This window comes from Mammaliicoccus sciuri, assembly GCF_025561425.1.
Taxonomy (GTDB): domain Bacteria; phylum Bacillota; class Bacilli; order Staphylococcales; family Staphylococcaceae; genus Mammaliicoccus; species Mammaliicoccus sciuri_A.
Genome location: NZ_CP094824.1, coordinates 2,821,918 through 2,879,588 on the forward strand (window position 1 = coordinate 2,821,918; position 57,671 = coordinate 2,879,588).

Genomic DNA, 57,671 nt, shown 5'->3' on the forward strand with positions numbered 1-57,671 from the left:
TATACCCTAATTCTTTTAATTTATCGTGTTGATTTCCGGTAAACTGGAATACATGCTCTCCAATTTTAACTCCTTCATCAGTGATTTTACCTTGTACAATATTCATAGCAGGTGACCCTATAAATTGTGCAACAAATATATTGCTTGGCGCATTATAGACTTCTCTCGGAGTTCCAATTTGCATAATGTCACCTTTGTTAAGTACGACTATTCTAGATGCCATAGTTAACGCTTCAGTTTGATCGTGTGTAACATAAATCGTAGTCGTATCTAGCCTTTCGTGAAGCTTCAATATTTCTGCTCTCATTTGAACTCTGAGTTTAGCATCTAAGTTAGATAAAGGTTCATCCATTAAAAATATATTGGCATCTCTTACTATTGCACGTCCGAGTGCTACCCTTTGTCTTTGACCTCCTGATAATGCTTTTGGTTTTCTATCTAGGTATTCTGTTAAGCCCAATATTTCTGCAGCTTCATTTACCCTTTTCTTAATTTCTTGTTGATTAACTTTTCTTAGTTTGAGACCAAATGCTATATTATCGTATACTGTCATATGTGGATACAATGCATAGTTTTGAAACACCATTGCAATATCTCTATTCTTAGGCTCAACATCATTCATACGTTTACCATCAATTGTAAAGTTTCCTTCTGAAATACTTTCTAATCCAGCTATCATTCTTAACGTAGTAGACTTCCCGCACCCTGAAGGACCAACGAACACAATAAATTCTTTATCTTCAATAGAAAGATTAAAGTCTTTTACAACGTGAGTTATACCATCATACGTTTTTTTAATATGTTCTAATTTAATTTCAGCCATCCTTTCACCCTCCTCTTTCGACATTCTTTTCACCTTTACATTTTAAAATGTAATCATTACTCGAATTTATAAACTATTTTTTCTACTTCATTTGATTCATCATTGTTTGTCCAACCTACTTTATGAGCTTCTCCTTGGAAGAAAATCACGAATTGATTTTCGTTAAAAGGCGTAATCAAATAATCTTTATTTTTTGGCTTACCCAGACTAAAATCATCTTGTTCTTCATATGCCTTTTCAATAATATAACTATTTTCACCAACCATACCGATAAATTCTTTACCTTCTATCATGATATGCAAATCTATATATTTCTGATGTTGTTCAAAAGGCTTTTCAGATTCTGTTTTATAATGAATAAAATTCTTTATGATTTCGTTATTAGTAGTTCCGTTTAAATTTGTTTTGATATCATCATATATTTCTTTAGGAATAACACTTTTATATAAGTCTATATTTTTTAATTCATCAATTATCATTTGCTACTACCTCTTCTATTTTGACTTTTCTATTTTCCTCTTTAGAAATAGTTAATGCATCAGCAGTAGCAATAGAAGACATTGCCGCAGTTCCATCAACCAGTGGTTTAAATTCTTCTGATACTTCTTTCCCATTTAATAACTCATGTAAGTAAGCCATTTCTCTTTCCATTATCCCTTGTAACCAAAGTGGTGGTTTCTTATTAGGATTACCATACATAATAGCACCATCATCTTTACTACCTTTGTATATATTAGTTCTATCCTCATCTTCTTCTTTACTTCGGTGTAATAAAAATTGTTTATCTTCATTGTTTTTTCTTAGTACAACTTTAACGTCTTGTAAATCTATCAAAATAGCACCTTTAGTACCTTGGATTTTGACATAATGATCTGACCATCTAAAAGCAGAACCATATTGTAGCGTTGCATATCGATTATTTTCGAACTCTAAAGTGATTAACAACATATCATCTTCATCACCAAATTGTTCACCATTATGCGCAACATTTCCTCCAACCATCGTTGCTTGCTTTGCAGATCCCATTATAAATTGAATGAAATCTAACTCATGAATATGATGATACAAGTGACCACCTGATATATCTCTTTTTTTCTTCCAACTTATTGTTTCCTGTGGTTCTTCCCAACCATTTCTTTCCGCATGACAAAATAATACGTCACCAATTTCACCATCATTTATGAATTGTTTAACTTGTCTAACACCATCCATAAAATTCATCACATGACCTGCCATGAAAAATACATTATTTTGTTTAGCTGCTTCAATCATTTCAAAACAATCTTTGTAGTTAAGTGCTATTGGTTTCTCACAAAAAATATGCTTTTTATGCTTAGCTGCTAATAGTGCTGACTCTTTATGATAACCATTTGGCGATGCAATAATAATTGCATCAATATCTGGTCTACTACAAATTACCTCCAAATCTTCATCAAAATCACAATTAACTTCTTGTGCTAAACTTTTACTGTTTTCATTATCTACATCATAAACAGAAACTACTTTAGCATTTTCAATCTTTGAAAGTATTCTAGCTAATTCTTTACCAAAGTATCCTGCTCCGATTACACCGTAGTTTATTTGTTTCATATTTTTATTCCTTTCTATTTAACTGAACCATCTGATAGTCCAGCTGCGATTTTTTTCTGTATAAACATAAAGAATATAATTGAAGGTAAGACAATAATGACTGATGCTGCTAGCATTTGTCCCCAACTTAATATTTCTGATCCATTTAACGAATACAATGCAATTGATATTGGCATTTTGTTTGTACTATTAATAAGTAACAATGCAAATAAAAATTCATTCCAAGTATTAATAAACGTATATACTGCTGTTGCGACTAGACCTGGCATAACAATTGGTAAAACAATTTTACAAAAAATTGTTAATCTGCCAGCACCATCAATCATAGCCGCTTCTTCAATTTCATAAGGTACAGTGTTAAAGAATCCTATTAACATCCATATTGCGTATGGGATTGAAAATGATAAATACGTAATAACTAAACCAGTCCAAGTATTCATCAATCCCATTTGTACGATTACAATTGTGTATGGGATTGCTAATAATATTGGTGGAAACATATACGTCGCAATAAGCATTTTTGTCATTAATTTACCAAATCTCGGAAAGAATCTCACAATACCGTATGCACCTAAGGCAGACACAATTATAGTAATGAGTGTTGCAGCCAAAGATACAATCAAACTATTTCTGATATTTGTTACAAATCCTAAGTCGAATAATACTTGTTTATAATATTCGATTGTAAATTCCTTTGGTATTAAAGTTAATGGGCTGTTTGCTAACTCATTTGCTGATTTAAATGAGGATAATAATATCCAAAGAAATGGGAATACGGCAATTATTGCTAAAATAATGATGATTGCATATAACCCAGTGTTTACTAAATGTTTTTTCTTCATATTATCTATCCTCACTTTCCCATTTATCTAATACTTTGAAATAAATTAGACTAATTGAAATTAGAAAAATTAATAACAGTATTGTTATTGAAGATGCTGTACCTAGTTGCATCAATCCCCAACCTGTTTTATATGCATATATCGGTATAGTTGTTGTTACACCACTTGGGCCACCACCAGTGATTAAAAATAGTAATTCAAAATTGTTAAAGACCCATATTGTTCTTAGTACAACTAACAAACCAATGACACTTCTTATATGTCTCAAAGTAATATTAGTAAATGATTGCCATGCATTAGCGCCATCCATAACTGCTGCTTCATATTGCTCTTTAGGTATTGTTTGTAATGCTGACAGAATATTTACCATAAATAACGGTGCACCAAACCATATATTTATAAATACAACCGTTCCAAATACAAGCATATCGTTAGATAAGAAATCTAAATTAACGTTAGTTAAACCGATTGTTGTTAATAAATTAGGTATAAATCCAGAAACATCATTTAATAGCCACTTCCATGTAAAACCAATAACAATAGTTGGAAATGCCCAAGGAATAATCAGTAATACTCTAAATAATCCAGAGAACTTTGGTAGTTTATTTAAAGTTAAAGCCGCAATAAAACCAATTACTAATTGTCCAACTATCGATAATATCGTCCACTTTACTGAAACCCATAATGCCTCATAAAACTCAATTGAACTTAGTACAAATTTAAAATTTTCAAATCCGACAATATCGTAGTCCGACTTAATCAAGTTCTTAGATGTAAAACTAAAATATATACTTGAAAAAATAGGATAGATCAGTAACAATACAACAATTAATAGAGAAGGTAGGATAAACAACATACCTACTTTATCCATTTTTTTAAAGTTTTCTTTCAATTGATACATTTTCATCACCTACCTATTCATAATTTGAAACTGTCTATTTAATTTATCTTCTGCTTTTTTTGCAGCATCTTCAGTACTAATATCAGTTGTAACGATTTCTTGGAACATCTCTTCAATGATATTCTGCGTCGTTAATATACTTGCCTCTACATTTGGACCATCTTCCATACCAATTGCAGTACCATGAGAGATTTGTCTTTCAATCATATCTATCTCTGGTTTAAATGCTTTTATCGTTTCATTTGATTTGTACTTAGGATTATCTGACACACCTTTCATTACAGGTAACATACCTCCAGGTGTTGAAAGTAAGAAATCTACATAATCATCTTCTTGATAAAGTTCTTTTATAAATGCTCTAGAAATATCTTTATGTTTACTATGTTTCCATTGGACTAAAGGTACATTTGTTGTTTCAATTCCTTCACTTTTTTCAGAACTTTTTTGTGTCGGTATTGGAGCTGCACTAATTTTCTTCAATAAATCAGGAGAGTTTGCTTTAACACCTGAAATTTGGAACCCACTATTGAAATCAAATGCTGTTTTCCCTTGATAAAATAATGTAGCTTGATCAAGAACTTTGAAGTTGATAGATCCTTTAGGTGAACTAGAATGATATCTATTAACCCAATAATTAATTCCATCTATAGCTCTTTTATTTGTTAAATCTGCTTTCCCGTTTTTAATCAATTTTTCTCCATGTGATCTAACATAAAAATTCAAAAATCTAGTAGCCATCATATCTCCAGTACCCATTGGAACTGATATGCCAAAGGTACCTTCTTTAGAAATTTTATCTGTAACTCTTTCAAAGTCATCCCATGTTTTTGGAACTTCTTCATTTACTTTTTTAAGTAAATCTTTTCTATACCACATTACTTGAGCATGAGAATATAACGGAATTGAGTAATGCTTACCATTCTTCTCACCTTCTTTTAAAGGACCACTATAAAACTTATCTTTCCCTATATCATTTATAATCCCATCGACATCTGACAAGACATTAGCATCTATCATAAGTGACACATCATTTGGCATCGCTGTAGAAATATCAGGTACTTGTCCAGCTTGAACACCAGTTGTCCATTTTGTATGAAATTCTGGCCAAGCAAAAGTTTCGATTTTTATTTTTACTTTTGGATGTTTCTTCATAAACACTTCAGCCTTTTTCTCAATGTATTCTTTCCTAGGACCTTGAGTGAAAGAATGCCAAAAAGTGATTTCACCTTCTAACTCATTTGAATTTTTATTAGAAGTTTCTGTTTCATTTTTTTGACCACAAGACGCTAAAATAAGAATAGAAACAAGTAACAAATATAAAATTTTACTTTTCATCGACTTCCCTCCTTTTAAGTAAGCGCTTACAAAATAGTATATATAACCATTTATACAAAAAATAGCATATAAATCAATTAAAACTAGCACAAATCAATGATTGTGCTAGTTTATATAATTTCTATATGCCCTTGGTGATAATCCATATATTTGTTTAAATTGCCTCGTAAAATAATTGGCATCTTCATATCCCACTTGTAACGCGATTTCATTTATTTTTAAGTTCGTATTGAGTAATAATTCAGCTGCCGAGGTCATCTTGTATTCATAAATATAAGTTTGAGGTGATTTACCCGTATAATTTTTAAATAATAATCTAAACTGTGATTCACTTAAATCAATCATACTCGCTAATGTAACAATTTGATGAGAAGTACTTAAATTATTTTTAATATAGGCTATAGTCTGAATAATTCTTTTATCATTACGATTATTAACTACCATTTCAGAATCTAACCTAGGTGTAATGACTGAACTTTTTAAATGAGACTTTATAGTACCTATTAAATAATATAATTGTCCTAATAATTTATAATTTTGACCCGTGTCATCATGTGTAAATAATTGATTCATCTTAATAAATAATTCCCCACAAATGTTTGTTATCTCAGAATCATCAAATCGAATATGATTCGGAAGATCGACAGTTAATAATTTTTGTAATGCTCCATACCTATGCAAATCAGCTCTATATCTTAAACTTATAAACTCTATATTCGATTCAATAGCTTCACTTTTTAACGTTGCATTTTGTGGAATACACAAAATATCCCCTTCTTGTACTTGATAATTTTCTCCATTAATCGTGAAACTACCAGACCCTTTTACAATATAGCGAATAAGCGAAAATAATACCCCATCATCATAATCCTTCCACCCTTGTAAGAATCTATAATGATTGATATATAAAAATTGCAGTGTATATAAGTTTGCCAAAACCACCCCTCCTTACTCACTTTTATTATACTGATACTAATGAGATTGATACAATTCTTTGTTATAGTGTTCTCATTCTCATTTTTCACGCAAGAAAGCCAAGACACATGATATGCCTTGGCTGTTAATCTCTATTCTTTATTTACACATATATTACTAAATAACGCTTCAAATGCTTGCGCTTGTATTGAACTTGCATGCTTCAGTTGAATTTCTCGTTTAGTATCAGCTAATGAAGGTTCCGCTTCTATCTCTTTTAACGCATTGATTAATTGATCTTTATGTTCTAACGAGAATTGATTTTCTTTTGCAATATAATCTGCATTATGCACTGTTTCTTTATATCCTAAAATCAATAACTTGTGCTCAAATGCTACTTTAATAGCATCTAGAATTTCATTACCTTTGTTAATATCTAAATAAATGTCGCATGTTTCATACAAAGTATGAATTTTCTCTTTAGTTGCTACAGGATATAGCGTGACATTATGATATTTATTAAGTTGAAGTAACTTTTGAGACATTCCAGTAATAGCTGCAATATGAAATTGATATTGCGGATGAGCTTTAACGATATCTTCAATATGTGGAATTTGATCAGAGTTCGTTAATGTGAGCACATTGCGTGCTTCTTTATGATTATTTTTAAACTCGTATACATAACCTGCTTTCGCAATTCTACTTTGATGTTCATATTCTACAAGTTCACGTACTTTATCGTATTCCTCGTTACTTGGTACTAAAATTTTACTACCTCTTGTCTTATCAGCTAACATAAGCTTCATATTTCCCGGTAAATGATCTTTCATTTGTTCTTGCCAATACAAATAGTCGTGTCCTTCTACTTTTAAATCATGAAGGACTGCGAAAGGTATAGATAAAGAATTGACTAAAAAGCTTTCTAAAGGGGTTTCGCTCATTTTCAAATAAAATATGACAAACTGTACTTTTGATTGGAAGATATATTCTTTATCATTCCATTTCAACATAATATCGTTCGTTACGAAATTCTCACTTATAATTTCTTCATTTCGATCGTTGAACCATCGTTTAATAATCCTTCTTTGATTATCATCAACCATTAATTGCGCATACTTTAAACCTTTATCATTATAATAGTCAATGACTTGCGTTCTACCTTGTTTGTTCAACCATTCAATTCGCTCAACTATTCTGAAACCGTAATTCTTCTTATATATAATTCTACCTTTTACTTCGCCCATATTTTTAATTTCTGCTGAATTATTATTACCTCCAATTTCCCAAAATCTTGGCAATGGCACTTGATTAAAGAATAAAGGTTTTGAAGCATGATCATCATTATTTGCGAAAAACTGATAAGGTGTTATGACATTTGAAGGCAAGAATCCATCTTCTTCAATGACAATGGTCTGTACATTCACCTTTGCGTTCTCAAATGTTTTATAAAGTCTTTGTGTTCTTATATCGAAAGATTCAAATAGATTAATCATGTAGCACCTCTTCAATTAAGTGAAACCACTTTTGTTTAATATTGTCAGTCTTGAATTGTTCAGCAAGTTCATAAGATTTCTCATGAAATGATGAAGTATCATTTTTGAAAAATTGAACAACCGCATTAGCTAAATTATCGACGATTTCTTGTTCTGATTGTTGACTTTTATCGAATGGAATTAAATAACCATTTTCATGATGATTGATAAATGTTGTGTTTCCATAATCGACATCAAATCCTATCATACCTAGACCAGAGCCGACAGCTTCCATCAATGTTAATCCGAAACCTTCACTCGTTGAACCTGCGAAAAACAATTCATAATTCGCATATACATCTTGTAACTTCACATGTCCTAAAAGTTTGATATAGTCATTTGCTTCATTTTCATTGATTAATTTTTGAAGCATGTTTCTTTCTGCACCTTCTCCGTATATATCAAATATCAAATCTGGAATAGATTGTTTTGCTTTGACGACGGCTTTCACTAACCAATCTATATGTTTTTCACTGGCTAATCTTGATGCCGTTATGACTGAATAAGGCTTTCTATTATCCGGTATAACCACATCGTGAATACTACCAACAGGCACTGTATAAATCTTTGGTTGTGTACCGTAATATTTATTAAATTGATTGCTGAGAACTGTTTTTTGTCGGTCTGTTGCTGCAATATAAAAATCAATTTCTCTTCAATGAGAAAATACATATTCATAATAATTATTCCATAGAATATAATCATCAGTTGTTGAATTTTCACTATAATGTTCAGCATGAATGACAACGCCTAATTGAGACTCGCCTTTATTTTGAATAACAGGTTGAGCCATTCCTTTAGACCGGTCAATAAGCACAATATCCTTTGATGTTAAATGCAGACATTTCATGAAATAAGCTACAAATTCTTCTTTAGAATAGAAAATTTGATCCTTAAACATGTATAACTGACCGTTATTATTTAAATACTCGTTATAAGCAATAGAACCATCTTCATTATAGAATTGTCTCATAGGTTCTGTTGCAAAGTAAAAAAATATAGCTAACCACTAATATGTCATGTCAGTGTTCGTTTAACTTGCTAGCATGATGCTAATTTCGTGGCATGGCGAAAATCCGTAGATCTGAAGAGACCTGCGGTTCTTTTTATATAGAGCGTAAATACATTCAATACCTTTTAAAGTATTCTTTGCCGTATTGATACTTTGATATCTTGTCTTTCTTACTTTAATATAACGGTGATCTTGCTCAATGAGATTATTCAGATATTTCGATGTACAATGACAGTCAGGTTTAAGTTTAAAAGCTTTAATGACTTTAGCCATTGCTACCTTCGTTGAAGGTGCCTGATCTGTAATCACTTTTTGAGGTTTACCAAATTGTTTAATGAGACGTTTGATAAATGCATATGCTGAATGATTATCTCGTTGCTTACGCAACCAAATATCTAATGTATGTCCCTCTGCATCAATCGCACGATATAAATAGTTCCATTTTCCTTTTATTTTGATGTACGTCTCATCAATACGCCATTTGTAATAAGCTTTTTTATGCTTTTTCTTCCAAATTTGATATAAAATCGGGGCATATTCTTGAACCCAACGGTAGACCGTTGAATGATGAACATTTACACCACGCTCCCTTAATATTTCAGATATATCACGATAACTCAATGCATATCTTAGATAGTAGCCAACGGCTAAAGTGATGACGTCCTTGTTAAATTGTTTATATCTGAAATAGTTCATACAGAAGACTCCTTTTTGTTAAAATTATACTATAAATTCAACTTTGCAACAGAACCATTATTGATCTATTAAAGCAAAAAAATAGTAAAACATCCTACTTTTGTAGACTGCTTCGCTATTTCATTATGACTGAACCCTACCTCCCCCACAAAAATTCTACTATCTCTTTCGCGACTTGTTTGTTTTCATGTAGTTCGCTGTGTTGGGCTGTTTTACCTTCGTATTTGGATTCTTTATAGCTTTTCGGGCTATTTCCTAGTAAATATTTCAACGATTTTGATGAGCTGTTGGATACGCGCCCGTCTGAGTTGGTACCGTCTTGTAAGTCACCATATATGTTTAATACTTCTATTTCTTGTCCTTTATAGATATCTTTCAATTGTTGCAGTTCTGGATATGGTGGGTTCATTCGACTTGGTTTACCGCTTCTATCCACACTAATTTCATTTACTTGTTCATTCATATTTAATACACCGTTAAACGTACCGGCAATGTTCACTTCTTTATTCAATTGAGGTAATGTTTCATCATCCCCGTATTTCAACATATATTTAGCGAATGATAAATTCCCCATTGAATGTCCGACAAAGTTAAATTTCTTAATGCCATATTCAGTTTGTAATTTCGTTAATACGTTTTTAAACCACTCTGCATTGAGATCCAGGTCACCTTGTTTATTATTTTCAAGTTCTATTTGAACAATAGGATTCGTCGCATCTTTTTTAAGTTTTCCTTTTAATTCAACTTTTCCATCTTCAGATACATATGCTGTGATGACTTCTTTAGTGACGCCCTTTTTCTTCGCTTGTTGAACCATATATTTCTCTGAATTCGCACTTCCTGCATAACCATGTAGAAATAATGTCGGTATTTGGCTTTTTATATAAGTTGAGTCTGTTGATTTAACTGTTGCTGAATGATGTTCGTTAGATGGTTTCGTCATTATCACAATGATCATCAGCATAATAATACCAATCCCCAAAATCCATAACTTCTTCACTACGATAACCTCAATTCTGTTATTTTGATTTAAGTATAAAATATGTTTACATAAATTTCCTTATGTATTACTTATAAACCCCACAAGAGTCAGTCTGAGGGTTGTCTGATGTCATACTGCTCGCCCTATAAAAACAAGCATATCACTTTCAAACTGAGGTTGTCAGTTTAGTGATATGCTTCATTTCGCTACGCTTCTTTATAGCCTTTTTTAGATGTTGGGTTGATAATTGCTAATATTAAGCCGAGTACTGCTACGATACATATAACAACGTATGCGACGCGTACGCCGTGTACTAATCCTTCTATTCCATATTCATGTGGATTTAAGATGGCTGTATTCATAACTGTTACTAATATTGCTGAACCCATTGCTGCGCCGACTTGTCTCATTGTATTATTCATCGATGTTCCATGTGGTACTAATTCACGTGATAAATTGTTTAACGCAGCTGTTGTTAATGGATTAAAGACCATCGCATTTGCTGCGAGTGAAATGGCAAAGAATATTGTGACATAAGCGAATGATGTGTGTGCATCGAGTTGTGTGAAAGCTAAGGATGTAATCACGACAATTGAAACGCCTATGATGGATAATAACTTACCGCCGTATTTATCGAATATTTTACCTGTGAATGGTGAAAGTAGACCTGTTATAATTCCACCTGGCATCAGTGCTAATCCTGACATTAATGGTGAATATCCGTGTAGATTTTGTAAGTAGAATGACAATACTGTTTGACTTCCTATAAATGAAACAAAGACGATACAGACGATAATCATATTGATCGTAAAGGATTTATAGGTGAAGACGCGTACGTTAAGAAATGGCTCAGTCATGCTTAATTGTTTCACGATAAACATTGTTAAGATGACAATACCTGCAATGATCATTGAATAAACTAAAGGATGATGCCAGCCTAAATTACCCGCTTCGCTAAAGCCAAATAACAATGCCGCAAAGCCCAATGTAGACAGTGTGACAGATAGTTTATTAAGCTTCGGTTTCGTAACATCTGTTACATTCTTCACGAATTTCAACGCAAATAATAAGTCTATAATGACTACGATTAATAAAATATAAAATATCACTTTCCAACTGTAGTGAGAAACAACCCAACCTGACAATGTTGGACCAATTGCTGGTGCGAAGCTGACAACTAATCCAAACATCCCCATAGCTTGCCCTCTTTTATCAGCTGGATAAACAAGAAATAGGACTGTCTGCATTAAAGGCATCATAATCCCAGCACCCATTGCTTGAACTGCACGTCCTACGAGTATGACACTGAATTGATCCGTTATAACACAAATAATAGAACCTACTATAAAGAATGTTAAAGCTGCAAAGTATAACGTTCTTGTCGTAAATCGCTGTGTTAAATATGCGGTAATGGGAATCATGATTCCATTCACTAACATAAATATAGACGTCAGCCATTGTACTGTACTGCTCGTTAAATGCATTTCTTTCATAATACTTGGTAAGGCTGTAGTCATGAGTGTCTGGTTCAAGATGGCCACAAATGACCCTACCATCAAAATCGTAATGAGCAAGGTTTTTTCCCTTTGTTTCAACTCTTCCACGACGACATCTCCTCAAAATCTTTCTCTAATATTATCATGTTATACAAAGGCATATGATAAAGTCAAAATGCATGCTTTACGTATCAAAATGTTTAGATGTTACGATAGATAATTTGCATTAAAATGAGTAAATATCCTTTTGTATAAGTTGCACTTTTATGGTAATATCATCATGGATAAATATTTAATAAATTAATAAATAAGAAGGTTAAAATATATTATGAAAGAAAATTTTTGGAGTGAATTGCCACGTCCATTTTTTATTTTGGCACCTATGGAAGATGTTACGGATATCGTCTTTCGTCACGTAGTCAGTGAAGCAGCGAGACCGGATGTCTTTTTCACTGAGTTTACAAATACGGAAAGTTTTTGTCACCCTGAAGGTATACACAGTGTTCGCGGACGCTTAACGTTCAGTGAAGATGAACAACCTATCGTCGCACATATATGGGGCGACAAGCCAGATCATTTCCGAGAAATGAGTATCGGAATGGCAGAAATGGGCTTTAAAGGTATTGATTTGAATATGGGCTGTCCTGTGGCAAATGTTGCAGGCAAAGGTAAAGGTTCTGGCTTAATTCTAAGACCTGAACGTGCCGCTGAAATTATTCAAGCAGCTAAAGCTGGTGGTCTACCGGTAAGTGTTAAGACACGCCTCGGTTATTATGATATAGAAGAATGGAGAGATTGGTTAAAGCACGTCTTCGAACAAGACATCGCAAACTTATCTATTCACCTTCGTACGCGTAAAGAAATGAGTAAAGTAGATGCACATTGGGAATTAATCGAAGCGATTAAGAATTTGCGTGACGAAATCGCACCAAATACATTGTTAACAATTAACGGTGATATACCTGATAGAAAGACAGGTCTTGAACTTGCTGAAAAATACGGCATCGATGGTGTTATGATCGGTAGAGGTATCTTCAATAATCCATTTGCATTTGAGAAAGAGCCTCGTGAGCATACAAGTAAAGAACTATTAGACCTACTCAGATTACATCTCACATTATTCGATAAATACGCGACAAGTGAAACAAGACAATTCAAAAGCTTACGTAGATTCTTCAAAATATACGTACGTAGCATGAGAGGCGCTAGCGAATTAAGACATCAATTAATGAGTACAGAAACAACAGATGAAGTACGCGCATTACTAGATGAATTCGAAGCTCAAATGGAAGACGTCGTTGAATCTTAAAGTGAATCAATAAAGAGTCCCCTGTTAACGTTGGAGTTAGCAGGGGATTTTTTGTTGGGTATTATGGGATTGTTGGGAGAGTTAATTACAAAAGTTAGGGAATCTGTAATTAACGGGCGTCTTAGTTACAAAACTCGGCACAAGTAGTCAAGTCCATATGTTTGTGTAATATCTTTAGAATGTAATCAACCTTTGGTTTTTTAATGAATCGAACAACTATATATGTTTTGAAGTTTAAACAGATATAGTTGTTTGATCACTACTTATTTTTTAAAAAATAAGTAGCTTAATTAAGCGATAAATGGTCTGTTAGACTTATCAAATCTTTCTTGAATATCCATAAGTACTGCGCCAATTAATCTAAAAGCTGAATCTAGATTAGGGAATGTTTTAACTATTTTTTCTCGTTTTCTGAGTTGCATATTAATATTTTCAACTGAATTAGTAGTTCTTAGATTTTTATGATGTTGAGCAGGAAATCTATAGAATTGTGAGGCATCTTCGAAGCCTTCATCCAATATTTTAATAGCTTCCACATACTTAGGATTACTTTCATATTGTGCAATGAATTCATCTTTGAGCTGAACAGCGTGACGATATGTTGGTGCTTGGAATATTGATTTAAGTAACATTCTAGCTTCTTTAGAGTTCTTTTTAGGAAATCTCTCTACAATATTTTTAAGAAAATGGAATGTACAACGTTGCCAAGATGAATCAATAAACTGTGACTTAATAGATTTAATAAGTCCAGAATGCGCATCAGAGATAATAAGTTCAGGTGTTGTTAAACCACGCATTCTTAAGTCTTCAAAAAACTCTGACCAAGCTAATTCTGACTCTTGATTAGAAATTTTAAAGCCAATAATGTCGCGTTTTCTATTTTCGTTGATACCCATAGCGATATAAACACCTTTAGAAACAATTTTATTATTCTCTCTTACCTTAATGTGCATAGCATCAACAAATACATACTTATACTGATGACTAACAATAGGTCTACCAGCCCATTCTTTAATTTCAGGATCTAGGTTTTTTATTACGCCTGAAACAGTTGATTTAGACACAGATTTTCCCGTTAGGGATTCCACAATTTTATTAACATTTCTAGTTGAAACACCATTAATGTATGCTTCTGTCATCGCTAAAATAAGCGATTGGTCAGAACGCGAATATTGATTAAATACTTCAGTTGTAAATTCACCGTCACGTGTTCTTGGAACTTTTAATGTCAGATTGCCAATAGGCATCAGGAAATCACGCTCATAATAGCCATTACGTTGTGCGTTTCTTCCTGAATTCTTTTGTTTATATCCAGCATTAACATACTTGTCTCTTTCCATTTCCATGTATGCATTTATGACAGTCATAGCTATTGTTTTCATAGACGCATTCATATCACTTCCAAAAATAGCACTTGCCAATTCTTCATAATCTAAGTTAACATTTAATTGAGTCATATATAGTCACCTCTACAATTTTTTCTTAGTCGATTACATTGTACCAAAGTGAGCTATATGTGGCTCTTTTTTTATTACACAATTATATGGACATATTCCTAATTTAGACAACGTCGTGCGTGACTTTAAAGAAAAAGGGTTTGACTGTATCGGTATTCCAGCAGATGTTTCGAATGAAGATGATGTCATAAATCTTGTCGAAGAAACTGAAAAACATTACGGTCGTATAGATGTTTTAGTAAAATAACGCAGGCTTACAACATGTCTCAAATATTGAGGATCTCCCAACAGCTAAATTCAAACAAATGATTGATATTATGTTAGTGGGTACATTCATCATGACGAAACATGTATTACCTATTATGAAAAAACAACAATTTGGTCGTATCTTAAATATGTCTTCTATTAATGGCGTTATCGGATTTTCAGGAAAATCTGCATATAACAGTGCCAAACACGGCATTATCGGTTTAACAAAAGTCACTGCATTAGAAACTGCAGAAGACGGTATCACAGTAAATGCCATATGCCCAGGTTACATTGATACACCACTTGTACGTGGCCAAATGGAAGACTTAGCCAAAACAAGAAACGTAAGTGTTGATCAAGTACTTGATGAAGTATTATTCCCAATGATTCCTCAAAAACGACTTGTAGACATACAAGACGTAGCAGACTATTCCGTATTCATTGCCAGTGACAAAGCCAAAAGCGTAACTGGTCAATCTATCTTAATAGACGGCGGATATACAGCACAATAATAAAAAACTCAGGCTAGGACATAATGTATGTCTCAACCTGAGTTTTTATTATTTCATACGTTATAGAATAACTTGATTTCTTGAAAACCTTTTAAAAATTCTTCCTCGCTATAATCATTTTCTCCTCTAGAACACCACCTGATATGCTAGATAATGTTTTCTATTAATTTATAAATTTATTGCTATTTTTTATTAATAGGACTATTATCTTTATATCTTATAATGCAGGTGATAAAAAATGAATACTATATTCAAAGTTACTATGATTTATCTAACACTATTTTTAACGACTACAATCATAGGTTCGATATTACTCTACTTGCCAGTTACTGGACGAAAACCTATTGATTTTGTTGATGCTTTTTTTATCGCTACAAGTGCATTTACAGTAACAGGGCTTTCAACTGTTGATATACCTAACCAGTTTAATGAATTAGGATATTTGGTAATACTTCTACTGATTCAAATTGGTGGGTTAGGAATTGTTACTTTAATGATCTTTATAATGATTTTCACTAGAAAAAACATTACGTACAAAAATAGAGAATTATTAAAGTATACGTGGAGTCTTGATAATGATTCAGGATTACTAAATATAACTATACGCCTTGTTTTATTCAGCTTTATTATCGAGATTTTGGGTGCTATTCTTTTATCGCTTGTCTTTATACCAGATCACGGTCTTGCTAGAGGTGGGTTCATCAGTATATTTACTTCTGTATCATCATTCAATAACGCTGGTTTTTCTTTATTTTCAGATAGTCTGATGAGTTACAGTGATAACTTAATTGTGAACGTCATTGTTCCATTGTTAATTGTAATTGGCGGTATAGGTTATATTGTTATATTAGATTTGTGGAAAGCTAATCGCTTAAGTAAATTAAGTCTACATTCAAAAATCGTATTAACTACTACAGCCATATTAATCGTGATTGGATCACTTTCATTTTGGCTATTAGAAGCAAATAATGTATTAAAAAACGATAATTGGATTGTTCAAATCTTTAAATCCGTTTTCCAATCGATATCAACTAGAACTGCTGGATTCAATACCGTTGACATAGGTCAATTACACGACTCTACTCTATTTATATTTGATTTATTAATGTTTATTGGTGCCGCACCTATGAGTACCGGTGGTGGTATAAAAGTTACGACCTTTGCTATCATTATCGTATATTTATATACTTTATTAAAAGGTCAGACACATCCACATATATTTAAGAAAAGTATTGTGACGGAACAAATAAATAAAGCAATAACTGTATGTTTTTTATCAAGTTCTATAATTTTTATCTCAACATTGAGTATTTTAATTCAAAATCCAAAACTTGATACAACAAAGGTATTATTTGAAACGATTTCAGCTTTTGCAACAGTTGGACTTTCAACTGGCATAACCGCTGATTTAAATTCGATGTCTAAAATTATACTCATTTTGCTAATGATAGTTGGTAAAATAGGCGTACTCATTATCCTTTCGATATTTGTACACCTCAAAAAAGAGTTATACTTTTACTCAACAGAAAAGATTCATTTATAATTCTATAAAAATAATCGCCCGATACGTAGTAGTGAACTACAGAATCGGGCGGTTTTGTTATTGTGAAAATTTTGCGAGGCAGTCTAACCAGTCTTGATGTCCATTAATCATAGGATGCTTCTCGTCTTGCGCCATTTGTTGTTCTGGTATGCCAATTTGTGATTCTTTAAATCTTTATTTTCTATCTAATAAATACCAAAGTATAATCGGTTTATAATTGCCTCCTATTAAACTTATAATCGCTTCAACAGGACAATTAAACAATCTTTCTTTCATACTTAACCTCTTCTTCCCCCACCTACTTATGATAACTTTCTGCTTATCAGTTAATGATGCGGTTTATAAAGTAAGATGAATTTTACTTATTTATATATAATTACACCCTATTCAATTTTTAAGGAATATTTCTTTATATAATTGTATTCTACTTCCGATTTCATCTCTAATACGTTGAAATTCTGACCATTCTTTTCCTGCTGGATCATCAAAGCCCCAGTGTTCTTTTTTGACGTTAGGTGGTATGATGGGACAATTATCATCTGCATTGCTACATAATGTTATGACTAAATCTGATTGTCTTAAGATATCATTATCAATCAAGTCTGATGTATGATTTGAGATATCAATACCTACTTCTTTCATAGCTTCTACTGCTTTTGGATTAACACCATGTGTTTCAATTCCAGCAGAATAGACATAAAAACTGTCACCTAAAATTTTCTTTCCCCAACCTTCTGCCATTTGGCTACGACAAGAGTTGCCAGTACATAAAAAATAAATTGTTTTCTTACCCATAGTTAAAGCCTCTTTTCTTAAAATATAATTAGTGTGAGATATAAACCTAAGAGTGTGACAAATAGTACCGGAATAGTAATAATGATTCCTGTTTTAAAGTATGTTCCCCCAAGAAATTTTTACCCCTTTTTGTGTTAAAACATGAAGCCACAATAATGTCGCTAACGAACCTATTGGCGTAATTTTAGGTCCTAAATCAGAACCTATAACATTCGCATAAACCATACCTTCTTTTAATATGCCTGTTGCACTAGATTGTCCAATTGCGATTGCATCTATTAATACAGTAGGCATATTATTCATAATGGAAGATAAAAATGCTGATATAAAACCCATGCCCATAACACTACTGAATAATCCATGACTTGAAATATTAGATAATACTTCAGCTAAAATTGATGTGATGCCAACGTTTTTTAATCCAAATACAACTAAGTACATACCTATAGAAAATAGAACAATATTCCATGGTGCACCTTTAATCACTTGTTTAGTATGAACTGCAGGAGAATTACGAGCTAAGATCACAAAGATAAGTGCAATCGTACAAGCAATGATCGATACAGAGATTTGAATAAACTCACTAACAAGATAGCCTACAAGTAATATTGCTAATACTAGCCAAGAAATCTTAAATAATTTTAAGTCTTTAATTGCATCATTTGGGTTCATAAGTTTCTTTTTTTCGAAAGTTTTTGGTATAGATGTTCTGAAATAAAGCCATAATACAAATATGCTAGCGATCAGAGAGAATATATTTGGAATAATCATTCGACTAAAGTACTCAATAAATCCAATATTGAAGTAATCAGCAGAAACGATATTTACTAAATTACTCACAATTAATGGAAGTGATGTAGTATCAGCAATAAGTCCACTTGCAATAATAAAAGGGAATATCGTTTTTTTACTGAAACCCAAATTTCTTACCATCGCTAATACAATTGGCGTTAAGATTAAAGTAGCACCATCATTTGCGAAAAATGCAGCTACTATTGATCCTAATAGCATGATATATACAAACATTTTTAAGCAGTTACCGTTTGAAGCTTTGACCATATGTATTGCAGACCATTCAAAAAATCCAATCTCGTCTAATATTAATGAAATAAGAATAACAGCTACAAATGTTAAAGTGGCATTCCAAACGATACCTGTTACCTCTAGTACATCAGAAAAGCTAACAACACCTGTAATAATAGAGATGACCGCCCCAATTAAAGCTGTAATACCAATATCTAAACCTTTAGGTTGCCATATCACAAAGATTAAAGTTAAAAGAAAAATTACAATTGCTAAAGTCGTCATAATCAACATTCACCTGATTTTATATTTTTACATACACAACGTTGGTTAGATGTGTTAATAATGTTTATATTTTGATTGATATCATCTAAAATAACATGATTAAGTTGATACATATGCTTGTTACCATCTTTACGTGTATAAACTAATTCGTTATCTACTAATAACTTCATATGATGACTGAGTGTTGGTTGTGAGAATTGAAAGTGCTCCAACAAATCACAAGCACATAATTCATCACAAGAAAGTAAGTCTAATATTTCCAATCTGCTTGGATCTGATAACACTTTTAATATTATTGAGAGTTCTTTATAAGACATATATGTACCTCCTAGATATTAAATAGATTAAAATCTATATTGATATATGTCTATATAGATGTTTGACTGTATCGTAATTACAAGTATTAAAATCGGGATGAAGAGTAGTTAATGTCGTTTCAATAAAAAAGGCACATCCACATTATTGAACAATTCGTCAATATGTGATGTGCCTTTATTACATTTATATATAATTAAATATTAAATAAATCATTAAATGATTCTATCATAGTAGGATGTGTATATATATTGTCACGTAAAACTGTATAGTCAATATTTTGGTCAATTGCCAGTTTTACTATATTAATGATTTCCTCAGATTGTAAACCATATAAGGTAGCGCCAAGTACTTTATTTGTTGTTGCGTCTATCACAACTTTAAACAGACCTCTAGGATCATTATTAATTTTGTGACGAGGTATATTACTTACTGGTAGTTTACCTTCTTTAATTTCATACCTTTGTTCTTTTGCTTCTTTAGCAGTCAATCCCACACGAGATAATGGAGGATCTATAAATACCGTATAAGGTACCGCACCTCTATTTTCTGTAGTGCGAGCAACTGAACCGAATAATTTGTCTTTAACAATTCTAAAGTCATCTAAAGAAATATAAGTGAATTGCATGCCACCTTTTACATCACCTATTGCATAGATATGTTTTACAGCTGTTTCCAACTGATTATTGACTTCTATTTCGCCACGTTCACCTAGTTTAATATCAGTGTTTTCTAAATTTAAGTCAGTATTTGGCTTTCTACCAATTGCGAGTAATACCGCTTCTGCTTCAAAATCACCTTTATTCGTTTTAGCGATTGTATATCCATCTTTATCTTCAAATTCTGAAGTTTGAGCACCTAACTCGAATTTTACACCTTTATCTTCTAAATCTTTAATCGCATGTGAAACGATTTCTTCATCTTCTCTTGCCATTAATTTATCATTCGCTTCTAATACAGTCACTTGTGTACCAAAGTTTGAAAACATAGATGCGAATTCTAAAGAAATATATCCTCCGCCAACAATAACTAACCGTTTAGGTTGTTCGCTTAAATTCATTATTCCTGTAGAATCATATAAATGTTTAGATTCTTTAATGCCTTTGATATCAGGAATAACAGGTGTTGCACCAGTATTTATCACAATGTCATCTGCTGTTAAAGTATCTACAACTTTGCCTTGTTCATCTAATAAGTCTACTTCCGTATTGGATTTAAAGCTAGCCTTGTAATCTAATACTGTTATATTTTCATCGTCTGCTAAATTATGATAATTCTTTTTATTAAGGGCCGTTACGACTTCTTCTTTACGCTCAAATGCTTGATTGAACGATCCACTTTCTAATCCTTCGTGCACTAATGTTTTAGATGGAATACAGCCGATATTGATACATGTACCACCATACATTTTTTTGGATTGTTCAACAACTGCTACTTGTTTCCCTTGAGCTGAAGCTGTTTTTGCTAGTGTTTTTCCACCTTTACCAAACCCTAAAATTAATAAATCATACTTTTTCATTGTAACCCTCCATTAATATATCGTTTAATATATCTCCAATAGAAATATTTTGATAATATTTTTCAATTATTTCAAATTCTTTTCGATGATAGTTGGACATTACTCGACTCATTTCATTTGAGATTTTACAGTCACTTTCTTTTGTACCTGTATAAATTCTGCCAAATGATTGACTAGAAGCGAATAATTTAAATAAATTGGATAATGGCGTATCTAACACATTACCATTTATACGATACCCTCCATATTTGCCCTTTTGTGTTGTAATGTAACCTTCTTCTAATAGTTTACTCATAACTCTTCTTAATTGCACAGGATTAACACAAACTTTTCATGACAATTCGACACTACTAAATCTTTCAGATGAATGTTTACTTAAGAAAGTTAATACGTGAACCGCGATATTAAATTCTAAATTCAATGAATCATCTCCTTTTAAATGTAACTATAATAATTATATTTAAACATATCTACTTCTTAAGTTCAAATAAAAAAATCACGCCTATAATAAGACGTGATTTTTTCTTATAAAATTATTGATTGTTGTTGATATAAGAATCTGGATTAACTGAATATTCATTACCTACGCCACCTTGCATACGTTGGAAATGTAAATGTGGTGCCGTTGAATTACCAGTATTACCTGATTGTCCAATTTGTTGACCTGCTTTCACTTCGTCACCTTTATTTACATTTAATTTATTCATATGCATGTACCATTGATAATAATCACTATTTTTCTCTTTTATTGTTACTTGGTTACCACCACCGTAGTTACTCCAACCACTTTGAATCACAGTTCCATCTGCTAAAGCGTATACAGGGGTATTTTCTTCCATAGCATAATCTACACCGTAATGTGCACCTCCGCCGTGATATTGACCATATTCTTGTAACTTTTTATTTTTAGTAAGCCAATTTGATGAAGCTTCTGCATTACCTTTCGCTTCCTTAGTGCTAGTTGCATCGTTGTTATGAGTAGATTGTTCTTTAGAAGCAGTATTGTTATATTGAGCTGTTTCTTGATTATCATTTGTTTCATTAGAAGTCGCTACATGTCCATTACTTCCTGTTTCATTATGCTTAGCTGTTTGATTATCATTTGCTATCGTTTCTTTATTTGTTTCAGATGTTTGATTCTCTTCTCCATTATTTACTTGATAACCTTTATCCTTAATTGATTGATTTGATTGAGATGGTGAATAATCATTATCATCTTTTTCAAAATAGTAATAATGCGTAACACCATTTTGATCTACTTCATACGATTTATATTCTTTATGTTCAAACATAGATTGATTCCAATTGCCATCTAATGTGTGATGATAATTCCCTTTACTATCTATTGTGTAATAAACATCATTTTCAATTCCCGTATGGTTGTGAGTATTTTGCGTAGATACACTACTTTGTTCTTCAGCTTGTGCGTCTTGTTGAGCAATACTCATAGTTAGAATTCCAATAGTCGCTATTGAAGTTGTTAGTATTTTTTTCATTTTAATAAACCTTCCTTTTCTTAAACTATAGAACTCAATCTATCACGTGCTTAAATGAAAATAAATACTTGTAATCGATTTGTGTATAGTAAATAAAAAGTTGTAATATTTTCAAAATAATATTACTGATTTCTGAATTTTTGATATTAGTATCATTCCTTATTACACATAGGATGTATACATTTAATGGGCTATTTTCAAAAAAATTCATTACAAGTTAAGAATCTAATAACTTTCAAAAGATACCTAAAGGGACATTCTTATTACTCATAAAATTAGATGTTGAATTAACTAGCATTTAAATAATAAATATAGAGGCAAGGATATTAGATGATATCCTCGCCTCTATATTTATGATCGATTTAATTTTTACACCATCCAATTTAAATACTCTTAAGTACTGTATATAATAGTAATATTAATATGCCGACACATAATTTACTAAGTGCTTTTGAACTATTTCTTCCCAACCATCGTCCATAATACTTTGTACTACAGAATGAGGTTGCCCAAATTTTGTTTTTTTATTTTCATTCCATCCAGAATGAATCAATGTAAATTCAGTTGTGTGCTGATCAATGTCTTTCAATTTGAAGGTAAGATTCCAATCTTTCCCCCAATCAAAACTAACTATACTTTTTGGTTCAATTTTAGTTACTTTACATGGAGAATCACCAAAATTACCAGCTTGTAATGTGAAATCTTTCCCTTCTTCTGCTACAAAGTCATTTGGCATCCACCAACCAGCAATACCTTCAGATGTTGCAATAGCATCCCAGACTTTATCTTTACTTTCATTTAAAATTACGCTTTTTTAATTTCTTTTAACTCAGAGTTATTAGACATATAAGTTCCTCCATTATTTCATTTTTTACTTATACCATGTGCAACACGAATACCACTAAATATACAACCACCTAAAAAAGTACCTTCTAAAGATCGATATCCATGTACGCCACCACCAAAACCTGGTGCTTCTCCAGCAGCGTATAGCCCTTCAATTAATTGATTATCTTGGTTAAATGCTTGTCCATCTAGGTTGGTTTGAATACCCCCTAATGTTTTTCGACTAATTAAATGAAGTTTAACAGCAATTAATTTATTATTACTTAGTAATTTATGTGGTTTTGCAGTTCTAATAAATTTATCTCCTAAAAACTAATGCATAAAAAGAAAATCAATATCGTATCAATACAAATGGTTAAAGAGAAGGTTATGTGGTACCCAGAACGAAAGGTATCATCACCAGAAAATGCTGCTAAGATTATGCGAGAATTTGTAGGTCCCTCTGACAGAGAAGTATTTGTTCTCCTTTCACTAAACACTAAAAATGAACCAACTCACATCGAAAAAGTATCAGTAGGTTCGCTCAATGCTTCCATCATACATCCAAGAGAAGTATTCAAATCAGCTATACTATCAAATGCCGCTAACATCATACTGGGACACAATCATCCAAGTGGTCATCCTCAACCATCATATGAAGATATCGAAGCTACAAAACGTCTATATGAAGTAGGTAAATTGATTGGAATAGATGTCCTCAATCATATCATCTTTACAGATGATTCATTCATTTCACTAAAAGAAAGTGGTCATCTCTAAAGGTTAGACATTATGTGTCTGACCTTTATTTTTCCTACGATTTGTCAACTACTACGTAGTAAAAAATATTTAAAATTGGCATCACTAAATAAGCCTTTATTATTTAATAATTTTTTCAATATGTTATGATTTAGATGAATATATTATCCGTGTGGAGACAAGTGATAATCATATTCTTTATTATTTATTACGAGATAATGAATGGTTTTAAGTAGTTTGTTAATGCAAGCTACTGATGCAGTCTTGTGGCCTTTGCCATTAGGCTGCTTTTTTAATTTGTAATAATAGTCGATAATATGATTTTTAAATAACCTTTGACCCAACAGAAAATTTTTAATGATTAAGTAAAATAATGATCTAGCATGTTTGTTTCCACGTTTGTTTATTTTATCTTTAAAATGCGTTTTACCAGACTGATATCTTTTTATATCAATACCTATATATGCATTCAATTGCTTATGAGAATCAAAGGATTTGATATCACCTAATTCGCCAATAATCATTATGGCAGTTAAATCACCAATGCCAGGAATAGATTTAATTATTTTAAATTCTTCAAATTCTTCAGCTAACATTAATAATCTTTGTTTTATAGAAGCATGCCGTTTCATTAGGCTTAATAAATCTTCAATCACATAAACTAATTTATCTGTTAAAAATGAATCTTTAGAAACAGAAGGATAACTGACCATAGAGAACTCTACGAGTTTATTTGCATATTGTGCTTTCTTTTTCTCTGATAGATTTTTTTCTGTACAACTATTAATTATCTTTTTTAGTTCTTCTATATCATTAGAATCAACAAAGTCCGGATGTGGGAACTTACTAGCTACTTGTAAAGCCAATTTTGAATATCTGTCCTTAAATAGGTTTTGTAATTCTGGAAAAGTCATATCTAGTAACTGAATCAATTGGTTTTTTAAGTAATTTTGTTGATTGTTAATTTCTTCATAGTATCTTGTCAGCTCTCTAATTTTTACATACTTTTCTTCCAATAAATTTCTAGAAGGTTTTTTGTTTATATTTTTAGCTAAAACAGCAAGTTTATGTGCATCAGATTTATCTGTTTTCCAGTTTCTTAAAGAATTAGTTAGTAATTTTGCCTCTAGAGGGTTAATTACACAAAACGAAATCTTATTAACGGTACAAAATTTCTCCAATACTTTTGAATATATACCAGTAGCTTCAAACAAGAAATATACTCCTGAGAAATTCTTTATATATTTCTTTAGTGAATCAAAACCATTATTATCATGGGTAATTTCAAATTCTTTAACAAATTCATTGTTTGAATAATGTGCAATAAAACTCTTTCCTTTTCCAACATCTATTCCAAAATATTCGATAAAAACCACTCCTAATCTTCTAATTTAAGAAGTTTTAACTTCACTGAACCTTACTTAGTTCATTTTCCTGTACACGATCTCAGTGGACCCAACATACTAAAATCGAATTCATAAGGAGAGTGAAGTTCTCCAGTTTTTATTACGGATTCTTTGACCCTAAAATCTATTCGGAGTACTTCTCTCTTCTACTATTTCATATTCTTAAAATAACTACCAACGGTAAGATAAAGAATATAAAAAAGTAGCGAAGCTCATCTACCGTCGTAGATTACTTCGCTACTAATCTTAGTATGTTTTTATTGACGATTTGTCACATCCATATATAAACAAACAGATTTTTCATCATCCCATATATATGTAAAAACTATACAAAATTTTTAGAGAGTGACATGAGGTGTCTAATCATTTTTATAAAATATAGATACAGCGATAAGGAGTGGATTGATGAACAAAGCACAACGTCTTCTAACGATCTATACTCGTCTTCTTAATAATCAAGGAGTTAACAAGATGAATCTAGCTGATGAGTTAGAAGTCGATGAAAGTACAATACAACGAGATATAGACGATATTAGAAACTATCTATTCGATAATGAAGAGCACCAACAAAGAATGGAAGTTACGTATCAACATAAATCGAATGAGTATCGACTAGTAAGAAAAGAATCCGTACTCGATAGCAGCACCTTCTCTTTACTTATAACGCATCTACAAGGTCATTCAACAGTCATTACGCAAGATATATACGAACTATTAAAGCAAATCATCTACAAGTTCTATAACCATGACGGAAAGTACTTATTAGAACAGCTGAAGAAATTCACAGTGATAAATGACGTTCCAACCAGTACGGTCTCTAAACTCCAGGTTGCAATAAAGTACCAAAATAAGATTAGCTTCCTTTATGAAGGAGAAAGAATTACTGGTATACCTGTCAATATAACAAGTAATCATAGTCAGTACATGTTGTGGCTAAAGAAAAGAACTTTGAAATTTTCTATAAGAGATATTAAAGATTTACAGATTATAGGCACAGAACACCTTCCCAACGAAAAAGTCGTACTGAAGATGACAAAAGATGTTTGGCATATTCTTAGGCACCAGTATAAAGTCGATACAATAGAAACCTTTTCTGATGATCAAATCACTGTAACATTCGACATGAATTATCCTGAAGTAATGAATGTTTGTATACTCTATAGTCCTCATATCATGTTAATCTCACCTTCTTATATGTATCAACCCTTAGTCAATTTCATATTGGCAATAAACGCTGTATATATGAACCAACAGATACAAATCAATAATGAAAGTAAGGAGATTGACAATGAAGATAAAGAACAAAGAGGAATTAAATAAAGCAAAGAAAGCCGCTATGAAGATTGTTAAACAACGTTCTACAGCAAGTGGAGCAATTGCGGCTATTCCTGTTCCAGGAGTAGATTTAGCTGCAGATGTCGGTTTAATCATGGAAGTAGTCAATAAGGTAAATAGAAAGTTCGGCTTATCACACGAAGAAATCGAGGAACTAGATGCCGATGAGAAACAAAAAGTACTTGTGATTGTCACTTCAATCGGTAATCAATTTGTAGGTAAAGTACTTACAAAGGAACTTGTAACTCGTACTCTAAAAAAGATTGGGATTAAGAAAGTCACACAGAAACAAGTAGCAAAATATATCCCTTTTGCAGGAGCTGCTATTTCTGGTGGTATCAGTTATGCCGCTATGTATTCGTTAGGCAAAAATCATGTAGAAGAATGTTACGAGATATGTCTCCAATTGCTAGAAGAAAAACAATAACTAATGGAGGATGCTAAATAAATATGATTAATATCATAAAAACAATAGCAAGAATCCCATTTTTAAAACAAATAAAAGATAAACCTCTTAGAGATGACGTGATTATTATCGGAAATGATTATAAAAATTTATCAGACCAAAAACTTATGGATATGTATAAATATCATAAAAACAATGAAAATTTTCGAGAATATATCCGTATAAAAAAACAATAGAAGATAGAGGATACTCAATTAATGAAGAATAATGGAGGAAAATATTATGAGTGAACTGTTAAATAAAGCTGGCTCAATAGCTGGAAAAGTCGCACGTGGTGTAGGAATGGCAGTTGTAGGTTTAGGCGTAGGTATATTTCAGGAAGGTAAGAATGCAGTAAATAAGCGTCTAAAAGAGATTGAAAAATTTGAAGGAGAACTTAAACACAAGACTGACTCATCATTACAAAGTGAATATAGAAGTGCTCAAGGTGCTAAAAAAGTTGCGATTAGAAACTTATTAAAAGGGCGAGGTTACAAATACGACGAAGACACAAAACGTTGGCACTAAAAGAAAGGGATATTAAAACATTATGAAGAAACGAATACTAATCATCATCGGTATAATCATCGCATTATTTTTAGCTTTTAAAATCGTGTTACCTAAGACTATTGCAATTAATCAATATGAACCTGTAAATATTCAAAATTTGCAGGTAAAAATTCAGAATACAGGTAGTTATTACAATGTTGTTCAAGTCGAATTAGATATCTTACCTAATAAAAGTTCCGGTAAATTTAATCCTTATAAGGACTTTGCGATGGTAGCAGACGGAAAGAACTTAAAGTTACATGCACTTAACGATAAGAAGGCAATAGCCAAGAAATACAAAGTGACAGGCTATGCTGACAGTCGTTGGATAGTGGAATATGAATACAATGAACGACCAACCGATTTAAAATTTCAAATTATCGACAGAAAGCTATTTGGAAATAAAGTGTATGAATACAACATGGAAACACATTACTTAAGGTAACAGGAGGAAACACAATGGCAGATTATAAGAAGATTGCTAAGGATAAAATTCGTGAAGCTAAATTAGAAGAAAAAGCAAAAACATATTATGCAAAAGGAAAACAGTTATCACAGGATAAAGACTTGAAGAAGAATTCTGCTGAATATGGCAAAGGATTCATTAACGGACTAAAAAATATGGAAACTATCCCGGTGCTAGCATTAACATTCGTTATGATGTTATTACTATGGATACCGATGATGTACGGATCCATGACGATTTCTCTACTTACAGGTCAAGACGGTATGAGTAATAAAGAAATGCGTGAACTAGACGGCAGATTACAAGAGCGCTATAACGATATGATAGGAGAATAACAATGACAGCATCTAAAATTATACAGTTACTATTATTACAATTCCTTTGCGTATTCATCGTAATACAAATAGGATTGGTGATGGTTGGATTTTCACTCATAACCATCCTCTTCTGGTCATACTTACTGTTTGTGATTATCTATGTTGGATTTTTAGCACCTCGCTGGAAGAAAAAAGACAAGGTTGTTAAATAATAAATACGCTCATCTCTAATTGTAGAGATGAGCGTATTTTTTTCTTTTTTTAGTTTTTAACTATATGTAAATATTCTAAATTTACATGGATAATTTTACACAATACGTATATGTCATTATAAAATAATAATAACAAAATCAATCATCAGGAGGCACTTTATGATACTTGCCGATAGAATTAAAGACCTTATCTATATCGATTATAAAATCAACCAAGACCTAAGAGACTATGGCAGTTGTTACATTGGAAAACAAGATATCAACGAGTTGCATAAAGCGTTAAAAGTCCTTAATGATAGCAATAGATTTCGTTTCATAGTGGGCTATAACGCTGACAATCCAGAAAATATTACCTACGAACGCTTCGATGAGAAGAAGACTGCTCGTGTGTCGCCTGAAGCGGTTATTAAGCAGTTACAAGATACCATCGATACTATTCAACATTTAGTCGATGAGGATAGACTTGCAATGATTATTAAAGATGGTAACTCCATATTAGTACAGTCAATTACATTAGATGAGTTCACAATAGACGTCATAAAATAAGTATTATATTTTTTTATATCTAATACTACAATTTCGTCAATACATAAACTGGATCTATATCAAGAATACGGACACAGTAAAAAGAGAATTCTACCGCGCTTCGCTTGCTTGCCTCGCGATTCATATTCTTTTAAAGGACCAAAATTATATGAATCGCGAGGATGTTTTTATGCATATTTTTCTCAAATTCAATTGGACTCATATAATTTAGTGTCGAATGAATTCTTTTTGAGTTGTAAAAAGTAAGAATGTATTCCATAACACTGAACATTACTTCATCCCTTGTTTTGTAGTCACAATGGTGAATTAATTTTTTTTGATAATACTATGAAATGATTCTATACACGCATTGTCATAACAGTTTCCTTTTCTACTCATGCTTGTTTGAATTCCTTTTTCTTTAAGTAATGTCTGATATTCTATAGAAGCATATTGACTTCCACGGTCTGAATGATGAATCAGTCCTTTTCTTGGTTCTTGTATTGTACATGCTTTTCTAAAGGCTGATAACACAAGATCTTTAGTCATTCTTGAAGACATTGACCATCCAATAATTCTTCGTGAAAATAAATCCATGACTGTTGCTAAGTATAGCCAACCTTCTCTCGTTTATATGTACGTTATATCTGCGACCCAAACACTTCCTAATCCGGATACTTTAAATGATTGGTTTAATATATTGGGATATACAGGAAGTTGATGTTTGGAATTTGTTGTAGCCTTATATTTCTTTTTTGTTATTGATTTAATACCTAATTCATTCATTATCCTACTGACTGTTCTTTGTGTGACCGTACATCCTTTGCTTCTTAGTACTTGTGTAATTTTAGGACTACCATAACGTTTTTGACTTTGAATATAAATTTGATAAATATGTTTTTTCAATACATCATGTCTAATTGTACGTTTACTTGGTTTACGATTCTTCCAACCATAATAGCCACTTTTTGAAACACCTAACACTTCACACATCTTTATAACACGAAATTCATGTCGGTGTTCTTCAATAAACCTGTATATTACTTCTGGTCTTTGGCAAAGATGTGCATAGCCTTTTTTAATATCTTATTTTCTTCTTCTAGCTCTTTTAATCTTTTTTGTAGATCAACTTCAGACTGTTTCTTAGGGGTACGTCTACCACTACCAACAAATCCTTTTTCACCTTCTTTACGATAAACACTTAGCCATTTGGTTAATGTTTGAATAGGGATGTCTAAATCTCTTGAAACTTCTGTTGCTTTTCTACCAGATTCTACTAACTGAATTGCTTCCATTTTAAAGCTATGATCATATTTTCTTTTAGACATAACGAACACTCCTGTAAATTGATTACTTTCATTATAGCTTAATTTATTATCAATTTACTGTGTCTGTTATTCAGTCTAGCATCATCTATTTGTTGTCATTAGATGGCTCCTTTAAATTATAAATATAACAAAAATCTACAAAAAGATCTGTTAATAATACATCATCTTTAATTATATTCTCTAGATATTCTCCATGACATTTACGAATTTTCAATCCACTCCCACATAAACACTCTAAATGACCTCTATATTTCTCTTTAAATAATAACAGCGCAAATTTTTTAAATAATTCTTCATCAACATTCCATTTTTCAAGATAATATTCTAACATTCCCACTCTGCCATGTGACCTCTTACCAAATGGGTATTGTTTATATCGTCCAAACCATTCTAAGGAAAAAAAGAACGAATGAAAAAACTTATTTATAAAATTCAAAACGGTGGGTTTTAATCTTAAAAACGATCTGACCTCCGTATAAGCAGCTAAACAAATGCTACCATCTGGATTTACATGTTCCATATCAGATGGAATATCTTCAATAAATAATTTAATATCTGATTGAGGGAAATTTTTATAGATATGTATCACGATGTTTTTGGAGTTTGAATACCTAGTGCTAGCGTAAGATACATCATAATTATATTGGCCTTTTAAAATAAATTTTTCTTCATCTTCACATAGTATTAAATTAGGTTGGTGAATCATTAATTCATCAATTTGTTGATGTAAATTTGTGATAATATTTATTCTCCCTTCCATGGTTTAATTTCACTAACATCATTTTCATTAGTATCTGAACTTACAGGGAGATGTAGCTCATTACGAACTTCTTGTTCAAATTTTCTAGTTTCAATATTTAATAAATATTTTTCAATATGATTTAACCAATCAATCATTGATTCATGGTGTTTGCGAGTCCAACCATAATTTATCACTTCAGAACTATCAATCGGATTTATTATATTAACCCCATGCATAATTGGGATTGCACCTTTCTTATATCCATTAATAAAGATATTAATTATCTCATCCACACTCAAGTTATCTTCATGTTCAACAGCACTAGCAACTAATGATGTTAATAAAAACGTAGAAGGTTTATAACGTTGATTAGTTTTACGCTCATAATAAACATCACGAATTCTTTTTAATAGCTGAACTGATCTCTGTAGGCTAGAACGATAAAGGTAAGTTGGTATTTCCTCTGCTGAAGCATACAAACCTCTCAACTCATATAGTAATCTACTTCTCTGTTGGATTATCTGTGACTCACTCATATGTCTATTACTAATTTGACTAAACCAATCGCCAAAACCTATTGGATTACTTTGCTTCCATTCATATCTACCATCTGAAATTCTTTCAGTGATAGAAATAGACTTCTGATCTATTGTTGCTTCATTATAGTTATCGTATACAGAATAGTCGTTAACCACTGATGGTACAATGTATAATGTGAAACCTACATCATTTTTAGTTTGGTTTGGAGTAGTATCAAACTTTTCTTTGTCAATCATACTAATAACGTCTAAATCATAAATTTTATCCTTACCATCTTTATAAGGTCTAACAACTGTTCCTAACAAAAATGAACCTTGAGGATAAAAATTACAATTCAATACTTGCTCTTCTAGGTATTTCGATATACTTTCATATCTATCATGAGCGTTCTTTTCCATAGTTGGTAAAATATCAATACTTGCTAAAAGCTTTTCAATAATTTCGTTTTTATTCAAAATGATGACCACCTTTATTATGTAGGGAATGTATGTTCCCTCTAATTAATAAGTATGATACTATATAATTTTTTTTGAATTCAAATAATATAGTTTTAATTGCTAATACTACAATTTTCTTAATTTCTTGATCCCCATAGTCTAATATGTTACAATTCTATTAGACTGAAAGACTGGTGATAAAATATGAAGAAAATTAAAGTAGCTGAAATGTTTGCGGGAGTTGGCGGATTCAGATTAGGCTTAGAGAATACTAATAATAGATTATTTGAAATTTCATGGGCAAATCAATGGGAACCCTCTACTAAAGTACAACATGCCTTTGACTGTTATACCTCTCATTTCACCTCTGGTATACATAGTAATGTTGATATAACAAAAGTTACAGATAAAGAAATGACTGATACGAATGTGGATATGATTGTCGGTGGTTTTCCTTGTCAAGATTATTCAGTTGCGAGATCCCTTAATGGAGAATTAGGTATTGCTGGAAAAAAAGGTGTGCTATTTTGGGAAATTGTAAGATTCATTCAAAATACTTTTCCAAAATATATATTACTTGAAAATGTAGACAGATTGTTAAAATCTCCTTCTTCTCAAAGAGGTAGAGATTTCGGTGTTATGTTGTCCACTTTAAATGAGTTAGGGTATGATGTTGAATGGCGAGTTATTAACGCAGCAGAGTATGGATATGCTCAGCGAAGAAGACGTGTCTTCATTTTTGCCTATAGAAGAAACATGTTATATGCTAATTCATTAAGTCAACAGACTGAAAAAAGCATAGTATTAAAAAGCGGTTTATTCGCTAATTGCTTTAAAGTTGAAAATGAGCTTAATAAAAATAGAGAAGACACAATTTCACTTTCTGATAACATAGTGGATGTTTCAGAACATTTTAAATTTCAATTTTGGAATTCTGGAATTATGAGAAATGGAAGAATTTACACAGCCGATACTAAAGCAGTAGCAGAAAAACCGACTACATTGGCCGATATTATTGAAAAAGAATATGATAGTAAATATATTTTAACAGATGAAAGACTCAAAAAGTTTCAATTCTTACGTGGAGGTAAAAAAATAGAAAGAACCACTTCAGATGGACATAAATATTATTATTCCGAAGGTGGTATGAGCCCAACAGATTCTTTAGATTTACCTGGAAGAACTATGCTAACAAGTGAAGGAACTGTCAACAGAAGCACTCATATTATTGAAATCGATAATAAAGTAAGATTAATAACCCCTGTCGAAGCTGAAAGGTTAAACGGTTTTCCTGACAATTGGACTAATACAATGCCTGAAAGAGCAAGATATTTTACTATGGGAAATGCTTTAGTAGTCCCTTTAATAACTAGAATAGGTAACTATATCGAAAAAATAGATTTACAGTATTCTGAAACGGAAACGCAAATAGAATTGTTTTAACACAAACTAAATGTTTAGGTTGTGTTATTTTTTTGTTGTTTGGTATTATGGTTGTAAATTATAGAGGTGATTTAATAAAATTTGAGTACACAACTGCAAATGATATTATCACATATGCTAAAGAGGCTGAAGGTCAATACTTATATCAGATTGATAAAAATAATATGTTCAAGAAATCTAATAAAAAGGGCATGGTCGGGACTATCATAGAAGAAAGTTATTTTGGTCTTAAAACTAATAATAGACCAGAACCAGATTTTGCTGATGTAGGTATAGAGCTAAAATCAACAGGAATTCTCCCTTATAAAAATAAAAAGGACCTAAGGGCCAAAGAAAGACTAGTGTTAAATCTAATTAATTATAATAACGAAGTTGACAAAGACTTTTACTCTTCTTCATTTTGGATTAAAAACAATAAACTACTAATTTTCTTTTATTCATATGTAAGAAATAAAGACGGAAAGCCTGACTATCCCAACTTTGAAATAATTAAAACTGTATTACATGAATTTTGCGAATCTGATTTAATTATCATTAAAAAGGATTGGGAGAAAATAAATCGCAAAATAATAGAAGGAAAAGCACACGAACTCTCAGAAAGTGATACTGATTATTTAGGAGCATGTACAAAAGGAAAAGATTCATCATCTATGCAACCTCAACCCTTTTCAACTATCAAAGCTAAACAAAGGGCATACTCTCTTAAACAAGGATACATGACTTCTTTGGTACAAAAATATATTGGTAATAAAAAAAATTACATTTACAACACCTGATCAATTACAGGATAATACGATTCCTGAACTAATCCACAAATATTTAGAGCCTTATATCGGATTAAATACACAAGAAATTGCAAAAAAATTAAATGTTGAACTATCAACAGCAAAAAATAAAAATCAAATACTAGTAAGCAACATCTTTGGTGTAAAAAAGACGAATCTGAATGATATCGAAGAATTTTCAAAAGCTAATATAAAATTTAAAACTATAACAGCTAATATGAATGGTTCAATACCAGAAAGTATGTCATTCGAGAATTTAGATTTTGATGATATTTATCATAATTCATGGGAAGAATCAATTTTAAGAGATAATCTGAGTTCAATAAAATGGTTATTTATTGTTTTCCAGAAAGATGAAAATGACAAACATTATCTTAGAGGTATTAAGTTTTGGACAATTCCGAATAGGATTCTCGACAATGAGATTAAACAATTATTTAATGAAACCAAAGAGTTAATGCTCTTCAATAAGACTATGGAAGTTATAGATGGTAAAGTTATCAATCATCTACCGAATTCTTTAAGTTTCAACAATGTTTGTCATATAAGACCAAAAGGTGCTAATCGAATAAAAAGTATGATTACTTTACCTAATGGCGAAGAAATTCCTAATCAATGTTTTTGGTTTAATAATTCATATATCAAAAATATTGTTTCCGATATATTATTAATAAAATAGTGGTTTAATAAAACCAAAAATCATATTACATACAATATCGTTTTAAATACAATATCGTTTTAAATACAATATCGTTTTAAATACATTGATTATAGGATATGGAGAATCTCATGCAACAAAATCTTGATTACTTAAGTGATTTAGTACAGCAGATTACAATAAAAGATAGCTTTTTTGAAGTATTTATAAATGATGATAAAAAATCTTAGCAAGGATTTCAAGTTTAAGTTAGCCACCTATAATGACTGAGGTGTACACAAGGGTTAACCGTATTCGAACCTGTTGAGGATTGATTGGTTTTAATCAATTAATACTCAACAGGTAACCAAAGCTAAAGTCTTAGCTTTGGAAAGATTCATACAGATTGAGGTGCTTTAAACTTTCTGCCATATTATGATGAGCTGTGTTGTAATTTAAAGTCTTTCTAGGATAGTCATTCATATATTGTTGTATGGCTTTTATGAAGTGTTTTTGAACATTGGATAAATCATGTGCTTTTGGAATAAAACGACGAATCATTTTATGTTGGTTTTCACTTGTCCCACGTTCATATGATGAGAATGGATGTGTGAAGTATATTTCTATCATATGGCCAAATTCTTCATACAGCGATGCAAATTCTGAACCATTGTCAGATGTGATAGATTTGAAGATTTTTGGTGCTTTTTCGCCTAAGGAGTCAAATAAGTTTTTCAATGCGTGAGACACCGCATCAGCACTTTTACTCTCTATTATTTCTAGTATTTCAAAACGCGTTTGTCTCTCAACAAGTGTTAAGATAACTGGCTTTGACTTGTCTTTAGTTCCTATTACGGTATCTATTTCCCAGTGACCAAAAGACTGACGTGATTCAATTTCACTAGGACGTGTCTCAATACTTGGACCGAGCACTCGACTGTGTGGATGATTATGGTAGCTATTCTGAGTAGAGTGACGTCTTTTTAATTTTTCTAGTAGATCAATATTCTTAGTTTCCATGATTTGTTGATCTATCCAAGCATATACTGTCGTTGTTGAAGGGATTTTTTCTCTTTCAAAACATTGTTCCTTGTGAGCATATGCCACGACTGCTTCAGGTGACCAGCGTTTCTTTTTCATGAGGTGATCTGCCCATGGAATAAATAATGGGTTCTTCTTCCATAAGGGCTGAGCACCACATTGTTGTCTGTTTTGTCGATAACGTTGTTGACCTAGTGAAGAAAAATAAATTTGCGTCTCATATTCATAGACTTTATGTTGTTGTTTTTGTCGTTTAATTTGACGTGTTGTTCCTCGATGAATTTCGTTATTGATTGTTTGAGGTGCACGTCCTAATTCACGCGCGATTGCACGATTTGAAAAACCTAAATTTTTAAGTGTTTCTATTTGAACACATTCTTCATAACTTAAGTGTGTTCCTTTATGGTTTGTCATGTTAGAATAAGTATGCGTCATGTGAATTCATTCCTTTATTGATTTGGTCTGGTAGCCTCAATAATAACATGAAATTCACGTGGCGTTTTTTTGTCTAAAGGTGGCTAAGTTGATTATAAAATCCACCATTAATATTTTCCACTAAAATCATGATTAAACTACGTTTAATCTAGGCTATTTGTGGCTCTTTTACGAGCCACATTGCCAACTTTTTAAGATTCATGGCAGCACAAATAAGCGTGGTGTCCATGGAAACTTTTTTAATTCCTCTATATCTAGTCCATCTCATACCATGCTGTTCTTTTGCATCACCAAATCGTCTTTCTACTGTTTGACTTCTTAGTTTATATGCTTTTTTTATTGTATCTACAAACCTTAAATCTTCGATTATATCTAAATCATCTTGCCATACATGTCTTCGAATTTCTCTAGTAAAACTTCTATTTTCTGTACATTCATTTAGTAGTGGACATGATTTACATATAATAGGATTAGATTTGTATAATCTATGCCCTGTTGGCATAGTTCTTTTAAAAGTTAGTAGTTTATCATTTGGACATATATAACTATCGTAATATTCATCATAAATAAAATCTTTAGTTTTAAATATTCCTGGCTTTCCTTTTGGTCTTGTATAGGGCATTGCAGGTACAATCGATTTCTCAAGTAAATAATGCGCATTGAATGGCGTTTTGTATCCGGAGTCTACTGCTAGTGTGATTGGCAACATATTTTTTTCTTCTAATCTTTCAACCATAGGTTTCAACTGTGTACTATCATGTATATTTCCAGGTGTGACATGTTGATCAATTATAAAACAATTTTTATCTACACAACTATGTAAGCTATACGCAAATTGTTTTTCTCTTTCACCTTTAACATAGTAACCAGCTTCTGGATCGGTAGTACTGACTCTCTTATTTTTAAACTCCTCCTTTTTCTTATTTTTTATGGGCTTTTTTCCTTGCGCTAACCTCTGTTGATTAATTTCATTATTAAGTTCTTCTTGGAAATGTAATGTATCCTTTTTTACAACTTGATTAATATATTTATTTTTATTCGCATTAGCTTTGATATGTGTTGAATCAATGAATAACGTTGAGTGGTCAATTAAGTTATTCTTAATCGCAATTTCTAATATTCTTTCGAATATTTGTTCAAACAGGTCAGTATCATGGAAGCGTCTTGTATAATTTTTACTGAATGTACCATAATGAGGGACTTTATCAAGAAAGCTAAATCCTAAATACCAACTGTAAGCTACGTTAGTTTCAATTTCTTTAATAGTTTGCCTCATTGATTTTATGCCAAATAATCTTTGAATCAGTAAGATCTTAACTAAGATAACAGGATCAATAGAAGGACGTCCGTTATCTAAACAGTATTTATCTTCAACAAGTTCATAAACGAAGTTTAAATCTAATACTTTATCAACTTTTCTCAATAAATGATTTTTAGGTACTAACTCTGAAACAGAAATCATTTCATATTGGTCACGTTTATTCTCGGATTTATTTAACATAGAATCAACTCCTAAATAAAATTTCAACTATATTATAAAATGGATTATTAATTTTTGGTATTTTTTTAGCGCTGACTCCTGCGGGAACAGCATGATTCGAAGACTACAGGCTGAGAACATGCCCGCGGAAAGCATGCGCATAAAAAATGCCGGCAAAGTCTAAGACTTTGTCGACACTCTGACATCAAGTAAATACTTGATGTTTTTTAAAATTAATATCACTCAATAACTTCATAACGGGTCATACTGCAGCTCAAACTGTACCCGAACCGTTATTTACGTTTGCTTCATACATTGATAAGTCTATAGAAGGAATTGGAGGAGCAATTTTGGCTACTATTGCTATTTTATTTCCAGTATTTCTTTTGTTGTTTGGAATTTTGCCATTCTGGGATAATATTAAATCTAATATTTATGCTGAAGGATTTTTAAAAGGGATAAGTGCAGACGTAGTCGGTATTATTATTGCTGCTTTTATAACTCAATTTGGACTTCAAAGATTACATCAGAATTAGATTTTAATTTAGCCAGCTCATTGTTCATATTATTAATTTATTTTAAATTTTCTCTTGGGCTATTGTTTTGATAGGTATTATTTTAGGTATTCTATTTTATTACTATAAACGATAATTAAAATACTTATACTCTATATACACTCCTCTTATTTAATAATTAAGGGGAGTATATTATTTATCTAAATGTCTGTATAATGTGGCTCTACTTATATTTGTTGTTGCTTTTATCTCATTTAATGTATATTTCTTACTCATATACATTTCTATAGAATCTCTTAAACTTTTATCATCACGCTTAGGTCTACCAAGACTTTTACCTTCTCTTGTATAATTCTCTAACCCCATACGTGTTCTAAATTTTACAATATCACTTTGAAAATCAGTAATATTATGTAATGTTTTTATAAAATTTTCATTACTATCTGTAATAAAATCTTTATTTAAATTAATTACATATAATGAAACTCCTTTGGCAGAAAGTAAATCTAGTATATCTACTAAGTGTTTTGTAGAATCTGCAATAATACATAAGTCTGTAATATACAATATATCGCCAAAAACTAATTTTGAATTTAATAATGTATTTAGTTCGTTTCTTTTTTTATTATTAGCATGCATCTCTTCTAGAATATTTTTTGTATATATTCCTATTTTCTTTGTTTGTTCAGTAACACTATCATTTATTGTCACAGGTCTAATATAGCCATATTTTATTTTAATACACCACCTTACATAAAAAAGTATAACATACAGTTTCATTAAGGGGTATACATATGAAACTTCTCTGTTATACTTTATAATATAAAGGAGAGAAAACGATGGTTGAAAAATTAAAATCTGAATGGCTTAATCAGCCCAGAAAGAATATACTTGCTGGTATTGTTGTAGCACTAGCATTAATACCAGAAGCAATTGCGTTTTCAATTATTGCTGGTGTAGATCCGATGGTGGGATTGTATGCAGCATTTATCATCGCTACTGTTACTGCTATAGTGGGAGGTAGACCTGCAATGATTTCTGGCGCCACCGCTGCTGTTGCGCTTTTAGTTACACCTTTAGTTAAAGAACATGGTGTTGAATATCTTTTTGCTGCTACGATATTGATGGGATTAATACAATTAATTTTAGGCATACTTAAAGTAGGTCGTTTAATGAAATTTATTCCCCGTTCCGTTATGATTGGATTTGTTAATGCATTGGGTATTATGATTTTTATGTCTCAAATAGAGCATATTTTTAATATATCTATAGCAACCTATATATACGTTATTATAACTTTACTTATTGTATATATAATTCCTAGATTCTTTAAAGCTATCCCTGCACCATTAATAGCTATAATTGTTTTAACGGCACTGTATATGTACACAGGATCTGATGTAAAAACCGTAAGTGACTTAGGCAATATTAAGCAAACTTTACCTCACCTATTAATGCCTAACGTTCCTTTTAATTTAGTAACACTTCAAATTATTTTCCCATATTCATTATCAATGGCTATTGTAGGTTTAGTAGAAAGTCTACTTACAGCTAAAATTGTCGATGATGCAACAGATACACACAGTAGTAAAAACAAAGAATCAAGAGGCCAAGGGATTGCCAATATTATTACTGGGTTTTTTGGCGGTATGGGAGGTTGTGCCATGATTGGACAATCTGTAATCAATGTTAAATCAGGTGCAAATAGTAGATTGTCTACATTTACAGCAGGTATCGTACTTATATTTATGATTATTGTTCTCGGTGGCGTAGTCGTTCAAATCCCGATGCCAATTCTTGCAGGGATAATGGTTATGGTTTCTATCGGGACTGTTGACTGGAATTCATTTAAGTATATAAAAAAAGCACCTAAAACAGATGCATTCGTTATGGTTTTAACGGTTATTATTGTATTAATGACACATAACTTAGCTATCGGTGTAGTTGTGGGTGTTATTTTCAGTGCTATATTCTTTGCGACTAAAATTTCTAAGATTGAAGTTATTTATAAAGAATCAGATAAGCAACATCGTTTTTCTTTTAAAGGTCAAATATTCTTTGTATCAATTGATTCTATGATGGAGCAAATTGACCTTAATATTGAAGATAGTGTCATAGTGTTAAATTTTGATCGTGCTCACCTATGGGATGATTCAGCAGTTGATGCCATTGATACGATTGTTAGGAAATTTGAAGAGAAAAACAATATTGTGTATGTTGAAAAATTAAACACAGATAGCCGAAAAATCGTTTCAGAACTAAGCCAATTAAATGAAAATCATTTAAATTAAGGAGTGTTTTTTATGTATAATTCAATTTTGCTTGCAGCAGATGGTTCAGAAAATAGTACACGTGCAGCTCAAGAGTTACTAAACTTTATAGGTGATTATACAATTGTCACAATACTTACGGTTGTAGATATTGATGAATCAAAAACAGATGTTTTACATGGTCAACAAGGAACTAATTTAACTCAAGAAAGAGAAAGTAAATTACAATCTATTAAAAATTTATTTGCAGAACACAATGTGAATTACGAAATTAAAATTGTTCATGGTACTCCAACAGATAAAGTGGTTGAAATTTCAAATAGTGGCGAATATCAAGCTATCATTTTAGGTACACGTGGCTTAAACAGTTTTCAAGAAATGGTTCTTGGTAGTGTAAGTCATAAAGTTGCTAAACGCTCTCAAATACCTGTAATTATTGTTAAATAATTTAATATTTAGATACATAAATAAAGTCAAAAGAGAACTGGACTTTGTATTAATGGCACTTAATATAAGAAAAGTAATAGCTCAACAAGCTAACTATAATCAAAACAATTATGAAAAATGCAATTTCTATATTATTTTAATAGAAATTGCATTTTTCGCTTGTCCGAGAACTTTATGTCCCGTTCTTTTTTATAACTTTATAAACTGAAACTTATAACCAATATTAATTTATTTAGTTTTCTTTGTGCCATTTAAGACAAAAATTTTATGCCATATAACTCCAAAACTGACAGTATTATCTACTAAATTAATGCTATTGCTTCCAAGTTGAAAGCTTGAAACAGCCTTTTTAATTCATTGAACACCTTTAGGCATAATACTTTTCATATCTTTGCGTGAACTTTTTAAACTTGATACCTTAATACCAACTAAAGTCCATAACGGTTGATAATAATGATGTTCAGCCGCATCTATAATAGCTATTTTCCATTTAAGCTTTGATTTTTTAAAATAGTTCGATACCACTATTATACTAGCTGTACAACCACCCACAATAACAATTTGATAATACTTACTTATTTTAATGATTCTGGAAAACCTTGATAGCCTTCGCTAATATTCACGACATTTTCAAAGCCTTTGTTTTCTAATATACCCACTGCGATTGAACTTCTAACACCTGACTGACAATGTACGTATATTTTAGCCTCTTTATTAAATGAAATATTTTCATTTAATAATTTACCATGCGGAATATTGACTGCTTGATCTAAGTGCCCATTATTCCACTCTTCTTCATTACGTACGTCAAGTATAGATTCTTCTTTACCAGTCATATCAACGCTATGGATGGATTGGGTTAAAATTTCTGATTTTGGTAAACGATAACCTGCTACATTATCAAAGCCAATTAATTGTAAAGTATGCGCTGCTTGTTCAACGGTAGATTTATCACCAATCAAATCTATATTTTTTTCATAGTCTAAATACCAACCGATTTGGTTAATAAAGTTTTTATTGTAAGGAATATTGATTGTACCTTCAGTATGACCGCCATGAAAGGCTTCTTTACTACGAAAATCAAAGGCTATTCTTACATTATCTAAACTAGGAAAAATGTTGTATTGTTGATACATGTTCATACCAAACTGATTAATTTTTTTCATCTGTGCAAAGTGATGGGGTGGCGCTGGTTGATTTGATGTTAATGTTTCAACAAATTTAGATTCATCTGTCACATTAAATGCCCAGTTATTTGTTTTTTCGTAACCTAGCGTAGACATTGGTATGGCACCTGATGCTTTACCACATGGGCTTCCAGCACCGTGTCCAGGCCATATTTGAATATAATCTGGTAAATCTTTAACACCTTCTATAGATTGATACATCTGTTTTGCGCCAATCTCTGTAGTACCTTCCATTTGTACTGATTTTTCTAGTAAATCAGGTCTATCGATATCACCAACAAAAATAAAGTCACCACTAAATAAACCCATTGGAACACTTGAGCCGCCACCTTCATCAGTGAGTAAGAAACTAATACTCTCCGGGGTATGTCCTGGTGTATGCAATAATTCTAATTTAATATTACCTACTCGAATAATATCTTGATTTTTAACAAAATGTGTTTGTTTGGGCATATTTTTATAACTTAATTGCTCATCGCCTGCGCCAGACACATATATATTGGCGTTTAAACGTTTTGCCACATCTCGAATTCCAGAAGCAAAATCAGCGTGGATATGTGTTTCTGCAGCTTGTGTAATTGTAAAACCTTCGCTATCTGCAACTTCGATATATTTTGTTAAATCACGAACAGGGTCAATTATTATTGCCTCTCCTGTACGTTGACAGCCAACTAAATAAGATGCTTGAGATAAATGATTATCATAAAATTGTTTAAAAAACATAAAAGGTGGATTTTATAATCAACTTAGCCACCTTTAGACAAAAAAACGCCACGTGAATTTCATGTTATTATTGAGGCTACCAGACCAAATCAATAAAGGAATGAATTCACATGACGCATACTTATTCTAACATGACAAACCATAAAGGAACACACTTAAGTTATGAAGAACGTGTTCAAATAGAAACACTTAAAAATTTAGGTTTTTCAAATCGTGCAATCGCGCGTGAATTAGGACGTGCACCTCAAACAATCAATAACGAAATTCATCGAGGAACAACACGTCAAATTAAACGACAAAAACAACAACATAAAGTCTATGAATATGAGACGCAAATTTATTTTTCTTCACTAGGTCAACAACGTTATCGACAAAACAGACAACAATGTGGTGCTCAGCCCTTATGGAAGAAGAACCCATTATTTATTCCATGGGCAGATCACCTCATGAAAAAGAAACGCTGGTCACCTGAAGCAGTCGTGGCATATGCTCACAAGGAACAATGTTTTGAAAGAGAAAAAATCCCTTCAACAACGACAGTATATGCTTGGATAGATCAACAAATCATGGAAACTAAGAATATTGATCTACTAGAAAAATTAAAAAGACGTCACTCTACTCAGAATAGCTACCATAATCATCCACACAGTCGAGTGCTCGGTCCAAGTATTGAGACACGTCCTAGTGAAATTGAATCACGTCAGTCTTTTGGTCACTGGGAAATAGATACCGTAATAGGAACTAAAGACAAGTCAAAGCCAGTTATCTTAACACTTGTTGAGAGACAAACGCGTTTTGAAATACTAGAAATAATAGAGAGTAAAAGTGCTGATGCGGTGTCTCACGCATTGAAAAACTTATTTGACTCCTTAGGCGAAAAAGCACCAAAAATCTTCAAATCTATCACATCTGACAATGGTTCAGAATTTGCATCGCTGTATGAAGAATTTGGCCATATGATAGAAATATACTTCACACATCCATTCTCATCATATGAACGTGGGACAAGTGAAAACCAACATAAAATGATTCGTCGTTTTATTCCAAAAGCACATGATTTATCCAATGTTCAAAAACACTTCATAAAAGCCATACAACAATATATGAATGACTATCCTAGAAAGACTTTAAATTACAACACAGCTCATCATAATATGGCAGAAAGTTTAAAGCACCTCAATCTGTATGAATCTTTCCAAAGCTAAAGTCTTAGCTTTGGTTACCTGTTGAGTATTAATTGATTAAAACCAATCAATCCTCAACAGGTTCGAATACGGTTAACCCTTGTGTACACCTCAGTCATTATAGGTGGCTAACTTAAACTTGAAATCCTCGACTTATATTTTTATATAAATTATATATAATTATGAATAAAAACAATATAAAAAGAATTTATATTGACATTGTTATCCGTTTATCATATGTATAATTATATTAAATATAATAATTTGGAATCTTTTAGTGTTGTCATCATTTTTAAATACTCTAATGGAAAATCATATTGATTTAGACATTGCAGTCCAAATTTTATTTTTTACGTATCATTAAGTATACACCATATTAGGATTTGTGATCTTAATTATTCAATTTATTTAGCTGTAACTGAATTCCTTCAAATTGGCTTAAGACGTATGTATCATGTGAAATAATGATTAATTGTGTCATCTTTAAGGAAATCAACATTTGAAGTATATCTTCTTCATTAATGATATCTAAATTGGTTGTTGCTTCATCCAATATGAGGATTTCTGGTTCTAATATTAAAGCTTTAGCTATCCATACCCGTTGAAATTGACCACCACTTAACGTTGAAACTTTTTGATTAAGTATATTGTATGGTAAGTTACACTGATCAAGTACTGTTTCAATGCTTGATGTATAACGCTGTTTATCAATCTTGTAATTCTTAAGTGGTTCTAATAGTGTAGCTAATACCGTTTTACGTTGATTTAAGGTATCGCGTTGATATTGTGGTACATATTGGATGTGCTTCATCCACTCTTTAGATGTATAAGATTCACGTAAGTTCCCATTAAGATATAATTTGCCCTGATAATCCGTATCTAAGCCAGCGATAATCTTGGCTAACGTAGATTTACCACAACCACTCTCACCACTTATGAGTAAGTGTTGGTCATTAATTGTACATGATATCTCTTTAAATATTAGTTTCGTATCTATATATTTGGTTAGACTCTCTATTTTAAGCATAAGGTTGTCTCCGATGTGCAATCGTAATTAATTTTTTCGTGTAACTATATGTCGGCTTAGTTAAGATTGACGCTGCCTCACCACTTTCTATCAATTGACCTTGCTGCATAATGCTAATATGCGTGGCAAATTCTTTCACTAAGTTAATATCGTGTGTGATAAAAACGATGGTCATTTGGTAGCGTTCTTGTGCCTTAAGAAGGTAATGCATAAACTTTTTAACATTTCCTTGATCAAGTGCACTCGTCGGTTCATCTAAAAATAAGTAGTCCGGACGTCTAATTAATGACATTATAAAGGCGACACGTTGTGCCATACCTCCACTAAGTTCAAAGGGATAACGCTCAAGTAAATGTTCTCCTTGTCTTAAACCAAGTAATTGCATCATCTGTAAGACGTCTTCCTTAATACACTGTTTAGTCAGATGTGTGCGATTGGCTTCATAAATGTATTTGAAATGCTTAGCTAATGTTATATTTTGAAACATATTACTTTGAACATCTTGAAACATTGCATCTGTTTTAGTTAAATCGATGTCAATATCTCCTTGATAACATAATTGTGGTCGTTTCATTCCAAGTATCGTTCTTGTTAACAATGATTTCCCACTGCCACTTTCACCTATAATGCAATGAAATGCACCTTTAGTTACTGTCAAATCAACATCTTTTAACAATACTTTTTCTTGATCTAAAATCGATAATTGATTGACGTTGACTACCGTATTTACTGCGTTATTTTTTTGTTGATGATTTGACATAATAAGGCGAAACCTCCTAACAATACACCAGGAAAGAAGAAGAGCCACGGTGCACCGTTGAAATAACTTTTCCCATCAAAAAGAATGGTTCCTAACTCAGGCGTCGGCGGTTTAATACCTAGTCCTAGAAAAGCAAGACCAGATATGCTGAGCATCATTTTGCCAAAGTCAGCCGTTACCAAAGCGAATATATTACTCAATAAATGTGGAATCACATGTGTTACTGTCGTTTTGAATGTTGAGTTCCCACTCAATCGTGCATATTGAACAAATGGACGTTTTTGAATATCTCGCGTTAAATTTCTGAAGTAACGTAAATAACGTCCTATCCATCCAATCGTTAAAGCAAGTATCAAACCTATCATGGAGTTACTTACTAAACTTAAAATGACTAATGCGATAATAAATGACGGAATAGCCAACAACATATCGGCAACAAACATAATGATTTGATCTAACCATCGTCTTTCTATGCCTGCAATTAAGCCAAAGATAAGTCCCATACAAACACTTAATAGAATTACTATACCTGTTAAACTCAATGTGACAAGACTACCGACAATCAGTCTTACTAAGAAGTCTCTGCCTAATTGATCGGTACCCAACCAATGTTGTCCATTAGGTGACTCAAGTGGGTTCAAATGTTGCGTGTCTTGCATTAAACCATATGTCACTAATACAACTATCAAACTTAATAGTGAACCTATTGCGATGTACGTTTGATATCTTTTCATCACATCGCACCTCTTTTCTCATTACCTGACTGCTGGGTATGACGTCGTCGAAGTCTAGGTTCATTCTTCAAGATAATCACATCGCCTAAATAATTCATTAGCATAATAAAGACGATGATAAAGATGACAATGCCCTGAATTAGTGGATAATCTCGTTGGTTAATAGCATTAATCAACAATTTACCTATTCCAGACATGCTGAAGATGACTTCAAGTATTACGGCTTTTCCAATTAAATGAATGACACTGTTAATTGAAATGGTCATTAGTGGTGCAAATATCTCTTTAATTTGTACGATGATACGCGCTTTTAACGAGAAATGTCTTAACTGCGCAAGTTGATACGCATCTTGATCTAACGTTTGCGCCATCAAATGTGCTGTCATCAATAAGATATGACACCCTTCTATAACAACAATTGTGAAGATTGGCAGCACAAAGTGTTGCCATGAACCACTACCTACAAATGGTAACAATTGCCAACGTACGCCTAAATAATAAATGAATAAAATAGCTAACCAGTATTCCGGCATTGAGGTCATCACTTGGGCGAATCCACGAATTCCATTAGCGTAACGTGTATGCGGACGCGTCCCAACGAAGTAACCAACAATATAGCCAAATGGCAACATGATACAACTAGAGACAATGATTAGCACAAGCGTTGGCATGATAGCTTCCATTATCATAGCGGTAACCGCTTCGTTGGTACTAAAGCTGTATCCTAAGTTGCCCGTAAGTGCATGTCCAACCCAATCGATATATCTTAGTAACACATGTTGTCCTAAGCCAAGTTTATGTTGTGCCGCTTCAATATTGTCTTGCGTAATCGACGTATAACCATGACGTTGTAGATACAGAATCGCTGGATTACCAGATGTCTTCTCAACTAAAATGAAGATAATAAACGAACTTACGGTTAAATAAAGTATGAATTTAATTGTACGTTTGAGCATTGTTATTCATTAACTTTCAACGCTTTATAATCAATTGGTGCATCCGTAAGTCCAGAGAATTTGAATTGTTTTACTTTATCACTCACTACAAATGTCTCATTAGGATAAGCAATTGGCACACCATAATATTGTTGATTAAAGTGTTTAAATATGTCATCAAACGAACGCTGTTGGTCTTCTTTTGATACAGTTGATGGGAAATCGTCTAGCTGTTTCGTTAATGTTTCATCATCAGCTAACACCCCTGGTTGACCATCATTATTTTTAAACACTGAACTCATAAAGTTGTAAGGCATTAATGCATCTGAATACGTTCTATAGAAAATCAAATCATAGTCTTTTTTCGTCCATAATGTATCATAGTATGATTGTGAATCTAACGTCTTCACATTTAACTTAATACCGGCTTGTTTAAGCTGGCGTTGCACTTTTTCTGCTTTATCTTTCCAACTTGGGAACTCTGCAGTTTGAATGACTAAGTTAAATGATAAAGGTTTGCCATTCTTTTCAAAGATGCCGTCATCGTTTTTATGATAGCCTTCTGATTTAAGTAACCTTTCAGCCGCTTTCATATCATAATCGTGTGGCTGTTGATTATCTTTAGTCACAAATTGTACGTTCTTCTGGAACAGACCATTTACAGATTTACCCGCAATATCTTTCGCATCGATGCTCTTACTTATCGCTTCACGAATTGCGCGATGATTTAATACATCATTTTTAGGGTTAAATGCCATAAAGTGACTTACTGTGCTAGGTCTATCTTCAATCGTTAAGTTCTTATTTTTCTTATCTTGTTTGATTTGTTCATCTGAGAGCATTCCTAAAGCACCACCAGAAATATCTACAGAACCACTTTGTACTGCAGAATTTCTTGAGTCCCCATCTTCAATCATTTGGAATGCAAGATGATAATTGACTGGGTGACCGTTGTCGAAATATTTATTTGGCTTCATTGTCGTTTTTTCTTTCCCAGTTTTATCAACAACAAATGCACCTGTTCCAATCGCTTTTTCAAATTTACCGTTTACTTTACCATCTTCTACTGAATGTGGACTCATAATACGCAACGGTCTCACTTGTGTTAATTCATTTAACACTTGATTTGATGGAGATTTCAATCTAATTTGGACCACGTGATCATTTTTAACAACGACCTTATCTAATTTTTTTAACGTTTCTACAGTCGTATCTTTATTCATCGCTTTCGCACGATCAATCGAAAATTTAACGGCCTTAGCATCTAATGCTGAACCATCTGAGAATTTAACGTTCTTTTTCAAACGGAATTCATAAACTTTCCCTGATTCATCAACGCGCCATTTATCTGCTAAACCTGCTTTAAAGCCCTTATCTTTGTCGTATTTAACTAATGCATCATACACTGCACTATAAACGGGCATCGCTGCATCATAGCCTTGCGCGTCAAGTTTATCCGCCTTTGCTTCAGTAGGTAGAGATACCGTAACATCTTTATCTTCTTTTTGACCATTACCACAGCCTGCTAATAAGAGCGTAGCACTTGCTGCTACCGTCATTAATATACGTTTCTTCATTTCTCAGTACCTTCTTTCACTCTTGCTTTGATTAAAAATGATTCTTCATATAATGTTTGTAAATAATCATTCGGTGATAAATAAAAATCGCTATAATGTGTTAAATCAATCACGTCAGGTACAGGCTCTTTCATTACTGCAACTTCAAATCCTGCATCCACAAAGCTATCAACGATATGTTTTAGAGAGTGATTCTGAGACGGTGTGGCACCATATTGATTAATCGTGTCACTCATAAACTGACGACTCGGGTTATTAGTTAAATCCGCGAATGAAGCGTAATAAACGCCACCTGGTTTCAATACCTCTTTTAAATCTTTCGCATGTTGCGGAATATCCTCTATTAAGTACAAGACAGACGTACTTACAGCCGTATCAAATATGTGCTTCGTTTCTTGTGGTTTATCTGTTAAATAGTATGTAAGTGGACGTTGTCCTTTTAATGTCTCTGCCTTTTCCAAAGATAAACGTGCTAAATCGATGCCAACACCTTCTTTAAACGGTGTTGTATCGTATAATTGTCGTAAAAATCCGCCTTGATTACATCCCACATCTAAAATCGTTTTCCCTTCGATATCAGATGTATTAAGCATTTCTATCGTTCTCTCCCAAGCTTCTTGATGGTCTCGTGCCATATCATCATCTGATTCTTGACCTTTTTGCCACCAAACGTCATAACTATCAGTCATTTCATTTTTCTCCTTACTTTAAATCGTAATTATTACGTTTTAAATAATACTATACTCTATCATTTTACACAATAAACTTTTTAACTCATAGCTTATTACTTAGTTTTATTACATTTATGTATATCTGTAAGAAAAATGATATAAACTATAAGTCTATAGTAGTCAAAACACTTCAGACCATTAAAATTATGAAAAATGATAGCTATTAAATTGATACTTGAGTGAATGATGCTTTACCAAAAAGTTTTCGACTAACATTGGTATTATCAAAAAATCTATAAAAGCTGTAAATTTACTAAATTAATTGAGTAATTGAATAACAGAATAACAAGTGTTAATAAAATAATCATAATTGTTAATAGATAAATAAACATCAAACGTCTTAATAAGATTGAAACGTTTTTTTACTTACTTTTTGATTTATCTCCAGGATTAGTCATTTTTCTTATCTACTTATTTATAGTTTATTGTATATTTAAGGAAAAATAGAAAAGAATTTAAAAATGTTTAAAGTTAATAAAGATGAAAAGCAGCTAGTTAAAGCAGTAGTTCAATTACTTAATATAGCTTCTGAAAATTTAGAATTTAACGAAGAAGTATTCATTAGCTCAAACCAAATGCTAAGTGAGCCATTTATCACTAATAAAATAAGCATTGAAATAAAAGATGATTTCAAACATGTTATCAATCACTATGGCGCACATGCTGGTTCTGTCTTAATACTTAACTGATTATTCAACGCTTTATATAAATTTTTGAAATATAATTACGATCAAGAAATGCTAGATGAACAATTCGAACAGGTAAAAGAAGAAATCGTAAGATATTAATATCGCTAAAATAAGAGACTACTTTATTGATTATCATGCTCATACAGTCTCTGAACCATCACTGGCTGATAAAGCGTTTGAAGTCATTACGCAATTTGTAGCACAAAACCGTGGTAAGTTTTCTGATGATACAGCATTAAAGAATATGATTGAGAACTATGGACTAATTACCTTAAAAGATGATTATATCGAAGTCAAAATCATTGCATCTGTATTTAAAAATATGTTGATAGAGAATCATTTCCAAGATGTCAACATTGTCGTGAATGCACTAAGGGATAAAGGATTTATCGAATCTGACCATGATCGAATTACAACAAAAAGAACAGTCAAAGATGACAATGGCAAAAAAAGTCACTTGTCTTTTACCATTTAAAGCTAGATTCAAAATATACGTCTATTTTTGGTCTAGCTAAAGATGTTGAACCTATTAAAGCTGAAATTAACTTGGATAACAAAAAGATGCTTGAATCATGGAAAAAACAGAATGATAATTTAATTGATTTTAATAACTTAAAGATGAAATTGTACAGCAGTGAATAAAATGGATGAGTTAATTGAAGTATTAGCTGACTTAGTCGTTGAAAAGTTACAGAACGATAACTAATCATGACGGGGCTAGGAATTATGTCCCAGCCCCTTTTATGTTAAATTTTATATCAAAACTGAATGATTAAATAAACTTCGCATCATTTAAGATAACTTTCAACGTACTGTTTAAAAGAGAGTTTTAGGTTTTTTCGATTTGAATCACCTGTAATCCCCAGGATATGCCCATTATCAGCCACTCCCAAATCAAATAAGCTTCTTGATTTAGTAAATTATTCGACAAACGAATTATATCATGTAATAATTCTGCTTTATCTTTATGATATTCTGCTTTAAAATCCCAGTAACTCCCTTCTCTCTTTTCTTGTATTAAATTTATTATTTGATGATTTAACATCACATTACACTCCTTCTTTAAATTAAGTATTCTCTTTCGAAACCAATTCTATATGGGCGAATTTTACAAAATAGTAAAACTATCATTCATTTTCCATTTGTCCTCTTATTTGTACACAAAATAAGAACAAACGTTCCCTTTATTGCTGTTAATTCCACTTTATAATATAAATAAAGTAAATATAACCAATAAAGCAAGTTTGAAAGGATAATCACTTTGAATTTTACAAATTACAAATATTTTACTGGAAAAGATTTGATGAAGGAATGTAACTTGAGTGAAAAAATGTTTAAGAACAGTATGAATAAGCTCAAACGAGTTTATAAGTTAGATATCACTAGATACAAATCCAATCCATCAGCAACTAATAGCGGTTACAGTTTTAACTTATTTGAATTAGAGTTATTTAAAATTTTGCTAAACACTATTGAGGACTTTCCTGTTCCTACATCTGCTAAAAAATTTGATGACATAGATTTAAGAGAGGAGGCATTAAAGAAAAATAATAGTCAATTTATTAGCTATATTACTAATATCAGCGATTCAATTGATAATATTAAAAATGATGCATTAAAAGCGCAAATTTATGCATCTGAAAACTATTCTTTTACTTTAGAATGGCTTAGTGCTCAGTCAAAGTGTAATGATGCATTGTCTTCATTTTTTAATTATACAAATTCTCTAGATTTAGATAAGAGTTCAAAATTATATAGAAAATTAGCACATAGAATTGACGAGTTACTGATTGAAACATTAATGGAAGATAATATGACATTTGATAATGATTTTAACTTCAAGCAACTATATAAAGTTCATCAATATAATAAAGAAAACAATCCCGAAAATTTTATTATATACAACCAAGTAAAACCTGATGATTCCAAGTATTCGAATGTAAAGCATGAAGTAGCTAGATATATATCAAATGAACCAAGTATAGATAAGTATAGTGAACGTAATGATAACAAATTATTAGATTTTTTCATTATTGATATATTAAACAAACTCTACCTTTCAAGTTTAAATAAAAGAATCAATCATAAAATTGTAACTTATGATATACAAAATGATGATGAATCGAAAATCCGTGAAAAATTAAGAAAAAAAGAAATTGTAAAATACCCATTCAACGTTAATGGATACTTTCTCGGTATTGAAAATGACTTATTTTCTAACTATCAAAGAATTATTAATACTATAAATCAATATAAAAACAGTACTTTTGATTTACTAAATTTTGAATCACGTCTAGACAATATAATAAATAGCTCCAAGCCATTAATATCAAACGATAAGTTTTTCCATATTTATAAAGAATTTTATTTGTCATTATCTAAATTTTCTAACCTATTTTATACTAATCGCCAATCTTATATTGATGATGGTATGAGTCCAAATCAAGTAGAGAGCTTCTTAAATGACTTGTATCGAATTCATCTTTTATTAGATAAATATTCATTTAATGAAGATATTGAGCCACTTTCAAAAATAAACATTACCGAATTAACGAACGCTTTCCACTTATTTGAAGAAATAAAATCTACTCAAATTAAAGACGAAATCGTCAGTAAACAAGTCAATGATTTATCTAGTTGGTCTATCGCAAAAACTCTAAGTGAAACCTTAGACAATTTAAAATTTCAATAGCACTACCAAGAGAGGTCGTCCATTTTTTTTGTTTATGGACGACCTCCTTATTTGCGTTTAATTCTCCTTTAATATGTATTTAGCAACACAAATTTAATGCTTATATAGCAAAGGAGAGATTTATTATGACTAACAACATATTCAAGCAATATCCATATTTTTTAAATTCAAATGGCTTTTATGAAGTGATTCCACCTAAAAGTAACAATGATGTAGAAAAAATCATCCAATTGTCTAGTCCCATCATTATTGAAAATAAATTTCTCGACCCGTCTACAGGGGTTGAGAAGTTGATTATTACAGATGGAAAAAATATTGAACGTATTGAAGCATCAGATATCTTAACATCTTTCAAGCTACCTGGATTGATTAAGTACGGCTTCAACATCAATGAACGGTACATTAAATCATTAAGCTATGCGTTACAATCGATGCGCCAGTCACTTCCATTATCTAAATTATATACCGGCGTAGGTGTATTACAGTCTGATAAGGAAGGTATGGTCATTTCATTGGATAAACCATACTTTTCAAAAGAAATAGAGCAATCTCAAGCTAATGAAATCATTTGTGAAACACACTATGATTTACAACCAAAAGGTACTTTCAAAGGCTGGTGGGAGATGTACTTAAAACAAGTTAAAGGGAACTTACTACTAGAACTTGCAGTAGTATTTGCTGCTTCTTCATTAGTTACTGCGTTCCTAAAAACAAGACGTGAGGTCGAGTTTGCGGGAACCATATTCTCATTTATGGGAAATTCAAGCACAGGTAAATCGACTGCAGCTGCTTTAGCTGTTTCAATAGCCGGCAATCCTACTAAAGGTAGTAATACTCTGTTTAGATCATGGAATGGTACTAGAAACGCGCTTGAAGGATATTTAAGTAGTAACTTTGGTGTGCCTATCGTATTAGATGAATTGTCAGCTGCAACCTTCAAAGACACTACTGGATTGTTGTACAGTTTGGCAGAGGGACAAGGCCGACAACGCTCTAATATTGATGGTAATGTCAAAGCACTCAAAAATTGGGGCACCACAGTGATAAGTACCGCAGAACACAGTATTTTAAATGATAGTGCACGTAATGATGGTTTGAATGTCCGTACGATTGAAATATCTGAAGCCTTTACAACAAGTGCTGACAATGCAGATGCAATTAAAAGGGCTACATCGGTCAATTATGGCCATATCATGCCATTAGTAGCTGAATATCTTTTAAAACGTGAGGACGAAGTAATTAAATGGTTTCATGCGGAACATGATTGGTTCAAAAACCAACTAAAAAATGAAACGAGTAATACTGGTATTCGTATGTTCAAACGCTATACAGTGATTGCGACATCTGCTCGGATATTCGAACGTGTTATTGCTATACCTATCGATATGGATGCAGTAAGAGAATACTTGGTTAGTTATCATTTGGAGTCAGTTTCAGAACGCTCACTAGCAGAGAAAGCTATCGAGATCATTGTTCAGTTTGTTGCTCAAAATCGTGGCAAATTCTCTGAAGATAGCAAACTCTCAACAATGATAGAAAATTATGGACTTATTGAACTTAAAAAAGACCACATTCAAGTTAAAATGCTTACCAATGTATTCAAAAATATGTTGGACGAAAATCATTTTCAAGATGTAAACACAGTTATAGATGCTTTACGCGATAAAGATTATATCCAATCTGACCGCAACCGTAAAACAACAAAACGTAGTGTCCCAGATTCTAATGGCAAAAAGAAGACTATTGTCTTTTACCATCTCAAGCTAGATATGACTTATGCTTCAATGTTTGGTTTGAGTTCTAAAACAGAACCTAGCATACCACCACCATTCGTTGATAATAAAAATCCAAATTTGCTTAATGACTTTGTTAATCAAGCCAGAGAAAAAGAAGCAAGTGACGATTTAGAACTATAAATTTGAATGTTATACCGCTACAACGCTATAAACGCGTTGTAGCTCATTAAATCAATCGGAGGAAAAAATTATGAACGTAATTGCATTAACACATAATATTACAGATGAAAGATCTGAATTTTTAGAAAACACGCCTATTGATGACATTAAACTTAAAAACATCAAACCTAAACGTATTGTCTCTTGGGGAACCTATGAAGATTACTCTGAATTGGACAGACTCTGCTCAAAGCTAAATATCGAATTCATTACAATATTTCCGATGTTGGTATAACACTTTTACTACTATCAAAGTCAATTGGGAGGAATAATATGGACGAATTAATCACATTACTCGCTGATTTAGTGATTGAAGAAATCAATCACGCTGATGACTAATAATAACGCCCAACACCTGATTGGTGTTGGGCTTATGTGTAAATTCATTCATAAATATATATTATCAATGTGGAAGGAGGAAATACGATGAAACAAGCAATAGGTTACTTACGACAGAGCACTACAAAGCAACAATCCTTAGCAGCACAAAAACAAACCATCGAGGCATTAGCCAAAAAACATAATATTCAATACATTACCTTTTATAGCGATAAGCAATCAGGACGCACTGATAAGCGGAACGGTTACCAACAAATTACTGAACTGATTCAACAAGGACAATGTGATGTATTATGTTGTTATCGCTTGAATCGACTGCATCGTAATTTGAAAAATGCATTAAAACTTATGAAACTGTGTCAAAAGTATCATGTTCATATTCTAAGTATTCATGATGGCTATTTTGATATGGATAAAGCGTTTGATCGCCTAAAACTTAATGTATTCATAAGTCTCGCAGAATTAGAGTCCGATAATATTGGTGAACAAGTCAAGAATGGTCTTAAAGAAAAAGTTAGACAAGGTAAACTCATCACGACACATGCACCATTTGGTTATACCTATCGCAATGGCACATTCACAATTAATCAAGATGAAGCACCAACGGTTAAGACAATATTCCATTACTACCTACAAGGCTATGGTTATAAGAAAATTGCGCAATACCTAGACACAGATGATAAATGTATTAATCGTAAGCCCTACCAAGTACGCGCTATTATCACGAATCCTAATTATTGTGGTCGCGTTATCAATCAATATGGACAATATGATAACATGTTCCCATCTATTGTTTCGACCAATATATACGAACAAGCTCAAGAAATACGGTCACAAAAACATACAAAACGGACTCCCTCAGATAATCAACTTCAGAAGAAAATAAAATGTCCATATTGTGGATCAACCCTGACTAATATGACAATTAGAAAAAAGCACCATACCTTACGTTATTATGTCTGTCCTAAAAACATGAATGCATCACGTTTTGTCTGTGCATTCAAAGGAATCAATGCGCAAGTATTAGAAACAAGTGTCTTAGCGACTTGTCAGAACTTCTTTCAGAACCAACAGCTCTATTCAAAAATCAACCAAACAATTCAACAACGATTCAAAAGACAAAGGGACATAGAAGCTAAACATACACTCACGCAAGAACAACTGATAGATAAACTTGCCAAAGGTATGATTGATGCTGAAACATTCAGGAATCAGTCTCAATCAGTGCTTCAAAAGCGCAAAACCATATCTTCAATAAGTGATACTCAGTTACAAACATCACTACAAAAGGTTATACAGAAAAGTTTCACGTTAAACATGTTATATCCCTATATTGATGTCATTCATATTACTAAAAATAAAGAATTAAGCGGAATCTATATAAAAAATGAGCCACTAAACATCGTTAATCAAACGATACAATCATCAACTGGCTAAACAAGAAAGGATAAATCAGCTATGCAACAACTCAAACAAAAACGTGTCGGTATCTATGTTCGTGTATCAACGGAAATCCAAAGTGCTGAAGGTTATAGTATCGACGGACAAATCAATCAAATCAAAGAATATTGT

The 57,671-nt window shown here is 32.0% G+C and carries 55 protein-coding genes and 8 pseudogenes (2 of these 63 only partly in view); 26 read left to right on the forward strand and 37 right to left on the reverse strand.

Annotation, left to right across the window (positions count from 1 at the left end):
• The 12 genes and pseudogenes from MUA60_RS14890 to MUA60_RS14950 all read right to left on the reverse strand — a co-directional run.
• Nucleotides 1–823: the 5' portion of an ABC transporter ATP-binding protein gene (locus MUA60_RS14890; RefSeq protein ID WP_262648931.1), read on the reverse strand. The gene continues 278 nt to the left of window position 1, outside the view; 823 of the gene's 1,101 nt are visible here — the first part of the coding sequence; the start codon lies at nt 821–823; the stop codon falls past the left edge of the window.
• Nucleotides 824–879: 56 nt separating this feature from the next.
• Nucleotides 880–1,302 (reverse strand): NanQ anomerase/TabA/YiaL family protein, encoded by a 423-nt coding sequence (locus tag MUA60_RS14895; protein WP_262648932.1) that lies wholly within the window; start codon nt 1,300–1,302, stop codon nt 880–882.
• Nucleotides 1,292–2,413 carry a Gfo/Idh/MocA family protein gene (locus tag MUA60_RS14900; protein ID WP_262648933.1) on the reverse strand — a complete coding sequence of 374 codons (1,122 nt, stop codon included), beginning with the start codon at nt 2,411–2,413 and terminating at the stop codon, nt 1,292–1,294. The genes MUA60_RS14895 and MUA60_RS14900 overlap by 11 nt, the downstream gene beginning before the upstream one ends.
• Before the next feature lie 14 nt (nt 2,414–2,427).
• Nucleotides 2,428–3,255 carry a carbohydrate ABC transporter permease gene (locus MUA60_RS14905; RefSeq protein ID WP_243526283.1) on the reverse strand — a complete coding sequence of 276 codons (828 nt, stop codon included), beginning with the start codon at nt 3,253–3,255 and terminating at the stop codon, nt 2,428–2,430.
• Between the two features lies 1 nt (nt 3,256).
• Entirely contained in the window at nt 3,257–4,156 is a 900-nt protein-coding gene (locus tag MUA60_RS14910) for a carbohydrate ABC transporter permease (RefSeq protein ID WP_262648934.1), read from the reverse strand.
• A 9-nt stretch (nt 4,157–4,165) separates the two neighbouring features.
• Complete coding sequence (locus tag MUA60_RS14915) at nt 4,166–5,491, reverse strand: ABC transporter substrate-binding protein (RefSeq protein WP_262648935.1); 1,326 nt, start codon at nt 5,489–5,491, stop codon at nt 4,166–4,168.
• 105 nt (nt 5,492–5,596) lie between these two features.
• Complete coding sequence (locus MUA60_RS14920) at nt 5,597–6,427, reverse strand: AraC family transcriptional regulator (protein ID WP_262648936.1); 831 nt, start codon at nt 6,425–6,427, stop codon at nt 5,597–5,599.
• A gap of 131 nt (nt 6,428–6,558) precedes the next feature.
• Entirely contained in the window at nt 6,559–7,899 is a 1,341-nt protein-coding gene (gene gtfB / locus MUA60_RS14925; protein WP_262648937.1) for an accessory Sec system glycosylation chaperone GtfB, read from the reverse strand.
• Nucleotides 7,892–8,908: pseudogene (locus MUA60_RS15640) on the reverse strand (glycosyltransferase); the annotation flags it as partial. The pseudogene MUA60_RS15640 and the gene gtfB, both read right to left, overlap by 8 nt.
• 63 nt (nt 8,909–8,971) lie before the next feature.
• The gene (locus tag MUA60_RS14940; RefSeq protein ID WP_262648940.1) at nt 8,972–9,646 is read right to left on the reverse strand and encodes an IS6-like element IS257 family transposase; all 675 of its coding nucleotides are present in this window, start codon (nt 9,644–9,646) and stop codon (nt 8,972–8,974) included.
• 136 nt (nt 9,647–9,782) lie between these two features.
• Complete coding sequence (locus tag MUA60_RS14945; RefSeq protein WP_262648941.1) at nt 9,783–10,646, reverse strand: alpha/beta hydrolase; 864 nt, start codon at nt 10,644–10,646, stop codon at nt 9,783–9,785.
• 188 nt (nt 10,647–10,834) lie between these two features.
• Nucleotides 10,835–12,232 carry an MDR family MFS transporter gene (locus MUA60_RS14950; RefSeq protein WP_262648943.1) on the reverse strand — a complete coding sequence of 466 codons (1,398 nt, stop codon included), beginning with the start codon at nt 12,230–12,232 and terminating at the stop codon, nt 10,835–10,837.
• Between the two features lie 220 nt (nt 12,233–12,452).
• Between MUA60_RS14950 and MUA60_RS14955 the strand changes: the two genes are divergently transcribed.
• On the forward strand, nt 12,453–13,433 hold the full coding sequence (locus MUA60_RS14955) for a tRNA dihydrouridine synthase (protein WP_025904672.1): 981 nt from the start codon (nt 12,453–12,455) through the stop codon (nt 13,431–13,433).
• Between the two features lie 290 nt (nt 13,434–13,723).
• On the opposite strand, the gene MUA60_RS14960 is transcribed toward MUA60_RS14955, so the two are convergent.
• Nucleotides 13,724–14,890, reverse strand: a complete 1,167-nt coding sequence (locus MUA60_RS14960) for an IS256 family transposase (protein WP_107611145.1) — start codon at nt 14,888–14,890, stop codon at nt 13,724–13,726.
• A 121-nt stretch (nt 14,891–15,011) separates the two neighbouring features.
• Here MUA60_RS14960 and MUA60_RS14965 point away from each other — a divergent pair.
• Both MUA60_RS14965 and MUA60_RS14970 read left to right on the forward strand, forming a co-directional pair.
• Nucleotides 15,012–15,651, forward strand: a pseudogene (locus MUA60_RS14965) (3-hydroxybutyrate dehydrogenase); the annotation flags it as partial.
• A 238-nt stretch (nt 15,652–15,889) separates the two neighbouring features.
• Complete coding sequence (locus tag MUA60_RS14970; RefSeq protein ID WP_262648944.1) at nt 15,890–17,194, forward strand: TrkH family potassium uptake protein; 1,305 nt, start codon at nt 15,890–15,892, stop codon at nt 17,192–17,194.
• Between the two features lie 387 nt (nt 17,195–17,581).
• Here MUA60_RS14970 and arsC read toward each other — a convergent pair whose 3' ends face one another.
• The 8 genes and pseudogenes from arsC to MUA60_RS15010 all read right to left on the reverse strand — a co-directional run.
• Nucleotides 17,582–17,989 carry an arsenate reductase (thioredoxin) gene (gene arsC, locus MUA60_RS14975; RefSeq protein ID WP_262648945.1) on the reverse strand — a complete coding sequence of 136 codons (408 nt, stop codon included), beginning with the start codon at nt 17,987–17,989 and terminating at the stop codon, nt 17,582–17,584.
• 17 nt (nt 17,990–18,006) lie between these two features.
• Nucleotides 18,007–19,300, reverse strand: a pseudogene (gene arsB / locus MUA60_RS14980) (arsenite efflux transporter membrane subunit ArsB).
• Nucleotides 19,300–19,614, reverse strand: a complete 315-nt coding sequence (locus MUA60_RS14985; RefSeq protein ID WP_262648947.1) for an ArsR/SmtB family transcription factor — start codon at nt 19,612–19,614, stop codon at nt 19,300–19,302. The pseudogene arsB and the gene MUA60_RS14985 overlap by 1 nt, the downstream one beginning before the upstream one ends.
• A gap of 194 nt (nt 19,615–19,808) precedes the next feature.
• Nucleotides 19,809–21,131, reverse strand: a complete 1,323-nt coding sequence (merA, locus tag MUA60_RS14990; RefSeq protein ID WP_262648948.1) for a hypothiocyanous acid reductase MerA — start codon at nt 21,129–21,131, stop codon at nt 19,809–19,811.
• Entirely contained in the window at nt 21,118–21,426 is a 309-nt protein-coding gene (locus tag MUA60_RS14995) for a transcriptional regulator (protein WP_316964760.1), read from the reverse strand. Before MUA60_RS14995 ends, merA begins: the two co-directional genes overlap by 14 nt.
• Nucleotides 21,427–21,664: 238 nt before the next feature.
• Nucleotides 21,665–22,627, reverse strand: coding sequence for a M23 family metallopeptidase (locus MUA60_RS15000; protein ID WP_262648949.1), 963 nt, complete (start codon nt 22,625–22,627; stop codon nt 21,665–21,667).
• A 418-nt stretch (nt 22,628–23,045) separates the two neighbouring features.
• On the reverse strand, nt 23,046–23,363 hold the full coding sequence (locus MUA60_RS15005; protein ID WP_262648950.1) for an SRPBCC family protein: 318 nt from the start codon (nt 23,361–23,363) through the stop codon (nt 23,046–23,048).
• A gap of 128 nt (nt 23,364–23,491) precedes the next feature.
• Nucleotides 23,492–23,785: pseudogene (locus MUA60_RS15010) on the reverse strand (FAD-binding protein); the annotation flags it as partial.
• 57 nt (nt 23,786–23,842) lie between these two features.
• On the opposite strand from MUA60_RS15010, the gene MUA60_RS15015 reads away from it, so the two are divergent.
• Entirely contained in the window at nt 23,843–24,232 is a 390-nt protein-coding gene (locus MUA60_RS15015; RefSeq protein ID WP_316964761.1) for a JAB domain-containing protein, read from the forward strand.
• 143 nt (nt 24,233–24,375) lie between these two features.
• Here MUA60_RS15015 and MUA60_RS15020 read toward each other — a convergent pair whose 3' ends face one another.
• Nucleotides 24,376–25,587, reverse strand: a complete 1,212-nt coding sequence (locus MUA60_RS15020; protein ID WP_262648951.1) for an IS110 family RNA-guided transposase — start codon at nt 25,585–25,587, stop codon at nt 24,376–24,378.
• 435 nt (nt 25,588–26,022) lie between these two features.
• Between MUA60_RS15020 and MUA60_RS15025 the strand changes: the two genes are divergently transcribed.
• From MUA60_RS15025 to MUA60_RS15055, 7 genes are all read left to right on the forward strand, one after another.
• Nucleotides 26,023–26,937, forward strand: a complete 915-nt coding sequence (locus MUA60_RS15025) for a helix-turn-helix transcriptional regulator (protein ID WP_262648952.1) — start codon at nt 26,023–26,025, stop codon at nt 26,935–26,937.
• Complete coding sequence (locus MUA60_RS15030; RefSeq protein WP_262648954.1) at nt 26,906–27,379, forward strand: hypothetical protein; 474 nt, start codon at nt 26,906–26,908, stop codon at nt 27,377–27,379. The genes MUA60_RS15025 and MUA60_RS15030 overlap by 32 nt, the downstream gene beginning before the upstream one ends.
• 23 nt (nt 27,380–27,402) lie before the next feature.
• Nucleotides 27,403–27,594, forward strand: a complete 192-nt coding sequence (locus MUA60_RS15035; RefSeq protein ID WP_262648955.1) for a hypothetical protein — start codon at nt 27,403–27,405, stop codon at nt 27,592–27,594.
• Between the two features lie 46 nt (nt 27,595–27,640).
• Nucleotides 27,641–27,925: a hypothetical protein gene (locus MUA60_RS15040; RefSeq protein ID WP_262648957.1), complete on the forward strand. Its 285-nt coding sequence runs from the start codon at nt 27,641–27,643 to the stop codon at nt 27,923–27,925.
• A 22-nt stretch (nt 27,926–27,947) separates the two neighbouring features.
• Complete coding sequence (locus tag MUA60_RS15045; RefSeq protein WP_262648959.1) at nt 27,948–28,391, forward strand: hypothetical protein; 444 nt, start codon at nt 27,948–27,950, stop codon at nt 28,389–28,391.
• Between the two features lie 14 nt (nt 28,392–28,405).
• Nucleotides 28,406–28,747, forward strand: a complete 342-nt coding sequence (locus tag MUA60_RS15050; protein WP_262648960.1) for a hypothetical protein — start codon at nt 28,406–28,408, stop codon at nt 28,745–28,747.
• A gap of 353 nt (nt 28,748–29,100) precedes the next feature.
• On the forward strand, nt 29,101–29,487 hold the full coding sequence (locus MUA60_RS15055; protein ID WP_262648962.1) for a hypothetical protein: 387 nt from the start codon (nt 29,101–29,103) through the stop codon (nt 29,485–29,487).
• A 130-nt stretch (nt 29,488–29,617) separates the two neighbouring features.
• On the opposite strand, the pseudogene MUA60_RS15645 reads toward MUA60_RS15055, so the two are convergent.
• The 3 genes and pseudogenes from MUA60_RS15645 to MUA60_RS15080 all read right to left on the reverse strand — a co-directional run bounded on the left by MUA60_RS15645 (nt 29,618) and on the right by MUA60_RS15080 (nt 32,531).
• Nucleotides 29,618–30,794 (reverse strand): annotated as a pseudogene (locus tag MUA60_RS15645) (IS3 family transposase).
• 85 nt (nt 30,795–30,879) lie between these two features.
• The gene (locus tag MUA60_RS15075; protein ID WP_262648965.1) at nt 30,880–31,554 is read right to left on the reverse strand and encodes a hypothetical protein; all 675 of its coding nucleotides are present in this window, start codon (nt 31,552–31,554) and stop codon (nt 30,880–30,882) included.
• A complete protein-coding gene (locus MUA60_RS15080; RefSeq protein ID WP_262648966.1) occupies nt 31,539–32,531 on the reverse strand; it encodes a nucleotidyltransferase family protein in 993 nt (330 codons plus the stop codon). The genes MUA60_RS15075 and MUA60_RS15080 overlap by 16 nt, the downstream gene beginning before the upstream one ends.
• A 186-nt stretch (nt 32,532–32,717) precedes the next feature.
• On the opposite strand from MUA60_RS15080, the gene dcm reads away from it, so the two are divergent.
• The 3 genes from dcm to MUA60_RS15095 are packed head-to-tail and all read left to right on the forward strand — an operon-like array spanning nt 32,718 to nt 35,420.
• Nucleotides 32,718–33,956, forward strand: a complete 1,239-nt coding sequence (gene dcm / locus MUA60_RS15085) for a DNA (cytosine-5-)-methyltransferase (protein ID WP_262648967.1) — start codon at nt 32,718–32,720, stop codon at nt 33,954–33,956.
• A gap of 32 nt (nt 33,957–33,988) precedes the next feature.
• Nucleotides 33,989–34,732 (forward strand): MutH/Sau3AI family endonuclease, encoded by a 744-nt coding sequence (locus tag MUA60_RS15090; RefSeq protein WP_262648969.1) that lies wholly within the window; start codon nt 33,989–33,991, stop codon nt 34,730–34,732.
• Entirely contained in the window at nt 34,698–35,420 is a 723-nt protein-coding gene (locus tag MUA60_RS15095) for a MutH/Sau3AI family endonuclease (protein ID WP_262648971.1), read from the forward strand. The genes MUA60_RS15090 and MUA60_RS15095 overlap by 35 nt, the downstream gene beginning before the upstream one ends.
• Nucleotides 35,421–35,759: 339 nt before the next feature.
• Here MUA60_RS15095 and MUA60_RS15100 read toward each other — a convergent pair whose 3' ends face one another.
• Together MUA60_RS15100 and MUA60_RS15105 are read right to left on the reverse strand one after the other, a co-directional pair.
• Nucleotides 35,760–36,854: an IS30 family transposase gene (locus MUA60_RS15100; RefSeq protein WP_262648972.1), complete on the reverse strand. Its 1,095-nt coding sequence runs from the start codon at nt 36,852–36,854 to the stop codon at nt 35,760–35,762.
• Nucleotides 36,855–37,002: 148 nt separating this feature from the next.
• Entirely contained in the window at nt 37,003–38,355 is a 1,353-nt protein-coding gene (locus MUA60_RS15105; RefSeq protein WP_262648973.1) for an IS1182 family transposase, read from the reverse strand.
• A 233-nt stretch (nt 38,356–38,588) separates the two neighbouring features.
• On the opposite strand from MUA60_RS15105, the gene MUA60_RS15110 reads away from it, so the two are divergent.
• Complete coding sequence (locus MUA60_RS15110) at nt 38,589–38,870, forward strand: chromate transporter (RefSeq protein WP_252559406.1); 282 nt, start codon at nt 38,589–38,591, stop codon at nt 38,868–38,870.
• Nucleotides 38,871–39,041: 171 nt separating this feature from the next.
• Here MUA60_RS15110 and MUA60_RS15115 read toward each other — a convergent pair whose 3' ends face one another.
• Nucleotides 39,042–39,584 (reverse strand): recombinase family protein, encoded by a 543-nt coding sequence (locus MUA60_RS15115; RefSeq protein ID WP_262650636.1) that lies wholly within the window; start codon nt 39,582–39,584, stop codon nt 39,042–39,044.
• Nucleotides 39,585–39,688: 104 nt separating this feature from the next.
• Between MUA60_RS15115 and MUA60_RS15120 the strand changes: the two genes are divergently transcribed.
• From MUA60_RS15120 to MUA60_RS15130, 3 genes and pseudogenes are all read left to right on the forward strand, one after another.
• Nucleotides 39,689–41,140 carry a SulP family inorganic anion transporter gene (locus tag MUA60_RS15120; protein WP_262648975.1) on the forward strand — a complete coding sequence of 484 codons (1,452 nt, stop codon included), beginning with the start codon at nt 39,689–39,691 and terminating at the stop codon, nt 41,138–41,140.
• Between the two features lie 12 nt (nt 41,141–41,152).
• The gene (locus MUA60_RS15125) at nt 41,153–41,566 is read left to right on the forward strand and encodes a universal stress protein (RefSeq protein WP_252559391.1); all 414 of its coding nucleotides are present in this window, start codon (nt 41,153–41,155) and stop codon (nt 41,564–41,566) included.
• Between the two features lie 10 nt (nt 41,567–41,576).
• Nucleotides 41,577–41,769: pseudogene (locus tag MUA60_RS15130) on the forward strand (IS5/IS1182 family transposase); the annotation flags it as partial.
• Between the two features lie 151 nt (nt 41,770–41,920).
• Here MUA60_RS15130 and MUA60_RS15475 read toward each other — a convergent pair.
• Both MUA60_RS15475 and cstB read right to left on the reverse strand, forming a co-directional pair.
• Nucleotides 41,921–42,091 carry a hypothetical protein gene (locus MUA60_RS15475; RefSeq protein WP_284499897.1) on the reverse strand — a complete coding sequence of 57 codons (171 nt, stop codon included), beginning with the start codon at nt 42,089–42,091 and terminating at the stop codon, nt 41,921–41,923.
• Nucleotides 42,092–42,141: 50 nt separating this feature from the next.
• Nucleotides 42,142–43,476, reverse strand: a complete 1,335-nt coding sequence (gene cstB, locus MUA60_RS15140; protein ID WP_262648977.1) for a persulfide dioxygenase-sulfurtransferase CstB — start codon at nt 43,474–43,476, stop codon at nt 42,142–42,144.
• 110 nt (nt 43,477–43,586) lie between these two features.
• On the opposite strand from cstB, the gene MUA60_RS15145 reads away from it, so the two are divergent.
• Nucleotides 43,587–44,681, forward strand: a complete 1,095-nt coding sequence (locus MUA60_RS15145) for an IS30 family transposase (protein WP_262648979.1) — start codon at nt 43,587–43,589, stop codon at nt 44,679–44,681.
• A gap of 370 nt (nt 44,682–45,051) precedes the next feature.
• Here the strand turns inward: MUA60_RS15145 and MUA60_RS15150 are convergent, their stop codons facing one another.
• Genes MUA60_RS15150 through MUA60_RS15175 form a run of 6 tightly spaced genes read right to left on the reverse strand, consistent with a single transcriptional unit; the run spans nt 45,052 to nt 50,382 of the window.
• Nucleotides 45,052–45,687, reverse strand: a complete 636-nt coding sequence (locus MUA60_RS15150; protein ID WP_262559965.1) for an ATP-binding cassette domain-containing protein — start codon at nt 45,685–45,687, stop codon at nt 45,052–45,054.
• Nucleotides 45,680–46,447, reverse strand: a complete 768-nt coding sequence (locus MUA60_RS15155) for an ATP-binding cassette domain-containing protein (protein ID WP_250396299.1) — start codon at nt 46,445–46,447, stop codon at nt 45,680–45,682. Before MUA60_RS15155 ends, MUA60_RS15150 begins: the two co-directional genes overlap by 8 nt.
• Nucleotides 46,414–47,181 (reverse strand): ABC transporter permease, encoded by a 768-nt coding sequence (locus tag MUA60_RS15160; protein WP_070849319.1) that lies wholly within the window; start codon nt 47,179–47,181, stop codon nt 46,414–46,416. The genes MUA60_RS15155 and MUA60_RS15160 overlap by 34 nt, the downstream gene beginning before the upstream one ends.
• Nucleotides 47,181–48,137, reverse strand: coding sequence for an ABC transporter permease (locus MUA60_RS15165; RefSeq protein ID WP_250396298.1), 957 nt, complete (start codon nt 48,135–48,137; stop codon nt 47,181–47,183). The genes MUA60_RS15160 and MUA60_RS15165 overlap by 1 nt, the downstream gene beginning before the upstream one ends.
• 2 nt (nt 48,138–48,139) lie before the next feature.
• Entirely contained in the window at nt 48,140–49,693 is a 1,554-nt protein-coding gene (locus MUA60_RS15170) for an ABC transporter substrate-binding protein (protein ID WP_262648981.1), read from the reverse strand.
• On the reverse strand, nt 49,690–50,382 hold the full coding sequence (locus tag MUA60_RS15175) for a class I SAM-dependent methyltransferase (RefSeq protein WP_262648982.1): 693 nt from the start codon (nt 50,380–50,382) through the stop codon (nt 49,690–49,692). Before MUA60_RS15175 ends, MUA60_RS15170 begins: the two co-directional genes overlap by 4 nt.
• Nucleotides 50,383–50,885: 503 nt before the next feature.
• Between MUA60_RS15175 and MUA60_RS15180 the strand changes: the two genes are divergently transcribed.
• Both MUA60_RS15180 and MUA60_RS15185 read left to right on the forward strand, forming a co-directional pair.
• Entirely contained in the window at nt 50,886–51,113 is a 228-nt protein-coding gene (locus MUA60_RS15180) for a hypothetical protein (protein WP_262648984.1), read from the forward strand.
• Nucleotides 51,114–51,204: 91 nt separating this feature from the next.
• A pseudogene (locus MUA60_RS15185) lies at nt 51,205–51,755 on the forward strand (cassette chromosome replicative helicase); the annotation flags it as partial.
• Nucleotides 51,756–51,942: 187 nt separating this feature from the next.
• Here MUA60_RS15185 and MUA60_RS15190 read toward each other — a convergent pair.
• On the reverse strand, nt 51,943–52,158 hold the full coding sequence (locus MUA60_RS15190; protein WP_256324390.1) for a hypothetical protein: 216 nt from the start codon (nt 52,156–52,158) through the stop codon (nt 51,943–51,945).
• A gap of 273 nt (nt 52,159–52,431) precedes the next feature.
• Between MUA60_RS15190 and MUA60_RS15195 the strand changes: the two genes are divergently transcribed.
• The 5 genes and pseudogenes from MUA60_RS15195 to MUA60_RS15215 form a co-directional block, all read left to right on the forward strand.
• Nucleotides 52,432–53,805 (forward strand): DUF6038 family protein, encoded by a 1,374-nt coding sequence (locus MUA60_RS15195; protein ID WP_262648986.1) that lies wholly within the window; start codon nt 52,432–52,434, stop codon nt 53,803–53,805.
• A gap of 125 nt (nt 53,806–53,930) precedes the next feature.
• Nucleotides 53,931–55,721, forward strand: a complete 1,791-nt coding sequence (gene cch1 / locus MUA60_RS15200; RefSeq protein ID WP_262648987.1) for a cassette chromosome replicative helicase — start codon at nt 53,931–53,933, stop codon at nt 55,719–55,721.
• 70 nt (nt 55,722–55,791) lie between these two features.
• On the forward strand, nt 55,792–55,995 hold the full coding sequence (locus tag MUA60_RS15205; RefSeq protein ID WP_262648988.1) for a hypothetical protein: 204 nt from the start codon (nt 55,792–55,794) through the stop codon (nt 55,993–55,995).
• Between the two features lie 191 nt (nt 55,996–56,186).
• Nucleotides 56,187–57,536 carry a cassette chromosome recombinase CcrA gene (ccrA, locus tag MUA60_RS15210; RefSeq protein WP_262648989.1) on the forward strand — a complete coding sequence of 450 codons (1,350 nt, stop codon included), beginning with the start codon at nt 56,187–56,189 and terminating at the stop codon, nt 57,534–57,536.
• Between the two features lie 21 nt (nt 57,537–57,557).
• A pseudogene (locus tag MUA60_RS15215) lies at nt 57,558–57,671 on the forward strand (recombinase family protein) (its annotated part continues 600 nt past the right edge of the window); the annotation flags it as partial.

Coding starts and splice junctions, on each gene's coding strand:
- MUA60_RS14895 (WP_262648932.1), bottom strand. CDS start 1,302: ATGATAATTGATGAATTAAAAAATATAGACTTATATAAAAGTGTTATT.
- MUA60_RS14900 (WP_262648933.1), bottom strand. CDS start 2,413: ATGAAACAAATAAACTACGGTGTAATCGGAGCAGGATACTTTGGTAAA.
- MUA60_RS14905 (WP_243526283.1), bottom strand. CDS start 3,255: ATGAAGAAAAAACATTTAGTAAACACTGGGTTATATGCAATCATCATT.
- MUA60_RS14910 (WP_262648934.1), bottom strand. CDS start 4,156: ATGTATCAATTGAAAGAAAACTTTAAAAAAATGGATAAAGTAGGTATG.
- MUA60_RS14915 (WP_262648935.1), bottom strand. CDS start 5,491: ATGAAAAGTAAAATTTTATATTTGTTACTTGTTTCTATTCTTATTTTA.
- gtfB (WP_262648937.1), bottom strand. CDS start 7,899: ATGATTAATCTATTTGAATCTTTCGATATAAGAACACAAAGACTTTAT.
- MUA60_RS14940 (WP_262648940.1), bottom strand. CDS start 9,646: ATGAACTATTTCAGATATAAACAATTTAACAAGGACGTCATCACTTTA.
- MUA60_RS14955 (WP_025904672.1), top strand. CDS start 12,453: ATGAAAGAAAATTTTTGGAGTGAATTGCCACGTCCATTTTTTATTTTG.
- MUA60_RS14960 (WP_107611145.1), bottom strand. CDS start 14,890: ATGACTCAATTAAATGTTAACTTAGATTATGAAGAATTGGCAAGTGCT.
- MUA60_RS14970 (WP_262648944.1), top strand. CDS start 15,890: ATGAATACTATATTCAAAGTTACTATGATTTATCTAACACTATTTTTA.
- arsC (WP_262648945.1), bottom strand. CDS start 17,989: ATGGGTAAGAAAACAATTTATTTTTTATGTACTGGCAACTCTTGTCGT.
- MUA60_RS14985 (WP_262648947.1), bottom strand. CDS start 19,614: ATGTCTTATAAAGAACTCTCAATAATATTAAAAGTGTTATCAGATCCA.
- merA (WP_262648948.1), bottom strand. CDS start 21,131: ATGAAAAAGTATGATTTATTAATTTTAGGGTTTGGTAAAGGTGGAAAA.
- MUA60_RS14995 (WP_316964760.1), bottom strand. CDS start 21,426: ATGAGTAAACTATTAGAAGAAGGTTACATTACAACACAAAAGGGCAAA.
- MUA60_RS15000 (WP_262648949.1), bottom strand. CDS start 22,627: ATGAAAAAAATACTAACAACTTCAATAGCGACTATTGGAATTCTAACT.
- MUA60_RS15005 (WP_262648950.1), bottom strand. CDS start 23,363: ATGCCAAATGACTTTGTAGCAGAAGAAGGGAAAGATTTCACATTACAA.
- MUA60_RS15015 (WP_316964761.1), top strand. CDS start 23,843: ATGTGGTACCCAGAACGAAAGGTATCATCACCAGAAAATGCTGCTAAG.
- MUA60_RS15025 (WP_262648952.1), top strand. CDS start 26,023: ATGAACAAAGCACAACGTCTTCTAACGATCTATACTCGTCTTCTTAAT.
- MUA60_RS15030 (WP_262648954.1), top strand. CDS start 26,906: ATGAAGATAAAGAACAAAGAGGAATTAAATAAAGCAAAGAAAGCCGCT.
- MUA60_RS15035 (WP_262648955.1), top strand. CDS start 27,403: ATGATTAATATCATAAAAACAATAGCAAGAATCCCATTTTTAAAACAA.
- MUA60_RS15040 (WP_262648957.1), top strand. CDS start 27,641: ATGAGTGAACTGTTAAATAAAGCTGGCTCAATAGCTGGAAAAGTCGCA.
- MUA60_RS15045 (WP_262648959.1), top strand. CDS start 27,948: ATGAAGAAACGAATACTAATCATCATCGGTATAATCATCGCATTATTT.
- MUA60_RS15050 (WP_262648960.1), top strand. CDS start 28,406: ATGGCAGATTATAAGAAGATTGCTAAGGATAAAATTCGTGAAGCTAAA.
- MUA60_RS15055 (WP_262648962.1), top strand. CDS start 29,101: ATGATACTTGCCGATAGAATTAAAGACCTTATCTATATCGATTATAAA.
- MUA60_RS15075 (WP_262648965.1), bottom strand. CDS start 31,554: ATGGAAGGGAGAATAAATATTATCACAAATTTACATCAACAAATTGAT.
- dcm (WP_262648967.1), top strand. CDS start 32,718: ATGAAGAAAATTAAAGTAGCTGAAATGTTTGCGGGAGTTGGCGGATTC.
- MUA60_RS15100 (WP_262648972.1), bottom strand. CDS start 36,854: ATGACGCATACTTATTCTAACATGACAAACCATAAAGGAACACACTTA.
- MUA60_RS15105 (WP_262648973.1), bottom strand. CDS start 38,355: ATGTTAAATAAATCCGAGAATAAACGTGACCAATATGAAATGATTTCT.
- MUA60_RS15120 (WP_262648975.1), top strand. CDS start 39,689: ATGGTTGAAAAATTAAAATCTGAATGGCTTAATCAGCCCAGAAAGAAT.
- MUA60_RS15125 (WP_252559391.1), top strand. CDS start 41,153: ATGTATAATTCAATTTTGCTTGCAGCAGATGGTTCAGAAAATAGTACA.
- cstB (WP_262648977.1), bottom strand. CDS start 43,476: ATGTTTTTTAAACAATTTTATGATAATCATTTATCTCAAGCATCTTAT.
- MUA60_RS15145 (WP_262648979.1), top strand. CDS start 43,587: ATGACGCATACTTATTCTAACATGACAAACCATAAAGGAACACACTTA.
- MUA60_RS15150 (WP_262559965.1), bottom strand. CDS start 45,687: ATGCTTAAAATAGAGAGTCTAACCAAATATATAGATACGAAACTAATA.
- MUA60_RS15155 (WP_250396299.1), bottom strand. CDS start 46,447: ATGTCAAATCATCAACAAAAAAATAACGCAGTAAATACGGTAGTCAAC.
- MUA60_RS15160 (WP_070849319.1), bottom strand. CDS start 47,181: ATGAAAAGATATCAAACGTACATCGCAATAGGTTCACTATTAAGTTTG.
- MUA60_RS15165 (WP_250396298.1), bottom strand. CDS start 48,137: ATGCTCAAACGTACAATTAAATTCATACTTTATTTAACCGTAAGTTCG.
- MUA60_RS15170 (WP_262648981.1), bottom strand. CDS start 49,693: ATGAAGAAACGTATATTAATGACGGTAGCAGCAAGTGCTACGCTCTTA.
- MUA60_RS15175 (WP_262648982.1), bottom strand. CDS start 50,382: ATGACTGATAGTTATGACGTTTGGTGGCAAAAAGGTCAAGAATCAGAT.
- MUA60_RS15180 (WP_262648984.1), top strand. CDS start 50,886: ATGTTTAAAGTTAATAAAGATGAAAAGCAGCTAGTTAAAGCAGTAGTT.
- MUA60_RS15190 (WP_256324390.1), bottom strand. CDS start 52,158: ATGTTAAATCATCAAATAATAAATTTAATACAAGAAAAGAGAGAAGGG.
- cch1 (WP_262648987.1), top strand. CDS start 53,931: ATGACTAACAACATATTCAAGCAATATCCATATTTTTTAAATTCAAAT.
- MUA60_RS15205 (WP_262648988.1), top strand. CDS start 55,792: ATGAACGTAATTGCATTAACACATAATATTACAGATGAAAGATCTGAA.
- ccrA (WP_262648989.1), top strand. CDS start 56,187: ATGAAACAAGCAATAGGTTACTTACGACAGAGCACTACAAAGCAACAA.